Annotated in this window: 48 protein-coding genes and 1 other annotated feature (2 of these 49 cut by a window edge); of the genes, 11 read left to right on the top strand and 37 right to left on the bottom strand. The window is 54.8% G+C overall.

The window, feature by feature from the left end; all coding sequences use genetic code 11:
- The 7 genes from nagZ to FE783_RS21410 all read right to left on the bottom strand — a co-directional run.
- Positions 1 to 589, bottom strand: the start of a protein-coding gene (gene nagZ / locus FE783_RS21440) for a beta-N-acetylhexosaminidase (RefSeq protein WP_338015886.1). 1,088 nt of this gene lie to the left of the window's left edge; only the first 589 of its 1,677 coding nucleotides appear in the window; the start codon lies at positions 587 to 589; its stop codon lies off the left edge, out of view.
- Between the two features lie 43 nt (positions 590 to 632).
- Positions 633 to 1,820, bottom strand: a complete 1,188-nt coding sequence (locus FE783_RS21435; RefSeq protein ID WP_138881441.1) for an exo-beta-N-acetylmuramidase NamZ family protein — start codon at positions 1,818 to 1,820, stop codon at positions 633 to 635.
- A 469-nt stretch (positions 1,821 to 2,289) separates the two neighbouring features.
- Positions 2,290 to 3,021, bottom strand: a complete 732-nt coding sequence (locus FE783_RS21430; RefSeq protein WP_138881440.1) for a DUF2189 domain-containing protein — start codon at positions 3,019 to 3,021, stop codon at positions 2,290 to 2,292.
- 68 nt (positions 3,022 to 3,089) lie between these two features.
- The gene (locus tag FE783_RS21425) at positions 3,090 to 4,202 is read right to left on the bottom strand and encodes an ABC transporter ATP-binding protein (RefSeq protein WP_138881439.1); all 1,113 of its coding nucleotides are present in this window, start codon (positions 4,200 to 4,202) and stop codon (positions 3,090 to 3,092) included.
- A gap of 89 nt (positions 4,203 to 4,291) precedes the next feature.
- Positions 4,292 to 5,125, bottom strand: a complete 834-nt coding sequence (locus FE783_RS21420; RefSeq protein WP_138881438.1) for a carbohydrate ABC transporter permease — start codon at positions 5,123 to 5,125, stop codon at positions 4,292 to 4,294.
- 13 nt (positions 5,126 to 5,138) lie between these two features.
- On the bottom strand, positions 5,139 to 6,068 hold the full coding sequence (locus FE783_RS21415; protein WP_138881437.1) for a carbohydrate ABC transporter permease: 930 nt from the start codon (positions 6,066 to 6,068) through the stop codon (positions 5,139 to 5,141).
- Positions 6,069 to 6,571: 503 nt separating this feature from the next.
- Positions 6,572 to 7,954, bottom strand: coding sequence for an ABC transporter substrate-binding protein (locus FE783_RS21410; protein WP_138881436.1), 1,383 nt, complete (start codon positions 7,952 to 7,954; stop codon positions 6,572 to 6,574).
- Positions 7,955 to 8,355: 401 nt separating this feature from the next.
- On the opposite strand from FE783_RS21410, the gene FE783_RS21405 reads away from it, so the two are divergent.
- Together FE783_RS21405 and murQ are read left to right on the top strand one after the other, a co-directional pair.
- The gene (locus tag FE783_RS21405; protein WP_158301957.1) at positions 8,356 to 9,282 is read left to right on the top strand and encodes a BadF/BadG/BcrA/BcrD ATPase family protein; all 927 of its coding nucleotides are present in this window, start codon (positions 8,356 to 8,358) and stop codon (positions 9,280 to 9,282) included.
- Positions 9,283 to 9,308: 26 nt separating this feature from the next.
- Positions 9,309 to 10,223, top strand: coding sequence for an N-acetylmuramic acid 6-phosphate etherase (gene murQ, locus FE783_RS21400; protein ID WP_138881434.1), 915 nt, complete (start codon positions 9,309 to 9,311; stop codon positions 10,221 to 10,223).
- Between the two features lie 258 nt (positions 10,224 to 10,481).
- Here the strand turns inward: murQ and FE783_RS21395 are convergent, their stop codons facing one another.
- Positions 10,482 to 11,246, bottom strand: a complete 765-nt coding sequence (locus FE783_RS21395; protein WP_138881538.1) for a sulfite exporter TauE/SafE family protein — start codon at positions 11,244 to 11,246, stop codon at positions 10,482 to 10,484.
- Between the two features lie 243 nt (positions 11,247 to 11,489).
- Here FE783_RS21395 and FE783_RS21390 point away from each other — a divergent pair, with 243 nt between their 5' ends.
- Positions 11,490 to 12,056 (top strand): 5' nucleotidase, NT5C type, encoded by a 567-nt coding sequence (locus tag FE783_RS21390; RefSeq protein WP_158301956.1) that lies wholly within the window; start codon positions 11,490 to 11,492, stop codon positions 12,054 to 12,056.
- 107 nt (positions 12,057 to 12,163) lie between these two features.
- Here the strand turns inward: FE783_RS21390 and FE783_RS21385 are convergent, their stop codons facing one another.
- Together FE783_RS21385 and FE783_RS21380 are read right to left on the bottom strand one after the other, a co-directional pair.
- The gene (locus FE783_RS21385) at positions 12,164 to 13,000 is read right to left on the bottom strand and encodes a sugar phosphate isomerase/epimerase family protein (RefSeq protein WP_138881432.1); all 837 of its coding nucleotides are present in this window, start codon (positions 12,998 to 13,000) and stop codon (positions 12,164 to 12,166) included.
- Complete coding sequence (locus FE783_RS21380; protein ID WP_138881431.1) at positions 12,997 to 14,118, bottom strand: Gfo/Idh/MocA family protein; 1,122 nt, start codon at positions 14,116 to 14,118, stop codon at positions 12,997 to 12,999. Before FE783_RS21380 ends, FE783_RS21385 begins: the two co-directional genes overlap by 4 nt.
- Positions 14,119 to 14,285: 167 nt before the next feature.
- On the opposite strand from FE783_RS21380, the gene FE783_RS21375 reads away from it, so the two are divergent.
- The gene (locus FE783_RS21375; protein WP_138881430.1) at positions 14,286 to 15,143 is read left to right on the top strand and encodes a helix-turn-helix domain-containing protein; all 858 of its coding nucleotides are present in this window, start codon (positions 14,286 to 14,288) and stop codon (positions 15,141 to 15,143) included.
- 12 nt (positions 15,144 to 15,155) lie between these two features.
- Here the strand turns inward: FE783_RS21375 and FE783_RS21370 are convergent, their stop codons facing one another.
- On the bottom strand, positions 15,156 to 15,968 hold the full coding sequence (locus FE783_RS21370; protein ID WP_138881429.1) for a helix-turn-helix domain-containing protein: 813 nt from the start codon (positions 15,966 to 15,968) through the stop codon (positions 15,156 to 15,158).
- 247 nt (positions 15,969 to 16,215) lie between these two features.
- Positions 16,216 to 17,793 carry a stalk domain-containing protein gene (locus tag FE783_RS21365; protein ID WP_158301955.1) on the bottom strand — a complete coding sequence of 526 codons (1,578 nt, stop codon included), beginning with the start codon at positions 17,791 to 17,793 and terminating at the stop codon, positions 16,216 to 16,218.
- A gap of 657 nt (positions 17,794 to 18,450) precedes the next feature.
- Here FE783_RS21365 and FE783_RS21360 point away from each other — a divergent pair.
- Positions 18,451 to 19,287 carry an AraC family transcriptional regulator gene (locus FE783_RS21360; RefSeq protein ID WP_138881427.1) on the top strand — a complete coding sequence of 279 codons (837 nt, stop codon included), beginning with the start codon at positions 18,451 to 18,453 and terminating at the stop codon, positions 19,285 to 19,287.
- Positions 19,288 to 19,454: 167 nt separating this feature from the next.
- On the opposite strand, the gene FE783_RS21355 is transcribed toward FE783_RS21360, so the two are convergent.
- From FE783_RS21355 to FE783_RS21325, 7 genes are all read right to left on the bottom strand, one after another.
- The gene (locus FE783_RS21355) at positions 19,455 to 20,471 is read right to left on the bottom strand and encodes a Gfo/Idh/MocA family protein (RefSeq protein WP_158301954.1); all 1,017 of its coding nucleotides are present in this window, start codon (positions 20,469 to 20,471) and stop codon (positions 19,455 to 19,457) included.
- 28 nt (positions 20,472 to 20,499) lie between these two features.
- Complete coding sequence (locus tag FE783_RS21350; protein WP_138881425.1) at positions 20,500 to 24,267, bottom strand: heparinase II/III domain-containing protein; 3,768 nt, start codon at positions 24,265 to 24,267, stop codon at positions 20,500 to 20,502.
- Between the two features lie 61 nt (positions 24,268 to 24,328).
- A complete protein-coding gene (locus tag FE783_RS21345) occupies positions 24,329 to 25,663 on the bottom strand; it encodes an ABC transporter substrate-binding protein (RefSeq protein WP_138881424.1) in 1,335 nt (444 codons plus the stop codon).
- A gap of 32 nt (positions 25,664 to 25,695) precedes the next feature.
- Complete coding sequence (locus FE783_RS21340; protein WP_138881423.1) at positions 25,696 to 27,078, bottom strand: extracellular solute-binding protein; 1,383 nt, start codon at positions 27,076 to 27,078, stop codon at positions 25,696 to 25,698.
- A 599-nt stretch (positions 27,079 to 27,677) separates the two neighbouring features.
- Positions 27,678 to 28,445, bottom strand: coding sequence for a sugar phosphate isomerase/epimerase family protein (locus tag FE783_RS21335; protein ID WP_138881422.1), 768 nt, complete (start codon positions 28,443 to 28,445; stop codon positions 27,678 to 27,680).
- A gap of 190 nt (positions 28,446 to 28,635) precedes the next feature.
- Complete coding sequence (locus FE783_RS21330; protein ID WP_138881537.1) at positions 28,636 to 30,321, bottom strand: DUF4091 domain-containing protein; 1,686 nt, start codon at positions 30,319 to 30,321, stop codon at positions 28,636 to 28,638.
- A gap of 259 nt (positions 30,322 to 30,580) precedes the next feature.
- Positions 30,581 to 30,940, bottom strand: a complete 360-nt coding sequence (locus FE783_RS21325; protein ID WP_138881421.1) for a hypothetical protein — start codon at positions 30,938 to 30,940, stop codon at positions 30,581 to 30,583.
- 633 nt (positions 30,941 to 31,573) lie between these two features.
- Positions 31,574 to 31,809 (top strand) — a binding site (T-box leader).
- Positions 31,810 to 32,118: 309 nt separating this feature from the next.
- On the opposite strand from FE783_RS21325, the gene aspS reads away from it, so the two are divergent.
- Both aspS and FE783_RS21315 read left to right on the top strand, forming a co-directional pair.
- Complete coding sequence (aspS, locus tag FE783_RS21320; protein WP_138881420.1) at positions 32,119 to 33,429, top strand: aspartate--tRNA(Asn) ligase; 1,311 nt, start codon at positions 32,119 to 32,121, stop codon at positions 33,427 to 33,429.
- A gap of 148 nt (positions 33,430 to 33,577) precedes the next feature.
- On the top strand, positions 33,578 to 34,234 hold the full coding sequence (locus FE783_RS21315) for a hypothetical protein (RefSeq protein WP_138881419.1): 657 nt from the start codon (positions 33,578 to 33,580) through the stop codon (positions 34,232 to 34,234).
- Positions 34,235 to 34,390: 156 nt separating this feature from the next.
- On the opposite strand, the gene FE783_RS21310 is transcribed toward FE783_RS21315, so the two are convergent.
- The 9 genes from FE783_RS21310 to FE783_RS21270 all read right to left on the bottom strand — a co-directional run bounded on the left by FE783_RS21310 (position 34,391) and on the right by FE783_RS21270 (position 41,367).
- A complete protein-coding gene (locus tag FE783_RS21310) occupies positions 34,391 to 35,668 on the bottom strand; it encodes a DNA polymerase IV (protein WP_138881418.1) in 1,278 nt (425 codons plus the stop codon).
- A complete protein-coding gene (locus tag FE783_RS21305) occupies positions 35,665 to 36,063 on the bottom strand; it encodes a YhjD family protein (RefSeq protein WP_138881417.1) in 399 nt (132 codons plus the stop codon). The genes FE783_RS21310 and FE783_RS21305 overlap by 4 nt, the downstream gene beginning before the upstream one ends.
- Positions 36,064 to 36,195: 132 nt before the next feature.
- On the bottom strand, positions 36,196 to 36,765 hold the full coding sequence (locus FE783_RS21300) for a manganese catalase family protein (RefSeq protein WP_138881416.1): 570 nt from the start codon (positions 36,763 to 36,765) through the stop codon (positions 36,196 to 36,198).
- 112 nt (positions 36,766 to 36,877) lie between these two features.
- Positions 36,878 to 37,141 carry a spore coat protein CotJB gene (locus tag FE783_RS21295; RefSeq protein ID WP_138881415.1) on the bottom strand — a complete coding sequence of 88 codons (264 nt, stop codon included), beginning with the start codon at positions 37,139 to 37,141 and terminating at the stop codon, positions 36,878 to 36,880.
- Positions 37,142 to 37,144: 3 nt separating this feature from the next.
- Entirely contained in the window at positions 37,145 to 37,351 is a 207-nt protein-coding gene (locus tag FE783_RS21290; RefSeq protein ID WP_238403195.1) for a spore coat associated protein CotJA, read from the bottom strand.
- 212 nt (positions 37,352 to 37,563) lie between these two features.
- A complete protein-coding gene (locus tag FE783_RS21285) occupies positions 37,564 to 37,905 on the bottom strand; it encodes a zinc ribbon domain-containing protein YjdM (protein WP_138881413.1) in 342 nt (113 codons plus the stop codon).
- A gap of 261 nt (positions 37,906 to 38,166) precedes the next feature.
- Positions 38,167 to 39,465: an ABC transporter substrate-binding protein gene (locus FE783_RS21280; protein WP_138881412.1), complete on the bottom strand. Its 1,299-nt coding sequence runs from the start codon at positions 39,463 to 39,465 to the stop codon at positions 38,167 to 38,169.
- 181 nt (positions 39,466 to 39,646) lie between these two features.
- The gene (locus FE783_RS21275) at positions 39,647 to 40,483 is read right to left on the bottom strand and encodes a carbohydrate ABC transporter permease (protein WP_138881536.1); all 837 of its coding nucleotides are present in this window, start codon (positions 40,481 to 40,483) and stop codon (positions 39,647 to 39,649) included.
- Positions 40,483 to 41,367, bottom strand: coding sequence for a carbohydrate ABC transporter permease (locus FE783_RS21270; RefSeq protein WP_138881411.1), 885 nt, complete (start codon positions 41,365 to 41,367; stop codon positions 40,483 to 40,485). The genes FE783_RS21275 and FE783_RS21270 overlap by 1 nt, the downstream gene beginning before the upstream one ends.
- Positions 41,368 to 41,487: 120 nt before the next feature.
- Here FE783_RS21270 and FE783_RS21265 point away from each other — a divergent pair, with 120 nt between their 5' ends.
- Together FE783_RS21265 and FE783_RS21260 are read left to right on the top strand one after the other, a co-directional pair.
- A complete protein-coding gene (locus FE783_RS21265) occupies positions 41,488 to 43,353 on the top strand; it encodes a cache domain-containing sensor histidine kinase (RefSeq protein ID WP_138881410.1) in 1,866 nt (621 codons plus the stop codon).
- Positions 43,331 to 44,965 carry a response regulator gene (locus FE783_RS21260; RefSeq protein WP_138881409.1) on the top strand — a complete coding sequence of 545 codons (1,635 nt, stop codon included), beginning with the start codon at positions 43,331 to 43,333 and terminating at the stop codon, positions 44,963 to 44,965. Before FE783_RS21265 ends, FE783_RS21260 begins: the two co-directional genes overlap by 23 nt.
- Before the next feature lie 545 nt (positions 44,966 to 45,510).
- Here FE783_RS21260 and FE783_RS21255 read toward each other — a convergent pair.
- From FE783_RS21255 to FE783_RS21225, 7 genes are all read right to left on the bottom strand, one after another.
- Positions 45,511 to 46,362 carry an undecaprenyl-diphosphate phosphatase gene (locus FE783_RS21255; protein ID WP_274381454.1) on the bottom strand — a complete coding sequence of 284 codons (852 nt, stop codon included), beginning with the start codon at positions 46,360 to 46,362 and terminating at the stop codon, positions 45,511 to 45,513.
- Between the two features lie 78 nt (positions 46,363 to 46,440).
- Entirely contained in the window at positions 46,441 to 47,487 is a 1,047-nt protein-coding gene (gene ytvI / locus FE783_RS21250) for a sporulation integral membrane protein YtvI (RefSeq protein WP_138881408.1), read from the bottom strand.
- Between the two features lie 19 nt (positions 47,488 to 47,506).
- Positions 47,507 to 48,808 carry a hemolysin family protein gene (locus FE783_RS21245; protein ID WP_238403194.1) on the bottom strand — a complete coding sequence of 434 codons (1,302 nt, stop codon included), beginning with the start codon at positions 48,806 to 48,808 and terminating at the stop codon, positions 47,507 to 47,509.
- 113 nt (positions 48,809 to 48,921) lie between these two features.
- Positions 48,922 to 50,049 (bottom strand): radical SAM/CxCxxxxC motif protein YfkAB, encoded by a 1,128-nt coding sequence (yfkAB, locus tag FE783_RS21240; protein WP_202916231.1) that lies wholly within the window; start codon positions 50,047 to 50,049, stop codon positions 48,922 to 48,924.
- A 153-nt stretch (positions 50,050 to 50,202) separates the two neighbouring features.
- A complete protein-coding gene (locus FE783_RS21235) occupies positions 50,203 to 51,318 on the bottom strand; it encodes an HD-GYP domain-containing protein (protein WP_138881405.1) in 1,116 nt (371 codons plus the stop codon).
- A gap of 144 nt (positions 51,319 to 51,462) precedes the next feature.
- Positions 51,463 to 52,272, bottom strand: a complete 810-nt coding sequence (locus FE783_RS21230) for an undecaprenyl-diphosphate phosphatase (protein ID WP_138881404.1) — start codon at positions 52,270 to 52,272, stop codon at positions 51,463 to 51,465.
- A 37-nt stretch (positions 52,273 to 52,309) separates the two neighbouring features.
- Positions 52,310 to 53,740 (bottom strand): bifunctional metallophosphatase/5'-nucleotidase, encoded by a 1,431-nt coding sequence (locus tag FE783_RS21225; protein ID WP_138881403.1) that lies wholly within the window; start codon positions 53,738 to 53,740, stop codon positions 52,310 to 52,312.
- A 172-nt stretch (positions 53,741 to 53,912) separates the two neighbouring features.
- Between FE783_RS21225 and FE783_RS21220 the strand changes: the two genes are divergently transcribed.
- Entirely contained in the window at positions 53,913 to 54,620 is a 708-nt protein-coding gene (locus FE783_RS21220) for a molybdenum cofactor biosynthesis protein (protein WP_238403193.1), read from the top strand.
- A gap of 68 nt (positions 54,621 to 54,688) precedes the next feature.
- Here the strand turns inward: FE783_RS21220 and FE783_RS21215 are convergent, their stop codons facing one another.
- On the bottom strand, positions 54,689 to 55,795 hold the full coding sequence (locus tag FE783_RS21215) for a C40 family peptidase (RefSeq protein WP_158301953.1): 1,107 nt from the start codon (positions 55,793 to 55,795) through the stop codon (positions 54,689 to 54,691).
- Positions 55,796 to 55,991: 196 nt separating this feature from the next.
- On the opposite strand from FE783_RS21215, the gene FE783_RS21210 reads away from it, so the two are divergent.
- Positions 55,992 to 56,309 (top strand): DUF4190 domain-containing protein, encoded by a 318-nt coding sequence (locus FE783_RS21210; protein WP_238403186.1) that lies wholly within the window; start codon positions 55,992 to 55,994, stop codon positions 56,307 to 56,309.
- A gap of 126 nt (positions 56,310 to 56,435) precedes the next feature.
- Here FE783_RS21210 and sufB read toward each other — a convergent pair whose 3' ends face one another.
- Positions 56,436 to 57,671: the 3' portion of a Fe-S cluster assembly protein SufB gene (gene sufB, locus FE783_RS21205; RefSeq protein ID WP_138881400.1), read on the bottom strand. Its footprint extends 162 nt past the window's final position; the window shows 1,236 of its 1,398 coding nt (coding positions 163-1,398); the start codon falls outside the window, past its right edge — the gene reads right to left on this strand; it ends in the stop codon at positions 56,436 to 56,438.

Here is a 57,671-nt window from a genome sequence, read left to right as displayed (position 1 = left end):
CATCGGTATCGCCGTGACCGGGAAAATGTTTCGCCGTCGCCGTCACGCCCGCTTCCTGCAAGCCCCGGATCGCCCGCACGCCGTATTCGCCCACAAGCTGCGGCGATTCGCCATAAGAGCGCACCCCGATTACCGGATTGCCCGGGTTAACGTTTACGTCCAGCACCGGTGCATAGTTCAGATTGATGCCGAGCGCATGGAGCTCTTCTCCCGTTACGCGGGCCGCCTCGTACGCCGCTTGCGGCTCCCCTCCGGCTGCGATCGCCATATTGCCGGGCATGAGGGCGACGCCCTCCGTCAGGCGCGCCACCATGCCGCCTTCCTGGTCGATCGCGATCGTCAGCGGCGGCACGCCGGCTTCAAGCGCGATCCGCTGGAACTCGGCGTTCATCGCCGCCACTTGGCGAATGTCGCGCACATTGCGGGCGAACAAGATGACGCCACCGATATGGCGCTCGCGGATCAGCTGCGCGATTTCCTCACTCGGCTCGTGCCCGTGGAAGCCGCAATGGATCATTTGCCCGATTTTATGACGCAAAGACATCGCCGACAAGTCCGCATTACTTTTGTTTACGCTGCTGCTGTTCAATACGTTCTCCCCCAGTTCTGGCGAATCATGATGCCACATGCTGTTAGTTGTATATTAAATAAGGCTCCCGTTCCCGTCTCCAGTCCTTCGCGTCCTCGTTCCAGAGCCGAACGATCGTCTCCATCCCCGCCTCGTCCTGCACCATCGTGCGCACTAGATCGCTTCCAGTCAAGTAGTCGATAAAGTGTTTCCGGCCTTCCTTGAAGGGCGGAATCCACGCGAATCGCTCCACATCGTGCTTGCTTACTTGATGTACGAGCCGCAGCCCGGTTTCGACCGAACGGAAAGTCTCTTTGTCGGTTACATACAATTGGACGCCGCTGCACAGCTCGCCCTGATGCTTCGAAAACGCCGGCGTAAAATAGACCGGCTGAAAATGAACGCCGGGCAAACGCAGCCCGTTCATCTCCCGGGCCAGCCTGCCGCCGTCCAGCCAAGGGGCGCCGATCATCTCGAACGGCCTCGTCGTTCCGCGCCCTTCGGATACGTTCGTTCCTTCGAACAGGCACGTCCCCGGATAGACGCGGCACGAATCCAGCGTCGGCGTATTCGGAGAGGTCGACACCCACGGCAAGCCGGTCTCGTCAAATTCCATCGTTCTCCGCCATCCTTGAAGCTTGATCACCTTCAGGTCGCATTTGCGTTCAAGCCGATCGTTCATATACAGGGCGAATTCCCCGATCGTCATTCCGGTACGGAAAGGAATCGGCGCAATCCCAACGAACGATTCGAAGCCGGGCGCAAGCTTTCCCCCCTCGCAACAAAAACCGCCGAACGGGTTCGGGCGGTCTAGAAGGATCAACGTTTTGCCGGAATGCGCGCACGCCTCCATGACATACGCAAGGGTCGCCAAATAAGTGAAAAACCGGACGCCGATGTCCTGGATATCGAACAGCACGGCATCGACATGCGCAAGCATCGCTTCCGTAGGCTTCTTCGTCTCGCCGTACAGGCTGAATACCGGGATTCCCAGGCGTGGATCGGTCTCGTCTCCAAACAAGACGCCCGCCTGCCTCTCGCCGCGTATGCCGTGTTCGCACGCGAACATGGCCGTAAGCTCGGCATCCTTCAATTCGGCGCAGCTGTCCACGGTCGACACGAACTGGCTGTTAACGGCGGCCGCGCACGTAACCAAGCCGACGCGGGCTCCCGCGAATACGGTTTTGGCCGCTTCATGCAGCTGATCGGCTCCCGTTCGTACACTCGGGTGGCTCCATCTCCGGTTCCCCATTTTCCCACACCCTTATTGGATCAATAAATAGCGGCAAAAAGGAGACTGCCGATTAACTGCTAGCAAAGTGAAAGCACGCCGTTCCAAGTGAAAAGATACCTTCTTCTGCTCAGACAGCTTGTTTTAAACTCCTTGATTGATAAGGATTCAGCAGTTGGAATAGTGAAGCTTACGAAGCTAGCTTTCTGTCGAAAGCTCTTAAATCCAAAACTCGCCAGAAGGTATCCTTTTTCACTTTCCACTCCTTAACTCACCAGTTAATCGACAGTCTCAAAAACGTCCTAATATAGCCAAATCCACCGCTCCGGAAAAAATAGAGGAAAAAATCGCATCTATTTCGGCTTTTTTGCCCCGATCCCCGAAGAATGTCCGCCGAAACGCCGAAATAAGGACAAAATTTCCCACTATTTTCCTGCAAACGATAAAAAAGAGCAAAATAAGGACGTAAATTTCCGCTAAGCAAACAAAGTTACCGTCCCATCGCCGATACCGCTTCAAAACGGTCGCCCGAGCGGGCTTCCGCTTCTTTCGCGTGGGCCGAGCCGCTCTCGTTGTCTTCCTCTTCCGGCTTCTTGAGCAGGTTCGCGGTCACCAGATTCGAATAGATGCCGTACATGCCGAGGAACAGGCAGCCGAAGCCTACGACCGTTACGCCAAGCAGCACGGTCAGACTGAGCAGCTGAATAAACGCTCCGACCGTATAGCCCGGATGAGCGAGAAACAGCTTGACGCTACGGCCCATGGCCGCGAATACGCCGACCCGCTCCTGCACGATCAGCGGGAGGGTATACAGCTGCGAGACGAATACCATCGCGACGAAATACGATTGGAATACGGCAAGAGCGAAATAGAGCGTGCCGGACTTGCTTCCGTAATACCACCACGTGGACACGATGATCAGGATGAACAGCGAGCATAAGAAAGCGAAGACGATCGAAGGCAGCAAATAGCGCCACGCTCCCGCGAACAACGCCGATAGTTTCGCCCGCTCCCCCTTCATCATCTTATGGGTGGCATGCAGCGCCCCGGCGCACAGCGGGACGAAGATGAACGGCAGCAAAAACAACGAGATGCCGACCGGCAAAAAGAAGACGAACGGAACAAGTACAAGCGCACCCACGATGCTGAGCAGCGCTACCGGTATAATGTCCTGAAACACCTTTTTGGCCGACTGGACGACAATGACGCTTAGTTTGCGCATCTCGGATCTCCCTCCATTGCGCCGGTTTCCCTGCTGCGGGTCCGGCTTGACTGGGTCAATCTATACAATCAATAAACGATCCGTTCTTCCGTAGCCGGGTCGAAGAAATGCATTTTGCTGCGGTCGAACACGAAGTTCATCATCTGGCCGATCCTCACGTCCGTCTCCGGGTTTACGCGAGCGGTAACCATGCGCGCGCCGATCCGGAAATAGAGCAGCGTTTCCGCGCCCAAGTTTTCGATCACCTGCACGCTCGTTTGCATCGAGTTGATTTTAGAAATGCCCATCTTCTCGGCGAAATCCTCGCCGTAAATATGTTCCGGACGGATGCCGAGGACGACCTCCTTGCCTTCATACCCTTTCAAAGCTTTCAGCATGTCTTCGCTCAGCTCGAATGCGGCGCCTTCGACATGCGCTTTGCCGTTCGCGATGCGCGCATCCATGAAATTCATCGCCGGGGAGCCGATGAAGCCCGCGACGAACATGTTCTGCGGCTGGTTGTACAGCACGGACGGCGAGGCGATTTGCTGTACGCGCCCTTTGTTCATGACGACGATCCGCTCGCCGAGCGTCATCGCTTCGACTTGGTCATGCGTAACGTATACGATCGTCGCGCCAAGCCGTTTATGCAGCTCGGCCAGCTCCACGCGCATCTGGATGCGCAGCTTCGCATCGAGGTTCGACAACGGCTCGTCGAACAGGAACACTTGCGGGTCGCGCACGATCGCGCGGCCTACGGCCACCCGTTGACGCTGGCCGCCGCTCAACTCGCGGGGTTTGCGGTCGAGCATTTCGGTCAGTCCGAGAATGTTCGAGGCGTCCATGACCTTTTTCTCGATTTCTTCCTTCGGACGCTTCAGGTTTTTCAAGCCGAACGACAAGTTTTCCTTAATCGTCATATGCGGATACAGTGCGTAGTCCTGGAACACCATCGCGATGTCGCGGTCTTTCGGATGCAATTGATTGACGATCCGGTCGCCGATAATGATGTCCCCGCTCGATTGGCGTTCCAGTCCCGCGATCATCCGCAGCGATGTCGTCTTGCCGCAGCCGGACGGACCGACGAAGACGACGAACTCTTTATCCTGAATGACGAAATTGGAGTCGGCTACGGCCGTGAACGTTCCCCGCTTCTCGTCGTGATATTCTTTGACTACATTTTTAAATTCGACTCTTGCCATGCTTGTTCCCTCCTAAAAGTTTTGCTTTAGCAAAACTGACTTCGAAAGCGATACTTAAGTTTTGCTTTAGCAAAACTGACTTCGTAAGCTTAACCTTTAACCGCACCGATCGTAATGCCTTGCAGGAAATATCGTTGCAGCGAGAAAAACAGCACCATCATCGGAAGCGCGCCGATTGTCGCACCGGCCATAATAGCGCCATAATCCGTCGCTTCCGCGAAACGGAAGCTGGCCAGTCCGACCTGGATCGTACGCATCTGATCCGTTTGCGTAACGAGGAGAGGCCAGAAGAAATCGTTCCAATGGGCAACGAATGTGAAGATCGCCAAGACGGCCAAGCCGGGCTTCGCCATCGGCAGTATGATTTTCCGGAAAATGCCGAACTCACTGCACGCGTCGATCCGCGCGGCATGAATAAGCGAAGTAGGCAAGGAAGACATGTACTGTTTCATCAAAAATATATTTCCTACCGTAACGATGGAAGGCAATATGATCGCGGTATACGTATCGGCCAAATCAAACACGTTGATTACCAACACGTACAGCGGAATTAGCGTAACTTGAGCCGGGATCATCATCGTGGTGAGCAGTACCCAGAAGATCGAATTACGTCCCGGAAACTTCAGCTTCGCGAACGCGTAGCCGGCCAAAGAAGCGAAGAACAAGTTGGTGACGGTAATGACCGCCGATACGAACAAAGAGTTGAACAGCCAACGAAGCGCATTCGTCTTCGTAAAAAATCGTTCATACGGCGCGATGGACCATACGCTCGGCCACATTTGCGGCCGGAATGAAGCGGAAGATTGCGAATCCTGGAACGAACCGATTACCATCCAATACAGCGGTATGATCGTGACGAGCACCCAGAACAGCAGAACGGCCACCGCGATGCTTACAAATATGATCTTTGCCTGCTTGGACATAGCGACCGCCTCCTTAATATTCGATGTCCGACGAGAAATATTTGAACTGGATGACCGACACGACGATAATAAGCCCGGCTAATACGAACGATTGCGCCGAAGCGAGCCCGAAATCGTAGAAAACGAATGCCGCCTGGTAAATCAAATAAGCGATCGTCGTTGTGGCGTAGTTCGGTCCGCCCGATGTCATCAGGTATACGCTGATAAACACCTGGAACGAGGTGATAACGCCGGTTACCATTAAGTACAATGTAGTCGGCTTGAGAAGAGGCCACGTAATTTTGGAAAACTTCGCCCAGCCGCTGGCGTGATCGATATCTGCCGCCTCATAGAGCGATTTCGGAATTCCGCCCATCGCCGCCAAATACAAGATAATGCCGCTGCCGTGAGCGCCCAATATGTTCATCAGCATTAGAGAGTAAAGCGCCTTATTCGACTGCCCGAGCCATACGACAGGATCGAGACCGAATATCCCGATAACGCGGTTCATCAGACCGGAAGCGGTCGGATCGAAAATCGCCAGCCATACGAGCGAAATCGTTACCCCGGACGCTACCGCCGGCAAGTAAAGCGACGCCTTGAAAAACGTCTGCCACGAATTTTTCATCTGAAAAATGAAAAACGCCAAAACGAACGTGATCACAATGTTGACCGGCACGGTGCCGATCGTAAAAATAACGGTATTTTTGATCGATTTCCAGAACACGTCGTCCTTGATCATGTAGGCGTAGTTGTCGAGCCCGATCCATTTGGACTGCATGACGTTATACTTCTGGAAGCTCATCAGAAAGGCCGATATGACCGGATAAAACGTAAACACCAAAAACAGCAGCACCGGGGCTAAAATGAACAGGTACGCCCAGCCGTAGTCTTTCCAAAACTGGACGAACTTCGTGTTCGGCGCCTTCGGTCCCGGTATCGCTCCAACCGATTTGTTATTCATCACTGTCCTCCTAACTTTACCCCAAAAAGTGACGTTAAGCTTCGTAGCTTAATCCGATTACTTTTCGGGGACCCCATACTTTAACCCCCAAAAGTGAAGCAAAGCTCTGCAGCTAACTCCTATTACTTTTGGGGGAGCCCCCCTAAAATACCCCAAAAAGTGAAGATAAGCTCTGTAGCTTATTCCGATTACTTTCTGGGGACCCCATACTTTGACCCCCAAAAGTGAAGCAAAGCTCTGCAGCTAACTCCTATTACTTTTGGGGGAGCCCCCCTAATCATTCCCCAGAAAGTGAAGATAAGCTTCGCAGCTTATTCCGTCGGAGCAGCTTGCTGCTCTCGCAACAATAGCATCACCATGAACACGAATGTCCTTCATTGAGTTGCTTCGATAAGAGCTATTGTTATTACTTTCTGGGGACTTACCTCTTTACTAGCCTGTTTATTAAGAAACGCCCCATATGCTACCATATAGGGCGTTTGCTGGTCACGCTCGTTGTGCGATTAGCGCAGCATTTGCTGGCCTTTCGTTTTCAGCTCTTCCACAGCGGCTTCAGGCGCTTTCTCTCCTGCCAGCAGCGCTTGGAAAACCGGTTTTTCGACTTGCTCGCGGTATTGCTTCAGCTTAGCCGCTTTGTCCACGTCGATGCTGAGCGCTACTTGCGGAGCAAGGTTTTCACGCATTTTTTTGGATACGGTGAAGTTGATGTCTTTCGCCAAGCCTTTGCCTTCGAACGCTTTCGCTTGCGACGTCCGTACGAACGGCAGGCACAGCTCGTTGGCCGAGTTCCCTGCTTGTGCGCCGCTCAAAGCTTCCATAACGAGGAACACGTTTTTCTTATGCTGTTCGTTATTTGCGCCTTTTTGCGTGAACGCTACGTAGCCTTCGCCGCCGCCGGTCGTTACGCCGTAGCCCTTAACGGAAGCGGAATGCGGAACCGGAAGCTGGATGTACTCGATTTTCTCGCCTTGCACTTTGCCCGCGTCGATATCTTTGTTGCGGTTTGCGATCATGACGTCATAGTAAGGAATCGCTTTGCTGATAATCGCCGCTTGACCGGCATAGAACATTTCCGAACGTTTGGCAGGCTGCAGCGCAACCGTTTCTTTAGGCAGAATGCCGTCTTTTACAAGCTTATTGATGAAGTTGACGGCGTCGGCAATTTTGCTGTCGTTCCAGATGAAGTTGCCTTTCTCGTCAACAGCGTCAACCAATCCGGCGTTGCGGGTGATCATGTCCAAGAAGTCGATCGACGTTCCGTCCGTTACGAGAGCGTATTGCTGCGTGCCGTTAGGCAATTTTTTGCCAAGCTTCTTGGCCGCTTCGAGGAATTCGTCCCAAGTCCAGCCGTTTTCTTGGATTTTCTTGTAGTCGATGCCGGCTTCCTCCAGAATGCGTTTGTTCGCTCCCCAACCCCACAGCGATTGGTACAACGGCATACCGTATTGCTTGCCGCCGAACTTCATCGTGTCGAGCGTTCCCGGCAGGAAGTCTTTCTTGATTTCGTCGGTCATGTAGCTGTCGATCGGCATCGCGAGCCCCGTGTTGACATATTGGCCGTTCATGCCGCCGAAGTACAGATCGGGAGGATTGCCCGCGTTCAGGGCGACGTCGAATTTTTTCGGACCTTCCGCCCACGACATGACTTCGTATTCCACTTTAATATGAGGGTATGTTTTATTGAAATCGGCTACGAGCAGCTTAATATCGTCTTCATATTTACCGTGTACCGGATAAGTCCATACTTTGACCGTATCGGGCGTCGTATTGGCCTGCCCGCCCGTCGCGCCGCCGGCTTGAGGCGTTTCTTCTTTCTTGCCGCACGCTGCGACGGCTGTTGCGACTACGACTACCATCGCGATGGAAAGCCATTTGTTGAATTTCATTCTAGTTTCCCCCTTCATAATGGTTCGCTTCGACAGTTTCCATTAGTTTGCATCATGCGCCGCTTGTTATTCAGAATGTTTCTTTGGGAATCCTAAAGGAATGCCCGGTTTCGAACTATTCATGAAATAAAACTCCGAAAACGTTTTCTTCATGCCCCGTTGACGGCCAAGTAGCGCACCAAAAACCGGCTGTACAACTGTCATATGGCTGTTCCTCAGTCCACATGCCCCTATTATAGCGCCCAAGAAATAATATTTCAACAATAAATTAATATCAATAAATTTTATTTTACAAACTCTTGTCATTCCCTTATACTCAAGGAAAATACCAATACCCTATCTGCATATTTGGAACGATCAACTACCCAGTCGCATTCATGGGAATAAGCGGGTGAATTCATTTGCGGTACGTAATTGGCATTGACGGCGGGGGAACGAAAACCGAGGCGCTGCTCCTTGCCGAAGACGGAACGGAGTGGGGCGGATTTACCGTAGACTCTACGAATCCTCACGCCGTTTCGTTCGAGCAAGCGACCCGGAACATGGGCCGGCTGCTCGACCGGGTCTTTTCCATTCCCGAGACGCAAGGTTCGACATGCGCGGCCGTCTGTCTTGGCTTGTCCGGCGTCGACACCGAAGAGGAGCGGAGACGTTTCCGCGACTATATGGAAGCTTACCGATCGGAGCGGGCTTTGGCCTTCGAGATTTTCATCAATAATGATGCACAGATTGCCCTTATGGCGACTTTACGCGACGACCGCGGCATTATCGTCATTTCTGGGACCGGCTCGATCGCCTTCGGATTGACGGATAATCGCGAGCGGTTCCGCGTCGGCGGCTGGGGCAATTTGCTCGGCGATGAAGGAAGCGGGTACGATATCGGCTTGCGCACTTTGCGGACCGCCATGCGCAGCCACGACGGCATCGAGCCGCCGACGATGCTGAAAGAAATGATTGTGGAAGCGTACGGATTCAAAGGCATTACCGACCTGCGCACTTATATTTACCAGCCTCATATCAAGAAGCACGACATCGCCAAATTTGCCGAGCTGTGCATACGCGCCGACGACTTGGGCGACAATTCCGCGAGAAGCATCCTTGAAGCTGCCGCACGGGATTTGTCCGACTCGGCTGCAGCGCTAGTGCGCAAAGATTCCTGGTTCGGACAATGCGACCTCGTCACGACCGGCTCGATATTCAACTACTCGCAGCGTTTCGCGGAAACGTTCCGGGAAAGCTTGCTTGCGCACGCGCCGCTCGTCAGGATCCATCCGTCCGTCAGAGAACCGGCCTACGGCGCCGCGCTCTTGGCATGGAGACAACTGTGACAATACGAACCAAAGGGGCCATTTTTATGAGGAATTTGCTAAACGAATTGACAACGGAGCAGTTGAACGAGCGGACCAAACAAATAGATAAGCTGCAGACGGAAGACATCGTCAAGCTGATTAACCAGGAGGATCGCCTCATCGCCGAAGCGCTGAGCTCCTTGACGCCGAAAATCGCTGCAGCCGCCGATATGATCATCCGTTCGTTTCAAAACGGCGGACGATTGTTCTACATCGGAGCCGGCACGAGCGGCAGACTCGGCATACTCGATGCGAGCGAGTGTCCCCCGACCTTCGGAACGAATCCGGCCATGGTTCAAGGGATTATCGCGGGAGGGTTCCGCGCGGTCAAGGATGCGGTAGAAGGCGCGGAAGACAATCCGGAGCTCGGCGCGGCTGACATGAACGAACATGGAGTCGGCCCGAAGGATACGGTCGTCGGCATTGCCGCAAGCGGCCGAACGCCTTACGTACTCGGCGCCATGAAGCAAGCCAAGGCGCTGGGCGCTTCGGTAATCGGCTTGTGCAACAACCATAATACGCCGATGGCCGCCATCGCCGATCTGACTATCGAAGCGGTTGTCGGACCCGAAGTCATCCTCGGCTCGACCCGGATGAAGGCCGGAACGGCGCAGAAGCTCGTACTGAACATGCTGTCGACGACGGCGATGATCCGTATCGGCAAAGTTTACGGAAACTTGATGGTCGATCTGCAGCCGACGAACGAGAAGCTCGTTTACCGGGCGAAACGGATTATCCGCATGGCCACTCAAGCTTCGGAAGAAGTCGTCGACGAAATGTACCGGCAGGCCGACGGACATGTCAAGACCGCGATCGTCATGATTTTGGCCGGAGTCGACAAGGAAGAGGCGGTCAAGCTGCTGGAACAAAGCGGCGGGTTCGTGCGCGAAGCGATCGACCCGGCGGGGCAGCGCGACTGATTGCATGCGCCGAAAATGATAAAGGCCGGGTGAGCGCTCTCCCGGCCATACGAAAGAAACCTCCGCTCCGGAGGTTTCTTAACGATACAGAAATTTTAAGTTCGCTAAAGGATACAGCTGCTTAAGCGATACCTCGTTTAAGCGAACTGCGAGTTTCTGTACTAAGAAAAGCTACCTCTTACGCAGGGTCATTCATCGGGGTAAGGGCTTCTTATTAGAAGCTTTTCTTATTTTTTTGCAATCATAGTCTTTTCGAGCCTACAGCAGCTTGAATCCGCTTATCAGAATCAAGGAAGCGACGATGGCGCGAAGCGGCTTCGCCGGCACCTTGGCGCTTAACGAGCTGCCGACCCATACACCGGGGATGGAACCGATCAACAGCTGGAAGGCGAGCCCGAAGTCGACGTTGCCGTAGCTTGCGTGCATCAGTCCGGCAGCCGTAACGAGCAGCAGCGCATGAGCGATGTCCGTACCGACCAGCTTCGAGGCGGATATCCGGTACAAATACAGCAGCGCGATGGCAAACAGCGAGCCGGAGCCGATCGAGGTAAGGCCGACGATAAAGCCGAGAACGAAGCCGATCGAGACGGTCATCAGCTTCTTCTGCTCAAGGGGCTTTTCCTGAAGCCGATTCTCCTTCCCTTTACGGTCGAACAGCAGCTTCGATATCGTCAGCACCGCTACGACGATCAGCATGATACCGAGCGCCGTACGGACGATCTGCTCCTGATTGTGGTAAGCGGCTCCGAATCGGTGTAGCGCCACGATCGAGACGACCGCGCCCGGAATGCTTCCGGCGGCCAAGTACAGCACGAGGTGAAGCTCGATCGTCTTCTGGCGGAAATGCTGAATCGTGCCGAACAGCTTCGTAATCGAATTGTAAAACAAGTCCGTGCCGACCGCCAGCGTCGGATTAATGCCCACAAGCACCAAGACGGGCGTGAGCAGCGATGCGCCTCCGACTCCGGTCAATCCTACCAAAAAGCCGACCAGCATCCCGAGCAGCGAGATGCCCCAGTCCATTTCCATGCGATATGCCCCCATGTCCAATAATCCCGATAATCATACTAGGATTATAGGAGATATACGAAATCCTGTAAAGAACTTTATTCATGCGCAGACCGAAAGGTTACAATTTTCCATTTTTTCTTATATCGGACGCCTGCGAGCTACAATGAATACCGCTGTTCCGACAAATTTCCGTCCGAACGTATGGTATACTCGTTTATAGAGAATAAAGTTTTGAGATCGGGAGCTGATACACGCTTGCATATCGGAGTAGATTTGGACAACACCGTTCTTGACGCGACCTCGGCCCATTTGCATTATTACAATAAAGCGTCGAACTTATCGTTTACGCCGGACGACGTCAATGATTTTTATATATACCGTCTATACGGCTGGGACAAGGCGGAGCGCGAAGCCGTTTATAGCCGATACGGACATGATATTCATTGGAACTCGACGCCTTATCCGATGGCCGCGGAAATATTGCGGCAATTGTTCGATCGGCATCGACTCTCCATCATTACGGCCCGCCCGTCTCTCTTTCGCGATGTTACCGTTAAATGGCTCGAGCACCACGGCTTTCATTACCACAACATTATACTTACCGATCATAAGCTCCAAGAATGCGTACGTTCCAAGGTAGATGTGCTGATCGATGACGGTCCTCATTATGCGGAGGAGTTTGCCCGTGCCAATCGGCCGGTTATTTTATATGAGCAGCCCTATAATTTGTCCGTCGCTAATAAATTCGTGTACCGCGCCTCCAACTGGACCGAGGTAAACCGGCATATCGAATACTTGGAAGGCACAATAACGTCCCGTTAACGGGAGAAGGCTGCCGATCCCGCAGGCAGGGCCGCGGTCGACTGAAATAATAACGGAGCCCGCAACAAGGGCTCCGTCAATCGTTTCCGCCGCCCGGCAAAACGCCTTTATTCCCCAAACGCCTCCATGACAAGCCTCCTGCACTCCCCGGCTTCATCCCGCTTCAGATGCTCCAGGATTAGCGGAAGCTCCGGCATGTCACGCTTCAGCATGCCTGCATATAGGGACCAATCCGCTCTCCCTGCTCCGACCTTCGGCGTCTCGATTCCTTTATCCGTGTATATGACGTCTTTCGCATGCGCCACATAGGCATAAGGAGCAATAGCCTCGAATATTCGGGTAAAGGCAGCCTCCTGCTCCTCCAGATCCCGTGGAGTGAAATAATTAAACGGATCAAGCACAAAACCCAAATGATCGGAACCAAGCTCTCGGACTACCCGGCTCGCCGACTCCGTGGTCCCCATCACATTATTTACATAGCCTTCGAGCAATAAAGTGACTCCGTTTTTCTTGGCCGTACCGCGCAAACGTTCCAGGGCGGTCAGCATGTCGTTCCATGCTTTTTCGGTGCGGTTGTTCTCGTGATCGGCCCACGGCTCCGTGGGATGCAGACTCCCCGTTTCCGTTGCGATATAGGCAGTCCCCAGCTCCTGGCAGTACTCGGTGAGCTCCTCAAAAAGACACAGCTTCGATTCCCGTGACTCGGGATTCGGGTCGACAATGTTCACGTAACCGGCCACAGGTGCCGCTTTCAGACCGTATGCATCCAACATTTTTTTGACTTCGCGCACACGGCTTAAAGTCAGTTTCTCGCCGGGGGATACGATAAAAGTCTCCCGCAAACGAAGCTTGATGTATTGGAACCCTTCCCCGCTTACCGTCTTCGCCACTTCCTCCAGAGTAAGACCGCTATAGATCCAACCGAAAATACCTAACGGATTCATATTCGCACCCCGTGTTCATCCGTCCCCGGGAACAGTTCGGTTCTTTCGACGACGCGCCCTTCCCGGCTCGATCGGATTGCGGCGGTAGTCATCGCCAAAGTGGAGAAGTTATCCTCCGGCGTTACAAGCGGAGGCCGGCCGAACTCGACGGCTTCGATCAGATCCAGCATGGATCCCAGGAATCCGTCCGGAAACCAGCTTCCGCTTACGACCGTTTCGTGAACCGTGGACGGATCGTTTCTTAGAGCCATACAAACGGATTTGTCCGTACTCCATATGGAGCCTTCCGATCCGTCCACCCACCATGCATATCCGAATGCACGCGGACTTCTCACGATATCGTTAAAGAACAGGTGAGCCATCGTATGGGCGCGTCCGCCCGCCGGCCCGAATTCGATATTGGCGGAATAAATTAACGGATCGATCGCAAATTGTTTCTTCATCATCGCCGTCGTACAATGAATCCTCGACCAATCATTGCCGGAGCCGGAAGGTGAAGCATTGAAATAACGGCACAAATCGAAGTAATGGATACCGTGATCGCCGATAAGCGCATTGGGCAGCTTGGAGAACCAGTGCCCTTCCCGGTCCTGGTTTGAACGATATACGTGCTGAATATTCAAAATGTCACCGATGACGCCCCGGTCAAGCAGCGTTTTAACCGCTTTATGGACAGGCGCCCATCTGGCTTGTTGATTAACGGCGAGCATAAAGCCGGCTTCAGCCGCAATCGAAGCAAGGTGCTTTGCACCGTCCAACGTCATATCCAAGGGCTTCTGACATAGAACGGGACGCGGTATTTTTGCGATTTGCTTCAACACTTCTTCACGGGCGCTCGGATGAATAGCCATGTCGATCACAGAGACATCTTCACGCTCGAGCAGTTCTTGTACGCTGGTCGTCCAGAACGGTATACCGAATTTCTCGGCCGTATTGCGGGCGGCCGCTTCACTAATGTCGCAGCATGCCGAAACCCGCAGGCCGGCTTTTCGATAAGCAGGAAGATGAGCGCTGTTGGCGATGGAGCCGCAGCCGATCAATCCGATCCCATATCGGGATGCGTCAACATCCTTATGCAGCTTTGGCATGTAGTCTTCCGGTTGCAGCATAAGAGTCATGGTTTCACACTCCTTTATCTTTGCTAACCTCTCGCTTTCATTATATAAGCGGCCTCCTTTCCAAGTATTTAGTAAAAATCAATAGTCGGGTTGCCGAAATCTCTTTTTCTTCCGGGTGCGTGGCTGTATACTCTTCTATATAGCCAGCTTCGTTGGAGGGATGACTTTTGACATCCGCGAATATGTTCACCATGGAGCCTGAAGACACGATTCCCATGCTGCAGCAATATTACTTTCCGCCCTATATCACGTTAATTAATCGGTACTCCCAGCAGCCGGATAAAGACTGGGCCGTTCGAAAAAGAACGCTGAAGCAGTATTTGCTGGAGTTCGTCCTGGACGGGGTTACCGATATCATCCTGACCGATGAGACCATCCGAGTGAGAACGGGCGATCTGTTTCTGATCCGGCCGAATCAGACCCATACGAACCAAGGAGTACCCTCCAATGGGTACTCCTGCATTAGCGTCGTCTTTCATTTCGGACAAACTATGTTTCCGCTGGATCAGGTTCTTACGCCTTCTACTCATCTGGGCTCGTACCGTAATCATCCCGTCGAGAAGCTGCTTCATCAACTTCTCCAGCATTATCGGAAACCGGACGGCTATCATCAGATGATATGCCAGCATATGCTCTTATCCGTGTTGATTCAAGTGTCCGAAACGCAAGGCTTACGCAAAGCAAGCCCGCCTCGGAGTAATACCAGGTTGGAGCATGTTCGGCAATATATCATGGAGCATTACCGGGAAAATCTTTCGCTTGACGATTTGGAGACGGCGTCCCGGTTAAGCCGAAACTACTTGATTCAACAATTCAAACAAGCCTTCGGACTGACCCCGAAGCAATATTTGAACTGGGTGCGTGTGCAAAAAGCCAAGGAGCTCGCCATTACGACAAGCTTAACCATCGGAGAAATTGCCGAGCGGGTAGGATATGCAGATGTTCATACGTTCGGCCGCATGTTCAAGAAGCAGACCGGTACAAGCTTAAGCATGTTTTGTTCGACGCTGGTGTACGATTCTTAGGAGCTTGTGATTTCACGATCCTTTTTCTCCACTTTCCCGCTTCGGCGGGTTCGAGCTGCCGACGGAGAGAACTCCCGGCATACCGGTAGACCGGAGCAGCAGGCCGAGCAGCCGGAGCAGAACTTCCGCCCGCGCCCCCGTTTGGTAGCCCCCTCTCCCTTTTTGCAAAATTCCGCAGTCCATCCATGCATCCAATATTCCCGTCAAATCCGCATCCGCCGAAACAGCATGCCGAAGATCGGTCTCTTTGATTGCTGTCTTCGAGTCGAAAGGCGTCCCCTGCGTAAGGAATGTTGTGATCAAAGCATCCCAATCGTCGGGAAATAAATCGAATGGCAGCTTCTCCTCTTGATAAATCGTTTCGGTCTCCTTTAGAGCCTCTTTGGTAGCGATACATAGAAACTTCCCTTTCCACCAAACCGTAATATGAGGTCCGGCATGTACGAAAGGCATTCCGTGTCCCAACACACTCGTTTCAAATCCGGCCGATTTGCCCACATCATAAATCACCGCATCGACCAGCTTGAAAAGTTTAAAGGCCAAGTCGATTTTCCCGCCCGGGTCCATTCCCTGCACTTCGCCCTCGAGCATCGGAAGAAGCCGGTTGACACCGCCGGTCGTGTCGGCGCCGAGCAAGTAGTCGGTCGTACATTCAAGCGCTTGAGCCAAACTCAGCAAAAGTGCCGTGTCCGGCAGCGAATCCCCGTTTTCCCATTTCGAAACCGCCTGACCGGAAACGTTCAATTGTTGGCCCAACTGCTCCTGCGTCAATCCTTGTTGATGGCGAAGCCGGACAATCCGCTTTCCCATTTCGTGTAACGCCATGTTCCCGACACCTCTATTCGACTATGTTATGAAAACAACATTCTGCCTTGGCCTTTCGTTTGTATTATAGAGCAATGACGGTCAAGGAGGTATCGAGGTAACTTTGACCCTCCCAACCTGCGGTTGATTGTTCCGACCCATGGTTGGAAATCGGGGGCGAACGCGGCAAGGCTGCCGAACGAATCGGCAGCCTGTTGTATGGTTGAACGAATGTCCCGCCGTCGGAACGGCAAGGCTCATTCTTATTCTATGATTTACTTACCCGGGGAGCGGTGTCCATTACTCTAAATTGTTCGGCAATATCCGAGAACTCTTGATGGATTTCCGGATATTTGCTTAATACAGTCCACGCGTACAACATATAGTAGCTATCCAGACTCTCATACACCGTAATTAAAAATTGAACATTATAGCCGCCAGCTTCGCCTCTGACCCCGAATTGTTTAGCCTTCAGCAACCCTTTTGTTTTAAAATCATAGATCGGGCTCACGATCGCTTGCTCGATATTCCCCTCCACACGATCGGCTATCATCTCTGTGTAACCTGATAATGTTAACTTGTCATTTAGATCTGACTTCATGACAACATCCACTTGGAAATGCTGATCTTTACCAGTGCTAAAAAGGTTCTTGTCCGATGCAGAACTGCCGACCTTCCAGCCTTCCGGAGCAACGGTGTAGAAGCCGGTTTCGACATCCGCAAGCAAAACTTGCTTAATCGGTTTCGGAGGATTCGATGACGGTTCATTCGGTGCTTGGGCAAGAAGCTGAATTTCCCGATACTTCTCATCCCATACTACAGTAGCGCCAAGCGCTTCACCAACAAACCGTAACGGAACCCAGGTCGATTCGTCGACGATAACAGGAGGCGCCTCCAATTGTACCGGTTTCCCATTGATGGAGGCGGTATAAGAATCCACCGTGAGTGAAATGCTCATTCCATCTTTTAACGCCGTAATGGTTCGGGTTTCCGAATCCCATTTCACAATGGCTCCCAAAGATTCGAAAAGCTCACGCATCGGCAGCATCGTAGAACCGTTGTATACCGTTGGTTTCTTTGTAAAAAACAATTCGTTATTGTCCTTCCAAATTCGGATCGGTTTATCTTTAGGGGAAATCGCCGCCAGTCCGAATGCTTTGGATAACACATACACCGTGCCCGCCGAGTCTGTAAGCAAATCGGAAGAGTTAGAGGAACGATGTTGAATATAAAGAACGAAACGTTCATTTCCGTTCTCGTCAAGTGAATATACCGAACCTCCATTGTTGGAAAAATAAACATTGCCGAAGGAATCCGTAGTAATGTTGCCTCCGTCCCGATAGCCGGGTTCCCTTATGGCATAAGACCATATTTCATTGCCGTTGCCGTCAATCTTCATGATCCCGTCCGGGCCTTTTACATAATAGGACCCTTTGAAGTCTGTCGGTATGCCTATATTTTGCGGTATGACGATGCTGCTCGCGACTTGTTTGAGGCCGTTCTTGTCATACGCCTGCAAGCCCTTTTGGCCGAACAAAAAAAGATGCTCGTCCGCGACATAGACGCTGCCGCCGGTTTCATTCGACAGCTTCCACCTTACTTTACCCCGGCTGTCCAAACACCAAAGCCCGTCGTCAGTGGTCGTCACGAATACATTGCCCTGCTTGTCGGCTTGAATGCGGGATACGTTGCTTCTGAGCAAGTTGTCGGTCCCGAATGGAGACAGTTTCAATATGTCCTTGTTGGACCAGTTGATCACCCCGTTTTTTCCGATCGAGATCAAGCCTTGATCCGTTTCGACAATAAAATTGCCGTTAGCGTCTCCTGCATACTGGGAAAGAAACAAAGTAGATCTATCCGTAAAATGATATACCCAGTTAACCGTTCCGTCGGGTCTAAATGCAAATACGATTCCATGCGAATCGGTCCCGCGGTAGCTTCCTTTCCCTTCGAATACAAATATGGTGCCGTCCTGTCCCAAGGTGACATACTTGACGCCCGGAGGAGAAGGGATTTTATAGCTCCATTTGAGATGGCCATATCGATTTACCGCACTGATTCCTTCCGTATTCGTAAAATAAATCGTGCCTTCCGCATCTCTAACCATATTCCATGGTAAAGGCGCACCCTGAAAGATCTTCAGATCGAAGCTTTCGCTGCCTCTTAACTTCACGGGCTCCCGGGCATCGTTGTAGAACGGCAGCACTTTATCCGCATCCGCTGGGAGAACTGTCGGCTCGGCCTGGGCAACAGCAGGAAAAGCGACAATCCATACCAAACATACTAAAACCCATTTCAACATGATTTTCACAGAGCAGTACCTACTTTCTTTGGATGGTGATTTATGGATTTATGGGATCGGTATAGTACATTCGCTACGAATTACCTATTCCCTCTATATCGCCATCGACAAATTTCCGCAAGGCTGCCCATCCTGTTGCGCCCATTCCCGCCTTCCCTATACAATGTAAGCAGTACCGGATCGAAAAGGATGTGAAAGCAATTGGATTGCGAAGTGCTGACCGCGGGGTATTCGTACCATTCGAAGCCGTTCCGCTCCGAGGCTTATCCGGGACTCTCCAACTATTTGATCCGTTTCCAGTCCGAGGGCCGCTGCAAGGCGGTTGTCGACGGAACGCTGCGCCCGGTCGAGCCCGGAGACCTGCTGCTGCTGAAGCCGGGCGATCCGTACGAGCTGCGCATCGAAGCCGAGCTGCAGCCCTCGGGCGATACGGTCGTGGCCAGCGGCGACTATTATTTCTTCTGCCGGGGCCGATGGCTCGACGAATGGTGGGCCGAACGGAAGCGCCCCCGGCTCATGAACCTTCCGCTTCACGACAATTTGCTCTCGGTATGCCGGCAAATCGTGCTGGAGCATTACCGCAGCAAACGAAAATATACGGAAATCGCCGAGCATTACATGCGCATCTTCTGCCTGATCGTCGACCGTGAAATGACCGAGCACTCCGTAGGGACGGACGGCGGCAAATCGTTTCTGGCGCAGCGGATGCGCAACTATGTGGAAGAACACGCGCTGGAATCGTTTAAGCTAGAGGACGTGGCTAGGAGCGCCGGTCTCAGCCCGTCGCGCGCCGTCCATCTGTTCAAGGCGTGCTTCGGACAGAGCATCATGCAGTATGCGCTCCATATCCGTCTGTCGGTCGCCCGGGAGCGCATGCTGTACAGCCCGATGTCGCTCGAGCAAATCGCCGAGCTGTCCGGCTTCAGCAGCTACTCTTACTTTCACCGGACGTTCCGCGCCCATTACGGTACTTCTCCGAAGCGTTATCAGCAAGAACAACTGGGCCATTCGTACGGCGCGGCTGCCGAGCCGGAATAGACTAGACGTTTGAAGGAACCAGCTCTTATTCAGCCGAAATCCCCACCAGAGCAGACAATAGAAGCCGCAAACCGCCCTTATTTCGCATACGGGCGGGAACGAACAAGGGCCGCTCCAACACAGAGCGGCCCCGACGCTATTTAGATATCCTTCATAAACGGCACTTATCATCTCACGGATACTTCCTCCGTGGTGGAAAACGACTCAACCTCCTGCTCCTTCCCCGTCTCGCTAGAGCGGTATGCCGCATCCACCACGGCACATACGGACTGACCGTATATGCCCGAGATTCCTTCTTCCATACCATGCTCCACACAGTCCAGCATACTGTTCCATTGGGCGGCGAACGGCTCGGCGAATCCTTCCGTCGATACCGGCTCGTACGGCTGGTCGAAGGTGCCGATCCAAAGCCCTTGCGATCCGGTGATTTTGAGCTGCCCGCCCGTAAAGAGCAGCTCCGTTTCGTTGACCGCAACGTTGTTATAGCCGCACAGCGACACCATGGCCGGTACGCCCGACGAAGTCTGCATGAACAAGGAGGCGCTGCCTTCCACGTCTCCCCTTTCCCCGTAATAAGTCATGCTCGCCTTGACGCTTCGGATGGTCGTTCCGGTCAGCCATTGGATTTTGTCGATCGAGTGGCTGCCCAGATTGATAACGACTCCGCCCCCGGAGCGCGCCTTATCCAGAAACCAGCCCGGACGGTCGGGCAGGAAATAAGGATGGTGCCGCCTGTCGTTGATGGCGACCAACTGTCCCAGCCGGCCGGACTCGATGATTTCCTTCGCTTTGATGTTCGCCGCGAAAAAATGCTGCATGTGTCCGACCAACGCCTTCACGCCGTATTTCGCAGCTACCTCGTTAATCTCCGCACATTCCGCCGCATTGAGCGCCATCGGCTTTTCCAGCAATACATGGCACCCTTGCTCCATGCAAAAGATCGTCGCTTCCTTGTGCAAATGATGGGGCAGCGTCACGATCGCGATATCCGGCTTCTCCTGCGCAATCATAAGGCGGTAATCCTCATACACCGCCGCTCCGCTCGGCTCCGCCAGCACTCGCGCCCGCTCGGGGTCAATGTCGGCGATCGCCGTAAAAACGGTCCTTTCGCTTTCACGCAAGGCACGGACATGCAATTTGGCTATAATTCCGGCTCCGACGATAGCCGCTCTATATGTTTTCATAGTTGTCTCCTTCTTTCTTGCTGTAGGTTCAATCGACGACGTGCTCCAGATTCGGAATCGAGAACGTATGAATGCCTTGCCAGCGCTTCGATGGATAAAACATCTGTTCCGAGCTTCCGTCGGCACGCAGCTCGAATCCCGGATCATGCTCGGCGAGGACGATTGCCGTCTTTCCCTGTTCCTGCACGATGTTCCCGATCCTAAACCCGCTCGTGCTCCGATCCGGGTGAGTCACGATCACGTATTGCCCGATCGCCTCCGGCGGCACCGGGATGTCGGTTACAAGAGCGTCGTAAGCATCGCCCTTCGCTCGGCGCCAAGTATCGGTGATCGAGCCGGCGACCGTACCTGGACCCGTCAGCTCGCGAGCACCTTTCTTGAGCAGCGTCCCGCCGGACAGCGTCATTTCCCGGACCTGTCCGTTCACGAGCCGGATCAGCCCCATCTGCCCGCGCATGGTCACATCGCCCGCGACTAACGGCTGATCGGGGTGATGCGGATTGCTGAGCAAAATATCGGTGATATCGCCATAGGCGATCTTTACGGCTACGGCCCCTTCCGGCGCCTGCTCCGGCTTCAGCCGTTCTATCGATTCGATGCGCGGGCGCTCTCCGACATAAGGCTCCATCACCGTTACAAACGCGCTCTTCAGATTCGTACCGTCCCGCCGCAGCACGAGCTTCGGCATATCGTATTTGTCCGCTTCGTCGTTGTTGTCCTTCGTCCGGCCTATAACCCTGACCGAGCGCAGCGACGGGGAACGACCCAAATACAACTCGTTGCTGCCGGGCTCGAGCAGTCCGGTTATGCTCATATTCGTGCGCTTCTGGCCATCCTGCTCCGTCATGAGCGACAGCGTGTAACGGTCGCCCTCGAGCTGCGCCCGCTTCACATTGCGCACATGAATGTAACCCGGATAATGGCCTTCGGCGCGGCCGCTGTCACTGTTGTTCGCAGGCTCCACTACGTTCGTTCCCGGCGGCAGCAAATAAGGACCATAGTCCGTCAGCTGCATATCCGTCCGGAATACGGCATCCCGATTCGCATCTCCCTGCAGCGTGTACTCATGGCGGCTGCCTCCGGATACCCGGAACAAATCGAGCACGTAACCCCGCTCTCCCGTTCCGTCCGGGAACGGCACATACCACGGCTCGCGGCTGTACTCCTCGGTTCCCGGGTATGCCGATTCATAGCTGGCGCGCATCGCCTGGAAAGCGCCGGCGCCTTGAACGAACGCTTCCACATTGCCTCCGTTTTTGGACCGCTCGTTGCTGACCATGTTTTTGCTGTCGACAACGACCGTGTTGTGACCCATCGTCGACAACGTAAACCACCGGTACTTCGTATTGTGCGAGTACCCGAGATCCGGAAGCAGCTCCTGCCGATTGGCATACAAATTCAAATTCAGCGGGTCCCAATGCACATGGCCGTACTTCGGTTGGAAGCCCATATACAGCATCGTTTGACCGGGACCCTTCCCGCCCGTCAATCGGCCGATTCCTGTCGACGGCAATAGCAGCGGCCCTTCGTCCGTTTTCGGCTGGGATACCGAATCATAAGCCCACGTGTCCATCACGGGCAGCACTTTCCCGTCCGGATAGACGAGCCGTCTGCTTATATCCATCGCGCGGCCGATGATCGGAAACTGCTTCTCCATATCGAGATTATCGAAATGAAGACCCGTTCGCGGCGATATGTATCCGTCCGGGTCGCTCCAGCCGCGCAGCAGGCTCGTTACCTTTTGCAGCCCGTTGACCGTCTGAAGATGGTAGCTCTGCGTAACCTCCTGCCAGAACCCGTCGGACAGAAACATCCGGGCCGTAAACGATTCAAGCGATTCGGCGATGCGATGTATATAATCCGGCTCCCCGATCGCCTTGCCCACCGCAACGAGTCCCGTCCAAGGCTCCAGCGACATATTGCTGTACCGGTTTACATGCGTAAGCGTGTATTCGGCGGACGGGATGAACATGTCATGCACAATTTTCCGTTCGACATCTTCGCCCAAGGCGGCGCTCAACTGTTTGAACGCATCGGTCTTCTTCACCTCGACATACGCGTTCAGCAGCGGCCGCATTTGATTCAGATCGTTGTACCACCACCGGTCCCACACCCCTCCCCAATACGCGTAGGGCGGTCCGGAAGCTTTATTCGCCGAAGCGTTGATATGATTGGCGCCCCCGACTCGATCGACAGTCGGATTGTATCCTTTGTACGCATCGGCGAACCGGTTCAACAGACGCGCCGCACCGAGCGGATCGGTTCTGGCTATCGCCGCCGTTTGCGCTATCGCCCGCCCTTTCTGCAAATACCATTTATGCGCGGACAGGAAATATTTGCGGCCCGCCGCATCCTCGTGATAGGGAATGGTCACCGTTTCGCCAAGCGCATTGGTCGTAACAAGCTCCTTGTTTTCCGGAAATTTGGCGTTCGGGTATACGGTGCCGGTACGCTGCGCGATCAAGCTTTGCCCGTCTGCGGACAGCTGATACATCGACTGCGGGTACAGCTCCGGCATTTCCGGCAAGCCGACGAACAGGAAGCCGGGCTGCTCCGGAATAAGCGCCAAAGCGTTCCGGACATTCTCCGAAGGCTCCGACCAAGGAACGGAGCCTACATCATCCGGCGAAACCCTTTTTTCGTTCGCGGCAATTCCGGCGGCAATGGCGTGCTCCCTGTCGAAAGTCAGGATGGCGACCTTCGTCCCGGCAGGCGCGGCAGACGCGGCAGGCGAGAAGGCGATCATCAGCTGATACGTTCCGTCTGTCCTCGGCGCGGGATGCTGGAATGCAATCGCGGCGGACAGCCCGTCTCGCTCCCATGCCCCTATCGCCAACTGACTCCAATCGCCGCCGGGCTCCTTCCAGAGGAGCCGCATATCGCGCGCCGCCGCGTCCGCATAGGGCAGCAAAAGCTTCAACCGCTTGGCAGTAAATCCGGTATAGGCGAGCTCGGCCTTCATCGGGCTCCACACGGCATTCCCGCCGGCGGCAGGCGCGAGCCGTTCCGGTACGCGGGAGAAAAACAAACTGCCCAGACGTTCCTGGCCGATCACATCCCCGTTCAATCGCGCGGTCTGTCCGCCGTCATGCCAGTGGTACGAATTCCGGATCGGGACCCACGAATCGAGCGGGCGGCTGTACAAATTTTGTACATGGATTACGTTCAGTCTCCACTCCGTTCCGTCCGGCACACCGCCCGGCGATATCGCCGTAATCGGAATGGCCGCTTCCACATGAAGGGCGGCCTCGTCCGCAGCCGTACGGTATTGGAAAGCTTCGACCGTTCTCCGGCCTTGATCGGCGGAAGCGTTAATATCGTACATCGCGGGATTCCATACGGTTTGAATCGCGGGAGGCCGGGCGGACTCGATCGGTATTCGGACGGCATAGAAAGCCTCCCTCTCGCCCGCGGGACGGATGACGAGCTCGATCTGCGCCAACGTATCGGCCGCCGGACGCGCAAGCGTTCCGGATATATACAAATGCCGGTCATCGTATGCAGCGCGGTACTCCGCTTTATGAAGCGCCTCCTGTTCGTAGAAAGCGGTCGCGAAGCCGTTCAGTACGGCCGCCTGCCGCCATATCTCTTCATCCGGCCGTCCGTCGATGACCGGCGCCGTGCGGAGGCGCGGTACAATCGCCCATTTGTCCGCTTCAACCCGGATCGGGGCCGGCGCTGCATCCGCCCGACCCCCGTTACTTATTCGCACCATATGAGATTGACCCCCGACGGAAGTTAGAATCATCAAGGAAGAAACGAGAACAATCCATACTGCTTTCCACGGCTTTCCCATTTCATACAACCTCCTCAAACACCGAGAGGCCCTTCCCGGAGGGAGCAATCGCCGCCCTGCTTTATTTCAATACGTTCGCCAACTGCTGGTCCAGCTTCTCCCCGGCTTCGCGCAGCGCCGTATTCGTATCCTTCGTGCCGAGCACGACGTTCTGATACGCGTCGAAGAAAGCCGTATGTCCCGGCGATTGCCCTTTCACTACTTCAACCTTGGTCAGCGCGGACGGCGCGAACTTCTCGGGCAGCAGCGCTTTCACATTTTTGTTTTTCAGCGTAGGCACGTCTTGACCGAACTGGGACATTCCCGCTACCCGGTCTTTCAGAATCGGCAGCATCCCTTTTTTGGCCAAGTGGCTTTGGAACTCCTCCGTCGTCAAGTAAGCGATTACATCGAAAGCGTCTTCTTTATGCTTGCTCGTCTTCGTTACGTAGAAGTAAGTCGGATACGACTGCGGACCTACACCCGGCTTATCCGCCAGCTGCGGGAATGTGGCGATGTCCCAGTTGAACTGGTCTTTCAGCGTGGAGAGCGACAGAACTACGAAATGCAGCAGCATCGCCGCGCTTTGATCCTGGAAAAACATTTTTTGCTGGGCGGCCAATGCCCAGTTTTGGGCGGTCAGCTCGTTGTTCGGTATTTTCGCGACGCTCGTAAGCAGCTCGAACGCTTTCTTGAAGTTGTCCGTCGTAAAAATCGATTTCTTCGTAGCCGGGTCGAGATAAGCGGCGGAGTATTGATTCAGCACGATGTTGGCGGACGACGACATGACGAGCCCGTTGTACTTCACGCCGCCTTCGGAGCGCGACAGCCTCTTGGCCAAATCTTTCAGTTGGTCCCATGTCAAGCCGTCCTTCGGATATTCCACCCCGAATTTGTCGAAAAGGTTTTTGTTGTAGAACAGCCCGAGCGTATTCGTAAATACCGGAAGCCCGTACATGCCGCTATTCGCGAAGCCTTTCTGCAGCTCCACCGCCGACGGCTCCAGCTTGGACAGGTCATACTTGCGCGTCTTGATCAGCTCGGAAATATCGTACTGGTAGTTGTAAGTCGTCAGCGTATCGGCTTGGCCGATCGACATGAACATGACATCGATCGTCTGACCGCTCGCGACTACGTCCGCCACTTTATTGCTGCCGGCCGGCAGATGCTTGACGGTAACGTGCGGAAACTTCTTCTGGATCATCGTACCGAACGTATCCATGAAAGTCTGGTCGTAATCGGCCACCTGCGAGTAGAACACCAGCTCGACAGGTTCTTTCTTCTGCTCGGCTTGTTTAGCAGCGTCCTTCCCCGCCTCGGGCGCCGCCGTACTCGGCGTTTTCCCGCCGGAGCAGGCCGTCGCGAATACGGCCATGGCGGCAAGCAGCAAGCCTATCTTTCTTTTGTTCCCCATCATATGGATTCAGCCCCCGTGAATGGATTTGCGTATCATTTTTCTTTTTCCGGTTGTTTGGACAAAACTTGAATCAGCCGGTCGCACAGCTCGTCTTCGTCGATCAGATCGGCCCAGTACGCTCTCAGCTGGTTGGATAAAGCCCGGATCATCCCATACGGCAAGTTCAAATCGGCGATCTTCCGAAGCGATGCCATCACTTCGCGGAACATCATATAGCGGGACGGGCGGTACAATGCCGTCTTCTCGATATGGATAGGAAGCGTCCCGAGACTCGGTATGCTCATCGTATGGCTGCGGATGAAGCTCTGCGCTTCCTCCGATGTCAAATAATCGACGAGCAGCATCGCCTCTTCTCTGTGCTTCGTATTCCGGCTAACCCCGACTCCGAGCGCTATGGCAAGCGTCCGCGATTCGTGGATGAACGGTATCGGCGAAATGTCGTACTCGATATCCGACTCGCTCCAGCCGTTCAACCCGATATAGCTGTTCAGCGTCATCGACACTTTGCCTTCCATGAACATCCGGTCGATATCGTCGTTGTCCTCGGACAAATAGAGCGGAAGTGCTTTTCGGTTATGAAGGATGCTTTTGACGATTTTCATGCTTTCCAGCATTTTCGTGCCGCGAATGTCTCTCAGCCCGGAGCCGTCCCACTCGAACCGTTCCATGCTTTGGAGCAGAAATACCGGCCAGCGGTTCTCGCTCGGGATATGGAAGCAGAAGCCGTACCGGTTTTTGCCGTCCGACAGCTTCTCGGCATTGCGCAGCAGTTCGTCCCAAGTCCAGCTGCCGTCGGGCTCCAGCAGCCCGCATTCGCGGAAATGGGCCCTGTTGTAGCAGAGCACGATCGGGGAAAAAATGAGCGGCTGCAAGTAAAGCCCTTCGTCCGTCTCGAACAGCTTCGTCACTTGCGGATACAGCTCCGGCTTCTCTTCGAGCTTCTCCAAGTGCCGCGACATCCCTCTACCGGCCATCTGCCAATATTGATTGTTCTCGAGCAGCAATAAATCCCCCGCGATGCCCCCGGTTTGTTCGAAGAATCCGTCGATCCCGACGACCTTTACAGTCTCTACTTGGATCCATGGATATTGCCGATGAAACCCGTCCAGCAGTTGTTGCAGTTTCAGGTTGCGAAAGGGCAGCGAATTGCTCAGCAGCTTCAGCTTGACGGGAGGCCGTCCTGCGGCTACCCGGTTGCCGACTCTCGGTACTTTATCGATCCAGCCCTCCCGCACGAGCTGCGCAAGTCCGGTCCGAATCGAGTTGTTGCTCATGCCGAACCGCTTTACGAGATCTTTCTCGGATGGCAGGCAGTCCCCCGGCGCATAAACTCCGTTTATAATTTCGTTACGCAAAGCAAGCACCATCTGCTCCAATTGCCGGTTGAATTGTTCTTTCGTCGGTCTATGTCTCATCGCTCATTCGACTCCCCAGTGCATTCGTATTGCCTCTAGTTTACCATGGTCTTATCGTTTATCGCTCCCCTCACCTCGGACCGCCCTCTACTTCTTAAAACTGGTTCATAAAATCAGTAAAGTTTACAGGTCAATGGGCATTTCCCTGCATTTTCTTTGATTCCCCTTCATTTTATTTCGGTTTGAAATCGTTGTCAATTTTTATTTTTAAGAATCAATTAATATTTTTAATTATTTTATGAACCAGTTTATAGTTGATTTAGACCGGCTCACAAACTCGATATGCTACAAGGCAGCCCGCCACAGCAGGAGCAAGAGGCACTGATGATCGATAAGGGGCTTTCGCTAAACGTACTACGCCATGCCCCGAATCGCTCGCCCTAACGTAAAGAAAACCGCTGGAGAACACGCTCCAGCGGCAGTAATTTGATGAATCATTAACATAACGGGACTACTATCCACTAAACATCTTATTGCCGCCATTGTAGCATAAAATCTATAGTTCACCGCACCGTAGTTCCGCTAATAACGAAGCAAGCCGTGAAGTAGCCTACTCAGCGGAATTCGGCTCCGCTATCGAAACAAAAAAACCGGAGGCATTAAGCCAACCGGTTTTCCTTGATCCATTTCATGCTGTTCGCAAGCGCCACGAACGGGGCATTCTGCGTGCTGTCCTGCTCGTAAATCAACCATTCCGCTCCGGCCTTGTCCGCCGCGTTCGCGATCGCGAGCAGATCGACTTCGCCGCTTCCGAGCTCGACCGTCAGCCACTTGCCTTCCTCCGTCTTGCGCAGATCCTTGAAATGGACGAGCGGAATGCGGCCCGCAAACTTGCCGATGTACGATACCGCATCGTAGCCGGCGGCGTGCACCCAAGCGGAATCGAGCTCCACCTTCACCGCATCTGCAGAAGCCGTGCCGAACAAAGCGTCGAGCGCCGTTTCTCCGCCGACACGCTCCTCGAGCTCGAACGCGTGGTTATGGTAGCCGAAGGCGATCCCTTGCTCGGCGCATTTGCGGCCGATTTCCTCGAGCAGTCCGAACGTGTTCTTCCACGCCGACTCACTGTCCCGGTATTCCTTGCCCAGTCCCGGGCAGACGATATACGAGCTGCCGATCGTCTTGTTGAACGCGATCTCTTCGTCCAGCGCGTCTCTCAGACGGGCGATGCCGACATGGCTGCCGATCGCCTGCAGTCCAAGCTCGTCAAGCAGCGCTTTCAGCTTGTCCGCTTCCATGCCGCCGTACCCGGCGAACTCCACACCGGCGAATCCTTCCTCCGCCACCTTGCGCAATGCTCCGGCGAAGTCTTTCGCCGTTTCTTCGCGAAGCGTATACAATTGAACCCCGATTTTCCAGGAACTCATGACCGGTCACCTCTTCTACGATATTCTCGTTTCCATCTAATCATAACGGGCTTCCTGTGTACATGCAGGAAACCAAGAAAAGATGGCAGATCTGGCTATCATCGGTGAACCGGCACTGTCAATAAGAGGAGCGTCGCACGCAAAAAGATCCCGCACCGAACAAAATTCGGCCGGGACCCATGCTGACCATTTAAGCGGAATGCTCGCGAATCGCCGCATTGATCCGTTCGCGGCAATCAAGCAGCCACGCGGCATCCTGCGGATAGACATCGAACGTAATCGGCGCGCCGGCACCCTGCTCCATCAAGGCGAGCGTCTTATCGCGCCCGATCAGCGACTCGAGCAGCGTGAGCGCGCGCAAATCCTGCAGCGCCTCGCGGAATACTTCGAACCTCAGCGACTCGACCGGCTTGCCGTCCTCTCCCGGGTACACGACGAACGGGTCTCCCGCCGGAAACGCGAAGTTCGCGTCCGTATTGCGGTACGGATCGATCGGGAAGCGGGAATATTGGGCGTACCAGAAATTGTAGCCCCAATGCAGGAAGCCGGCGATTTGGAACTTGTACAGCTGCAGTCCGAGCACCCGGTTGCGGGCGGAAGGCATGCAGATGAACCGGTTGGCCACTTTCTTGTACTGCGAGCAGCAATAATACGTCCATAGGCCGGGCACTCCGTTCTCGAGGAACGGCTCGATATGGTTGGTGGCCGGAATCGGCGTAGGTACGAGCCCTTTGGCGTAAAAGTCGTAGCTGGAAAGGGCGTCGATAGACGGATAATCGCCGACAAACTGCTTCAACCAGCTGCTCGCGCTCTCGTACCACGGAATATGATCCGTATGCGGCTCGTCGGATACGTGGAAAAACACTCTCTCCCCGAGTCCGTTCTCTTTGATAAAGCCGACCAGCTCCGGTAAAAACTGCGCCAGAAATCCTTTGTACTCCTCGCCCGTAGCATCGGTATCCCAGCCGAAAATCCGCTTCGTCCCGCCGTTCTCGCGTGCCTCGATTTTCGGCGCGTGCTTGGCGCCCCACTGCGTGAACAGATGGGACATCTCGAAGTAACGGACGCCGTTCCGGTCGCACATGTCTACCCATCGTTTCAATTTATCGAAACCGAACCGGTAGGCGGAGCCGGACTTCTCTACGTCCACAAGCTGGACGGTCGGCCTTTCGCCTCCCACCTGCGTATCCAGCGGCGGAGTGAACAGAGGCGTCAGCAGCATGTTGATGCCGTGGTCGACCGCCGTCTTCACATAGTGCTCGACGATTTCCCAATAGCGCTCGCTGAACACTTCAACTCCGTAATAGGTAGCCAGGCAATCGGTATGGAACCATTCGGTATGAATCAGCTTCTGCTCCGGCAGCGCGGCGGCCAGTACGTCCAGCTCGAACGTTTCGCGCGCCAGCTCCTGATCGTTCTGGTTCAGGAACACGATCGTAATCGGGTACGTTCCGGGACTCACATTACTGTTCAAGTCGACCGTGACCCATACCGAGCGCCACTGCTTCGGGTATCCGGTTACGCCTTCGGACTCCGTTACGGGCTGCAGCGGATCGGGATACAATCCCGGTACGGAGCGAAGCAGGTTATCGTCGTGATCGTGGTAAATCGGCATTTCGGCCGGCACGAGCCCGACCGTTCTTGTAACTACGCGGGAAGCGAGTTCCGATTCGACGCGCAGCTTCAAATGTTTGACGAGCCGTGCGGAACGGTAGGCAACCTGGAATGAAACCGTTTCCTTTTGCAGCGCCGATACGCGGCGAAATTCGGCGGCTTGCAGTTCCTCGTCGGCGAATACTTTCTCGAGCGAGCTGATGATGCGGGTAGCGAAGGTTGGTTCGACGGCTGACAAAGAAAGCTCCTCCTTCAAATCCATTCGATTTGGCATGTAAATGAAACGAAATGAAATGAAAAGATCAAAACTATTCATCGTCATCATATCACAGCCCGCTATCCGAATCCATATGATCTTTGCCGGTAAGACACCACAGTTCCGCTCGACATACAGCAAGAGGACGGCATTCATGCCGTCCCCCCGCCTAATCGTTATTTATTTGGCAGACGCGATTGACACCCGCATTCCTGTCCTGGGATGGAGTGATCAGAGAAGCCCCTGCCTTTGGCTTGAGGAGTCGTCACTGATAGGATCTGTTCGAATCCGAATAAGTAGCGAAATTATACGGCTGTTGCTGTTGTTGCTGTTGATAGAAAGCATTCATGCCCATGCTATGCGCAGCTTGTTCGAGCTGCTTGCAAATTTGGGAAACTTGCTGCAGCTGCTGCATCGCCGTTTGGTGTCCTTGCAAAGCGGTTTGAATGATTTGGGTTGCCTTATGCTCTCTTTGAGCCAGCTGCTCAAGCTGCATTGCGTTTTGCTGTTCTTGCTGCAGCAGTTGCTGATACATTTGTGTGGCTTGCTGCGTTTGATTCATCATTTGCTGGATCGTTTGCTCGCATTGGCGGATTTGATTCGTGATGTTCTGGTTCTGGTACATCGGTCGTCCTCCTCGGTATTTGTATTATAGTACCTCTAGTACCGCGTATTATTGTCTTCAACCGGCTTCTTTTTATGCAGTTGTAAAGCGCGAGAGCGGTAAAAACTGTCTGTGACAAAGCAGCAATGCACCCGCCAAATGTAGAACCTACAGTAAATGCAACAAGAAATAAGCAAACAGCGAGCAATAACTGGAAAACCTCCAGCTTCATTCGTCAAAAATCGAGGCCAAAAAGCAATTTTGATAAAATATACTGCACGTTTGAGACTGTCGATTAACTGAAAGCGAAGCGAAAGCACGCCGTTCCAAGTGAAAAGATACCTTCTTTTACTCAGACAGCTTGTTTTAAAGTCCTTGATTTATCAAAGATTAGCGGTTGGAATAGTGAAGCTTACGAAGCTAGCTTTCTGTCGAAAGCTCTTAAATCCAAAACTCGCCAGAAGGTATCCTTTTCACTTTCCACTCCTTTACTCACGAGTTAATCGACAGTCTCGGTTTTCCAGTTAAAAAACCTTCTGATCGAAGCCTTTTAGATGGTGCAGAAACTCACTCTAGTTTTTCAAGCTTGCGCGAAGTTGAACTTTTCTGAATATATTGACAACCGGACACAAAATGAATATGATGTTTCAAACGACCAAAACGATGAACCGGAGAAGTAACCCGACCGCGCAGCGCACAGAGAGCCGTCCCTTGGCTGGGAGGATGGCGGCTGCCGCCGGAAGAAAGACACCGGCGAGTTCCGCCTGAACGATCGCTTCGCGATTCCATTAGGAGCGGACGCACCCCCTGCGTTACGGGGTTCGAGCGATCGCGCGCGCAGCGCGATAATCAGGGTGGTACCGCGAGCGGGTTTGGACCTCGTCCCTTTTAGGGGACGGGGTCTTTGTGTTTTCTTCTTCTCGGTGGACTATGCTTCCGGAGCTTAGCTTCACTTTTGGGAAGATTTTCGGGGTCCCCGAAAAGTACTCGGAATACGCTGCAACGCTTCGCTTCACTTTTTGGGGCGATTTAGGGGGGCTCCCCCGAAAGTAATCGGAATAAGCTTCGAAGGTGCACTTCACTTTCGGGGGACCTTTTTGGGAGGTGATGCACATGGACGATGGCGACGATGATGATGATGATGACAACAACAACTTCTTTTTGCGCACTATCAAATTGAACAGTAGGGAGTGTTTCTCATGCAAACTCATGCGTCTCACCGGATCCGTGTGCTCTGCTCCCGGATCTCCGAACATTTGGAACAACCGGTAACCGTACAAGGCTGGGTGCACGGCATCCGCAATCTGGGCCAGCTCGCGTTCGTCAATGTGCGCGACCGGAGCGGCATCGTGCAATGCGTCTTCGAGGGAGAATTGGCCGAAACGCAGCTTACTTTGGAGTCGGTCGTGTCCGTAACCGGCGTCGCCGTCGAAGCGCCGAAAGCGCCCGGCGGTGTCGAAGTTAGAGCTTCCGCCGTCGATTGCATAAGCGCCGCCGCGGCACCTCTGCCTTTCGAAATCAACAAAAAGACGATCGGCGCGAGACTGGACACGATGCTCGACCACCGGGTGTTGTCGCTGAGACACCCGCAGGTGCACGCTACTTTCCGGATTCAGGCCGCTCTGGCCGGCGCTTTTCGCGATTACTTGTCCGCACGCGGCTTTACCCAAATTTTCACGCCGAAAATCGTGGCGTCCGGCACCGAGGGAGGCTCGAACCTGTTCCCGGTCGACTATTTCGGCCGTCCTGCCTATTTGGCCCAGTCTCCCCAATTTTATAAGCAGATGATGGTAGGCGCCGGGTACGAGCGGGTATTTGAGATCGCCCCCGTCTACCGGGCGGAAGAACACAACACATCCCGCCATCTGAACGAATATGTCTCGCTGGACGTCGAAATGGGCTTTATCCGCTCGGAAGAAGAGCTGATGGACCTGGAGCAGGAAATGCTTCGATATATGCTCGAGAAAGCAGCCGCCGAATGCGAGGCCGAGTTTGCGCTGCTGGGGGTGGAGGTTCCCGTGCCGCACGACATTCCGCGAATTCCGGTAGCCGAAGCACAAAGCATTTTGCTGCGGAAATACGGCAAGACGTCCCCTAAGGGAGACCTCGACCCGGAAGGCGAAAGGCTCATCTGCCGATATGCGTCCGAACAGAATAGGCCGGCGTTCGTATTCATAACGCGCTACCCGCGCGAAATCCGCCCGATGTACGCGAAGCCCGCGCCGGAGGACGCGACACTGACCGCTTCCTTTGACCTGATCTTCAACGGGCTGGAAATTACGACCGGAGGTCAGCGCATTCACGACTACTCCGAGCTGACCGCTTCGATGCGCGGACGGGGACTGAACCCGGAGCATTTCTCCAGCTATCTCGATCTGTTCCGTTACGGCATGCCGTCCCACGGCGGGTTCGCGATCGGCCTGGAGCGCCTCACCTCCCGCTTGCTCGGCCAGCCCAACGTACGCGAAGCGTCGGCGTTTCCGAGAGACCGGACGCGGTTGACGCCTTAGTATGCTGAACCTACTGCCTAAACAATCAGCTTTGGGACTCCTCTGGAGTCCCTTTTGCTTCGGATCATCCCAACTTTTTACTATTAATAGTGACAATTGGTAGGATTAATATGTATAATTATCCCATATCAGAAAAGGAGTGGTGGTATTGAAAAAGTATATGATCGGAGCGCTGTTCGGACTTCTTTTATCGCTTTCCGTCTCCGTCTACGCCGAAGAAATCAAAAGCGCAATAGGTGCGGTAATTGACGGCGAGCTTCCCGTAAGCGTCAATGGAGAGAAGTTGGACCATAAAGCTATTACGATTGCAGGCACCTCTTATTTACCCGTGCGGGAATTTGCCGAAAAGACCGGTTACGACGTATCGTTTTCCGCGGGGGCCGGAATTTCACTGGAAAGAAAAGCGTTCGAGCTGCTTGACCCCATCAAAGTGGGAAAAAGCTTTCTGACCCAAAAGGCCGTGGAAATGGGAGCGTTCAACATTCCGGATATAAAGACGGCAAACGACGCGGAAAAGAAAAAATACAACCAAATGAAAATGCATCTCCGAATTCAAATGGAATTGTCCAAAAACAACGATTATTTAGCGAAAAACGCCCTCTTCTATAACGATATCCAAAAAAGCGAGAAAATCGAGTACTTGCAGTACGTGCTTGGCGCCATGGAAAAAAACTTGAACCAAATCAAGGCCGCCGCTTCCAAGTCGGAGGTGGAAACTTACGAAAAATACGTATCCGCCCTGCAGAACGAATTGACCAAGACGGTCCAAACCGCGCCGTCCCCAAACGAACCCTCAGTCGGTTAACGGTCATGTGAGCAAGCAAAAAGGGGCTTCGGCGAAGCCCCTTTTGCTTACAGCCGCCTCTGATGCGGGCGGCAGGACCGCACTCCCAAAGTCCTCATTCCGCCCGAGCCTTATCCCAGTCCCCATCCAAAGCTCCTCTGCATCCGCCAGCTCTCTTCACTTGTAATGCCCCCCAATCATTTTCGACCTGCGCTGCGCCTGCCCGGCCGGGGTGACCGACGAAGCCCGCATGATCGACGTGTTCCCGAACCGGCTCTTGATCTCGTCCGTAGCCCGCTCCAGCGCCATCTTCTTCTCGCGGTCCGGAAATACGGTCATCTGGTACGTTTCATCCGACGTCAGGTCGCTGAGCGTCACGCCGACCTTTCTCACCGGCTTGCCGTTCCACTGCTTCTCGAATATTCGGCATGCCACCTCGTACACTTCTTCCGTCAAGTTCGTATTGTGCGGCATCTTCATCTGCCGGAAAAAGCCCGTAGGCCGGTCGAAGTCCGCCCCCTGGCACCCCGCCGAAACGACTTGGCCCATCAGCCCTTTGGAGCGGCAGCGCTGGCAGACGAGCTCCGACAGCTCCAGCAGGACGACCTTCAGGTCATCCATCGTCCGGTAATCGACCGGCAGCGTCATCATGTGGCCGATCCCCTTCTGCTGCCCGACAAGTGTGTATGGCGATACCGGCGATTCATCGTGGCCGTTCGCGATCCGCCACAGCACCTCGGCGTTAATGTCGCTGTTTCTCCCGAATTTCCGTCCGAGACGCTCCTGCAGCTTCTCGAGCGGAATGCGCGCCAGCTCGCCGATCGTCGTAATCCCCATCAAGTTGAAATGCTGCGTCATCCGGGAGCCGACCATAAACATTTTGTTGATCGGAAGCGTCCAGAGCGACTTCTCCAACTCGTCCTTGCGCAGATAGTAGATGCCGGACTCGACCTTTTTGGCATAGTTGTCGCAGGCCGTTTTGGCCAAAATTTTGTTCTCCCCGATCCCCACCCGGGTCCGCACCTTCGTTTCGTTCCACACCTGGGCTTGAATCGCCCTGGCGATCTCTTCCGGATCGCCGCCGTATAGACCGAGGGAGCCCGTAACGTCGATAAACTGCTCGTCGATCGAGTAAGGCTCGACCAAATCCGAGAACCGTTCGTAAATGCGGGTGATTTGAAGGGACACGTCGATATAGTACTGCATGCGGGGCTTCACAATCTCCAAGTGCGGACATTTCGCGAGCGACTCCCGGATCGATTCCGCCGTCGTCACCCCGAACGATTTGGCAATCGGGCAAGCCGCGAGAATGATGCCGCTGCGCCGCTCCGGATCGCCGGCCACCACGACGGGCTTATTGCGAAGCTCCGGCCGCGTGGCCTTCTCGACGCTCGCATAGAAGCTTTGGCAGTCCGCGAGGAAAACGACTCTCGATTTGCCGGGTTCGCCCTTCATCGGTCATCATCGCGAGCGGAAAGATTGCCGAGGTAATAGTCGGTAAGCAGCTCCAGCTCGCCTTCGAACGTCCCCCATCGGAGAGCGAACGCATGGCGTTCTCCGCGGTAATCCGCAACCCGGGTTATCCATGCGGGATCTCCTTCCTCTTCGCCCAGCCTCAGTCCGATCGTACGGAATATGGAACCGATTTTGGCCACGTCCGCGTCGATTCTGGTTATCGCGCGCTGGGCGACCGCCGCATACGGACTGCGGTATTCATAAAGCTTGCTTTTCTCGAACACCCTTTTGTCGCATTCGAAGTTGGACCGGACAACGGGAAGGATCATCATGTTGCGAATCAATTGCTTTACGTCCGGTGATGAAATAGTACGCGAGTGGATCTGCACGGACATCTTGTAGCACCTCCGTTATAATACGAACGTATGTTCTTATTATAATCCGAATGCCCGCGATTATACAAGATGGAGAAAATTCCTCTGACAGGCGCAATCCCGCAGGCGCAAGCCGGCGGGATGAGCGTCAACTCAATATACTTTTTGCGCGTCCCGGTCCGCCTTCAAAATTTCCACCGCTTCGCGGAAACGGAGCGAATGAATAATTTCCCGCTCTCGCAAAAACTTCAAGCCGTCCTGCAGGTCGACGTCGTCGGTCATATCGATCAGCCACTGGTATGTCGCCCGCGCTTTCTCCTCAGCCGCTATGTCCTCGTACAGGTCGGCGATCGGGTCGCCCTTCGCCTGAATATAGGATGCGGTCCAAGGCACGCCGGCGGCGTTCTGATAGAACAGCGCGTGGTCGTGGCTGGCAAAATTCGCGCCCAGGCCTGCCTCTTCCATTTGCTGCGGCGAAGCGTCCTTCGTCAGCTTGTAAACCATCGTGGCGATCATCTCTAGGTGGGCAAACTCCTCCGTTCCGATATCCGTCAGCAACCCGATCACCTTATCCGGAATCGAGTACCGCTGATTCAAATAGCGCAGCGCCGCAGCCAGCTCCCCGTCCGCCCCGCCGTATTGCTCAAGCAAAAATTTGGCCATACGCGGATCGCATTTGCTTACCCTCACCGGATACTGCAGCTTCTTCTCATAAATCCACATGTATACCGTTCCTCCGCCCTGCTCTGCTTCCGCATGGTCGCATCGCTTATGCTCGTCGTACCGTTTATGTGTAGGCCGGCCGCACGGGGCGCCCGACAAAGGCGGACAGCCTTCAGACTTGCCACGGCCAAGGATCGTTTTTCCAATCCCACGGGTACCGGCTGAAGCTATGTCCGTATTGCAGCAGCGGACCGAACTGCTGCTCGAAGTCGAAGGCGATCTGCCGCCGGAGCATCGCCATCTGGTTGAACTGCTGGATCGCATTCATATCGTCGGGATGCGTGTCGAGGTAAAGGGTCAGCTCGATCAGGACGAAGTCCGTCTCCTGCAGCCTGCACATCAGCTCGTAATATTTCGGGTCGACTGTGTTCTCCATCACTTAACATCTCCTGCTCTCGTAGGGGCTGTAATAGGCCGGCCACAGCGTTCCGAGCCTTAGCGCCTCACTCGGGGTAAACTGCGGCAAATCCGGAGGCTGGAACGGCATCGTCAAGTTGGGCGGTATGATATAGGTTTTCACTCGTACGGGCGGACACGGATCGAACGGGCCGACAAACGGACGGTACGTTCGCAGTTGCGGGTTGATCAAGTTGATTCCTCCTTTACGAATTGGCTGCCATGCAAAGTCCTCTCCCCTAGTGTATGACAATAGCCTAGTCATGTTTCCTGCTTTACCCATAAGGTACTTTCATAGAACAAGCGTCTATGTAAACCTCGTTTCGCTTTAGTTTTTTAGTGAACTTACCCATTTTTTATCGATAAAAAAACTCCCGTCGCAAGGGACGAGAGGCCGAACTTTTAAATCTTTTTGACAAACTCGGATTTTAACTTCATCGCTCCAAAGCCATCGATTTTGCAGTCGATATCATGATCTCCGTCAACCAAACGTATATGCTTTACTCTTGTGCCCATTTTGATAACCGATGAGCTTCCTTTTACTTTCAGGTCTTTGATTACGGCTACAGAATCGCCGTCGTTTAAAATAGTTCCATTCGCATCTTTGACAACCTTTTGATCTTCGCTTTTGTCGGGTTCCGATCCCGATATCCACTCATGGGCGCATTCCGGGCACACCAACTGGCTTCCATCTTCGTATGTGTATGAAGAATTGCATTTCGGGCAATTTGGCAACGCAGACATGGTTCATTCTCTCCTTTTCGTCCATAATACCTCTTTCCTTCGCCTTCATCAAGCTTGGCCTCATCCGCCTCATCCGCCCAGCTATCGGCAAAAGAACGGAACAAGTCCCCCAGAAGTGAAGTTCTGCTTCGTAGATTATTCCGATTACTTCTGGGGGAGCCCCCGTTATCCGCAGAAATTGGCTTCGCATAATTTCCTAAACAGGCAAAAAACCCGGAAAGCACGTCTCTCCGGGTTTCACGCTTCGCCTGGGAAGCTTCCTTATTTCTTCAAGCTGTCCCACGTTTTCTGGAATTCGTCGAACATTTGCTCCTTTGTCATCTTCTTGGCGACATAGGCTTGCATCGCATCGGCGAACTTCTTGCTCGACGCTTCGCCTCCCGGGAACTTGAACCAGTTCCAGCTGAGCGTCTTGTTGTCCTTGACGTATTTCATAATATCCGCGGCCAAAGGTCCGAGCGTCGCTTCGTCGGCCGTAATCGTTTTGAACGCCGGGATGAACTTGAACTCTTGGGTAATATATTTTTTGCCGACGTCAGACGTTACCATCCAGTTAAGGAACTTCTTCGCCTCGTCCTTGACGGCGGAGTTTTTGTTGATGACCCAGTTGTTCGGTACGCCTACCGGCAGCTTGTCGCTTGCCGCCGCGTCATCGCTGATCGGCATCGGCAGGAAGCCTACCTTCAGGTTCGGGTTCGTCTTGGTCAGCTGCACCTGCGTCCAGTTGCCCTGCTGCGTCATAGCCGCCTTGCCTGTCGCGAACGTCGTTACTTGCGTGTTGTAGTCGGTTTGCAGCGGGTTGGCGTTGCCGTATTTCAGCTGCAGGTCGAACAGCTTCACCCAGTTGTTGAACGTTTCGTTGCCGGCGATCTTCGCCGTGCCTTTATTCAAGCCGTCGATGAACGTATTCGGGTTCGACTGGTAAGCGAACGGAAGGTTGACGAAATGGTTGCCGAGCACCCACCACTCGCCGTAGCCGTTCACGAATGGCGTAATGCCTTTCGCTTGCAGCTTCTTGGCCGCTTCTTCCAGCTGGGTCAGCGTCTTCGGCAGCTCGGTGATGCCGGCTTGCGCGAACAGCTCTTTGTTGTAGATGAAGCCGTAGCCTTCCAGGTTAAGCGGTTGACCGTACAGCTTGCCGTTTTTCGTCATCGGCTCCTTGGAAGCTTCGACGAGGTCTTTCACCCAAGGCTGGTCGGACAAATCTTCCAGATGCTCGAGCCACAGATCGAGATCGGTGAAGCCGCCGTTGTTGAAAATGTCCGGCTTGTCGCCGGAGCTGAACTTCGCCTTCAGCGCCGCGCCGTAATCGGCTCCTCCGCCGACCGTGTCGATCTGGATTTTGACGCCCGGATTTTCTTTCTCGTATTCCTTCGCGAGCTTCGCCAGCTGCTCGGCGATTTCCACCTTGAACTGGAACATTTTGATCGTTACGTTTTTCTTTCCGGCGTCGCCGCCCGTACCGGTTCCGGAAGCTTCTTCTTTTTTGCTGCATCCCGCAGCTACGATGGAGACAAGCAGGACGGAGATCAAGCCGAGAAACGCGAAACGTTTGTTCATCTAAAGTTCCTCCCTTTTTGTAAGTTGCCCCGAATTTGATTTGGTATTTCTATCTGCATTGTAAACCGCCTGCCCCTGCGACCGACACGTACGCCGATGAACGAATAGGTGGAATTTTGTGAACCGCTTAGGAACTTTATCGGAATTACCACTATGACTGACCGTTACTCCGTAAAGTTCCTTACCCTTTCACCGAGCCGGCCGTAATCCCTTCGATAATGTGGCGCTGCATCGCCAGGAAAAACAGCACGATCGGCGTAACGCTGAGCACGAGACCGGCCAGTGCCAAATCCCACTGCTTCGTATATTGCCCGAAGAAGGAATACGTCGCGAGCGGAATCGTCCGCAAATCCGGGCTCGACAAGATGAGCAGCGGCAGCAGGAAGTCGTTCCAGATCCACAAGCTGTTCAGCAGCACGACCGTTACGGTCATCGGCTTCAGCAGCGGGAATACGATCCGCCAGAAGACGCCGAACGGCGAGCAGCCGTCCACGACCGCCGATTCCTCGATTTCGCGCGGGATCGACTTGACGAAGCCGTGATACAGAAACAGGTTAAGCGATACCCCGAACCCGAAATAACAAATGACGAGTCCGGGAATGCTGTCCATCAAGTTCAGCCAATCGGCGACGCGGACGAGCGGGATCATGACCGACTGGAACGGAATGACCATCGCCGAGACGAAGCCGAGAAACAGCAGCTTGTTGAACCGGCTCGGCACGCGGACCATCCGGTAGGCGGCCATCGCGCTGATGACGACGAGTCCGACGTTGCTCGCGAGCGTAATGATGAGCGAGTTCGCGAATACTTTAGGAAACTTCGTAATTTCCCATACGCGGGAAAAATTTTCGAAGTGCAGCGATTTCGGGAGGCCGGCGGAATTGACGAGCAGATCCCCGAAGCTTTTCACCGAGTTGACGATGACGAAATAGAACGGGACGAGGAACAGCAGAGCGAGCGCCAAAGCCAGCAGCTCCAGGACAAGCGTGCGGGACGAGTAGTTCGAACGGGTCTCCATCACACCTCCACCTCCCTTTTCTTCGTAAAGCTGACCTGCAGCAAGGTCACGAGAGCGACCGCGGCGAAGAAGATGACCGATTTGGCCGAGCCGAGGCCGAGCATATTGTTGCGGAACGCATCCTGGTAAATGTTCAGCGCGATCGATTCCGTCGAGCCGAACGGACCGCCCTTCGTCAGCGACATGTTCAGGTCGAACATTTTGAACGCCCAGGAGATGGCCAGGAACAAGCAGACCGTAACGGCCGGCATAATGAGCGGAACCGTAATTTGCCGCAGCATCTGCATCCGGCTGGCCCCGTCGATGCGCGCCGCTTCGATGACGTCCTTCGGCACGTTGTTCAGAGCGGCGATGTAGATAATCATCAAGTAGCCGGCCCCTTGCCAGACGCTGACGATGACGAGCCCCCAGAAGGCCGTCGTCTCGTCTCCGAGCCAGGGCAGGTTGAAGAACCCGATGCCCGTCAATTCGCCGATCGTGGCGAACCCTTTCACAAATATAAACTGCCAGATGAAGCCGAGCAGCAGTCCGCCGATGACATTCGGCATGAAGAAGATCGTCCGCAACAAGTTGCGCGTCTTCAGCGCCTGCGTCAGCAGCAGCGCGAGCAGGAAGCCGAGCGCGTTCGTCAGCACGACGCTTGCCAGCGTAAACCGCGCGGTGAACCCGAAGGAGTGGAGAAATGCTTTGTCATCGGTTAAGATGGTTTTATAATTGGCGATGCCGATCCACTTGACGTCGGAGCTCACTCCGTTCCATTCCGTAAACGAGTAGTAAATGCTCATGACGAACGGAACGAGCACGATCAGCACGAACGCAATCGCCGCCGGCCCGACGAAAACGGCTTGGAGCGACAAGTCTGCAAGTCTTTTGCTCCGTTTCATGGTATCGACCTCCTCTTTCTATATAGGTTGAACTAGTGCCTTTTATAAATATTGTAAACAGGAACCGGATCGCCTTAAACGGAAGTTCGTGACGTAATAGGTGGAACCTGATGACGTAAGTTGGTCGAAGACTCATGCGAAAGCGAGCTGATCCTCTCCTTGTTCCGGACAAGCATACGCAACAAATTGATCGCCTTCCTGCTGGCCGCGGTCATCGTGCCGCTGTCTACGTCGATCTTCCTCACTTACTGGTATACGAAACGGACGATTACGCAGGAGAGAATCGGGGTCACGTCCGCGCTGCTCGTTCAAGGCAGAGAAAACATCCGCCATTATATGGACACGATCCACCAGACGACGCTTGCGGTGTACAACGACGCCAAGCTGAACGCCAACATCGAGACCGGTGCGACCGACTACTTGAGCGACAAGGAGACGTACCGCGCGCTTATGCATATGGCCAATGTGATGCCGGACATCTATCAGGTTTATTTGTATGTGGAGCTTGCCAAGCAGCCGTACTTGATGATCAACGCCCTGCTCAAAAGAGTGCCGGAATCCGCACAAACGTTCCGACCCGAGCTGGGCAAGGCCGAGGTTGCCGTGCAGCCTCCGCACCGCAGCCATGACTACGGCTTCGCCCCGACCGCATATATCGAGCCGGCGACGGTCATGACGATGCACCGCAGCATCCGGAGAGTCCCTTTGACCGAGGAGCTCGGCATCCTGTCCGTCGACATCAATATGCAAGGGCTCCGCGCCATGGCCGAAAGCTTGTACGATACGAAACGCGAGCAACTGTACATACTGGATTCATCAGGCTACGTCATATACGGTCCTGACGAGAAGCTATGGGGGAACCGGCCGGAGGAAGGCTGGGTGTCCGATCTTCTAGCTCGGCCGGAGCAGGTCGGCAGCGTGTTCTGGGACGGCGACGGCTTCAAGGGCGTGCAAGTGTACGATAAGCTGAAGACGAATTATTTGGATTGGACGATCGTCAAGCGGATTCCGGACGAGGTGCTGTACAAGCAGGCCCGCGATTTGACCCGCATCAACACGTTCGTGCTCGCGGCTTTCTCGCTGCTCTCGATCGTCGTGACCGTCGGCGTCGCCTTCCTGTTCACGGCTCCGATCAAACGTCTGATCGGCTATATCGGAGCGATCCAGAAGGGCAATATGAACGTCGACATCGACATGAAGCGCAAGGACGAATTCGGTCTGCTCGCCGCCCGCTTCCGGTCGATGATGCAGCATATCAACAACCTGATCGTCAAGGAATACCGGCTCGAGCTCGCGAACCGGACGAATCAGCTGAAGGCGCTCCAGGCGCAGATCAACCCGCACTTTTTGTACAATGCTTTGCAGTCGATCGGGACGCTTGCGCTTCAGATGAACGCTCCGAACATTTACAAGCTGATCTCGTCGCTCGGCAAAATGATGCGGTACAGCATGAACACGGCCGAAACGTCGGTGCCGCTCGCCAAAGAAATCGATCATATCCGTTCGTATGTGGAGCTGCAGCGCAGCCGTTTTGACGAAAAGGTAGCCTTGACGCTAGAGCTGGACGAAGGCACGCTTTACGCGGAATTGCCGAAAATGACGCTTCAGCCGATCGTCGAAAATTATTTCAAGCACGGCTTCGATCCGGCGTCCGGAACCGAAGGCGCTGTGGTGATCCGCAGCGGCTTTACCGAAGACGGCCTTATCACGATATCGGTAGAAGACAACGGCAAAGGTCCCGGCCCCGACCGGCTGAATGAAATGCGCCAGCTGCTGCGCAGGGCGGGCAAAGGGATCGATACGGAATCGGAGGAAGCGGACGGCGGCGGAATCGGGCTGCTCAACGTTTTATCCAGATTGAAATTGTTTTACGGCAACAAGGCGGATATGCACATCGAGGAAACGAAGCCGCACGGCTTCAAGGTGACGATGACGATTCCGGCGGAAGGGAAGGAGGCCCAAGATGAAAGTACTAATCGTGGATGACGAGAAGCATGTGAGAGACGCGATCAAGCTGCTGCTGGACTGGAGCGCCTTGGGCGTCGATACCGTTCTGGAAGCGGCGGACGGCGCCTCGGCCGTTTCCTTGATCGAGACGGAACGCCCGCAGGTCGTCTATACGGATATGATGATGCCGAACATGGACGGCATCTCCCTGCTTCGCTGGATCAAGGAAAACGCGCCCGCGTGCAAAACGATCGTCATCAGCGGCCACGACGATTTCGATTACGTCCGGGGGGCGGTCAAATACGGCGGGATGGACTATTTGCTCAAGCCGATCGACGCCGAGCAGCTGCTGGACATTACCGAGAAGGCGCTCCGCAACTGGAACGACGAGGAGCGGGAGCGGCTCGAATCGCAGACGCGGTCGATGCGCATCAATTCACTGCGCCCGGTTTATTACGACAAGCTGCTGTCGAACCTGATCGGGGAGCCCGGCTCTTATTTCGCCGAGAAAATGTCGTTCGCCCAAGAGTTTCCGGAGCTCGCCGAGGGCGTTTCGTGCCGGGTGAGCCTCATCGCGACCGATACGCTGCACGGCAAGCTGCGCGACAAGTTTGCGACCCATACCGATCTGCTGCTGTTCAGCTTGACGAACATTTGCAACGAGCTGCTGAACCCAAACGGCGGCTCGCCGAGACAAGGCATCGCCTTCCGCTTCTGGAACAACCGTCACCCGATCGTGCTGCTGCATTGGGGCAGCCCGGAGCGGTCGTCGCGCGTGCTCGAATCGATCAACGACGGCTTGAGCCGGACTTTTCATACGCGGGTGGAGTTCGGGCTCGGGTGCGTTCACCCGTTCCCCGCAGGGGTCAAGGAATCGTACGAAGAAGCTGATGCCGTGCTTAGGCAGCGCAATTTGCTGAAGCGCTCAACCTGGGTCCGCGCGTTCGATCCGAAGGATGCGCCGCATCCCGCGGAGCTGCACATGAGCGATTTCGAGGACCGGGTCCGACTGGCGATCCGGAGCTCCAGCAAGGAGAAGATCGAGGAGGCGGTTCATTCGTGGATCGACGAGGTGCGCAAGAAGGACGTCGTCACGATGGAGCATCTGGAGCTGTGGAGACACGAGTTCCAGGTGCTGAAATCGCGCTGGGTGAAAGACTTTTTCCCCGGCGACGACGCGGAACTGCGCCTTCCGCTCGAAACGGCGGTGCTGCCTATCCCGCTGAATGAACGGGGAGAGCTTTCCCTCGATCTGTGGCAGGAGGAAATGACCGGCAGCCTCGTACGGCTGGCCGAGCTCGTCCGCAAGGTGACGCAGCAGGAAAACCATTTGATCTACGAAATCGCCCGCTACCTGCAAAGCCGGGTCGATCAGGACATCAGCGTGCAGGAGGTCGCCGCGCACTTTTATTTGAGCCGGGAATACGTCTCCCGCCGGTTCAAGCAGGAGTTCGGGGAGACGATCAGCGACTTTCTGCTGCGCCACCGGATGGAGAGGGCGAAGACGCTGCTGCTTAACCCGGCGCTCAAAATCGTGCAGATCGCCCATATGACCGGCTACGAGGACGAGAAATATTTCAGCAAAGTGTTCAAGAAGGCGTTCGGACAATCGCCGGCCGAGTATCGGAAGAAACAGACGGGGGACGCGTGACTCGCGGCCTCGACCTACTAGGGAAGTGTCGCGTATTGACTTCTACTCGTCAGGCCCTTTCGTCTTACAATGAACCAAATTTGTTTATTAGTGAACTTCTCTGCGCTAATTGGCTTCACTTCTAGGCAATTGGAGGAACAATGAACCTAGAGTTACTATTACTGAACTTAAGTTCGCTAATAGTAAAATTTGGTTCGTTATTCGCTTTATTCTCCTATCAGGTGAGCGAATAGCGCAACAGAGTTCAGTATTAGTGAAGTTTGGTTCGTTCAACCAATTTCCGATAAAATGATCCCCCTTTTGCATTAGCTCGATAAAGAACTTAAAGATTCTCATATATCAAACTAAAGGGACGCCTAACGAGGCGTCCCCTATCTCTGTTTTTATGGATAAATGTAGAGCAGTTCGTCAAATATATAAGAAAAACGTCTGTCGACGTACTTCAAGGATGAGCGACCGCGTTCTAGAGGTAGCTTTTCTTTGTACAGAAACTCGCAGTTCGCTTTAATGAAGCATCGCTTCGCAGCTGTATCACTTTAGCGAACTTAAAATTTCTGTATCGTTAAGAATAAAGCAATAATGGCGGCAAGCGCGAACCGGTACAGCGCAAACGGCGTAAGCTTGATCTTCTGGATCAGCTTGAGGAAAAACCGGATGGACAGCAGAGCGAACACGAATGCGCTGATGAAGCCCGCGATAAAAAACGGCAGCGCCTCCGGCGTAAAAGCGTCCCAATGCTTGTACAGCGAAATGAGGCTGGCGCCAGCCATGATCGGCACAGCCATAATGAACGTAAAGTCGGCGGCGGCGCGGTGGCTCATGCCGAGCATGACGCCCCCGGATATCGTCGAGCCGGAGCGCGAGAAGCCGGGCCACATGCCGAGGCATTGGAACAGGCCGATCCCGAGAGCCTGCTTGTACGTAATTTTGTCCACCGTGCTCGCGGTCGGCGTGCGCGGACCGAATTTATCCGCCACGATCATCAGAATGCCGCCCAGCACAAGACCGACCAGCACCGTTTCCACGGAGAACAAATATTCGTCGATATAGTCTTCGAACAGTACGCCGGTAATGCCGGCGGGGATCAGCCCCACAATCACTTGAGCCAGCTTCAGACGGCCTCCGCCGCCCGCCGCGTCGACCTTCTTGCCCGACAGTCTCCGCAAACCGAGCAGATCGATGAACCGGTCTTTGAATACGACAACTACGGCCAGGATGGAGCCCAGCTGAATGACGACCTTGAACGAGTTGGCCACGGAGGCCGGGAACAGCTCCTTCGAGTGCAGCAGCATATCGTCTACCAAAATCATATGCCCGGTCGATGATACCGGCGCAAACTCCGTCAATCCTTCCACGATCCCCAGCACAATCGCTACGAACAAATCCCACAAATTCACGTACGAATACTCCTCTCCAACGAATCCCCAAAAGTAAAGATCTGCTTCGCAGCAGAATATAACCGCCTCATGCAGCGTTTACTCCAGCTTGATTTTGAACTGCAGCAGTCCGACCTTGCGCATCTCCTTGTAAATCATAATGACGATCGGGCCGAGGAACAAGCCGACGACGCCCATCAGCTTAAAGCCGATATACAGGCCGACCAGCGTAGGCAAAGCGCCGATGCCGATCGAATCGCCCAATATTTTCGGCTCGACGATGCGGCGGAATATCGTAATGGCGATAAACAGGACAAGCAGTCCGATCGCGAGAGGAACGTCGCCTTTAATGAAAACGTACGCCGCCCACGGCACGATAACGGAGCCGGTGCCGAGAATCGGCAGCACATCGACGATAATGATCAGAAGCGCCACCGCGAGCGGGTATTCGACCCTAAGAATGAGCAGACCGGTCAAGGAAACGAGATACGTGAGCGCGCTTAGGATCAACTGGGCGCGCAGGAAGCCGAAGATCGAGCTGCGCAGGTTGCCGAGCACATCGTCCACTTTCCCCCGCGACTTTTCTTCGAACAGCCCGATGAACTGGGACTTCAGCATCGGCAGGCTGTAGCTCATCAAGTAGAGCGCGACCATAAAGACGACGAACGCGACGAACAAATTCGGCACCGCTTTGGCCGCATTCAGGAAGTAGCCAGATATGCCCCCGATAATGCTGCTGAGCGAGTCGGTCAGCATCGTGATCCCATGCTCCAGACCGGTCTGCAGCTGCTGGGCCGCATCGGCCGGCAGCGAATTGTAGAACAGCTCGGTCCGTTCGGTCGCATCCCGGAAATAGCGGTCGAACTCTTCCAGATAGGCCGGAGCCTTTTTCCAAATCTCGATAAGCTGCGCTACGACTCCCGCGCCGATCAAGTAGACGGCCCCGAACAACAGGAGCGTAAACAGCGTACATACGACAGTGGCCGAAGCGATCCGGTTCAGGCGGAATACCCGCATCAAAGCGGCGATCGGCGTCTCGAGAAACATCGCGATCATGATCGCCAGCATAAACGGCATCCCGATCGTAAACAATCCGTACAAAAAACCGATGCCAAGCACGATCATGACGATCGTTTTCATCGACATATTTTTGTTTCGCTCCCCTTTATTCCACGGTTGGACCCACGGCCGGCCCGGCGGCTTCGTTAACCGTAATATTCACCCTGACGACGCGCAGCCGGTCCACTTCCGCCACCTCGAACACGTAGCCGCCATGCTCCACCCGTTTCTCTTGAAGCGGAATTCCTTCCAGCTGCTTGAACAGCCAGCCGCCGATCGAATCGACCTCGTCGTCTTCGATCAGGATGCCCAGCATGTCGTTAATATCCTCGAGCAGCGTCCGCCCGTCCACCGACGTTACGCCGCCGTTCACCTCGATGCTTGCGCGACCTTCGTCCAGCTCGTCCATCATCTCGCCGACGATCTCCTCCAAAATATCTCCGATCGTCACGATACCGGCCGTACCGCCGTATTCGTCGATAACGACGGCGATCTGCGAACGCTTCTTCTTCATCAGCCGGAGAACGTGGCTCACTTCCATCGACTCCGGCACGGTCAGGATCGGGCGGATAAATTTCTTCAGGTCCTGCTCCCCTACGGGATCGCACGTAAGCAGGTCGGTGATATGGACGAAGCCTACGATCCGGTCCTTGTCGCCCTTCGCGACCGGATACCGCGTATGCTTGGAAGCATACACGGTTTTCAAATTATCCGCGAACGATACGTTCGTAAACAGGCAGTCCATATCCGTTCGAGGCACCATCACCTCGCGGGCGAGCCGCTCGGAAAATTCGAATATGTTGTCGAACAGCGCCATCTCGTCCTTGTCGATATGACCGCTTTTGGCGCTCTGATTCATCAGAATGCGAATTTCTTCCTCCGTATGAACCTCTTGCTCGGATGCGGGCTCGACGCCGAACAGGCGCAGCAGCCGGTTCGCCGCGCCGTTCAGCAGCCAGATCGCGGGCATGAACAGCTTGTAGAACAGCATGAGCGGAGCGGACAGCCACATGGAGGTGCCTTCCGATTTCTGGATCGCGAGCGACTTCGGAGCGAGCTCGCCCAGCACGATATGCAGAAACGTAATGACGCAAAACGCGATGACAAACGAAACCGTATGGCTCCAGACCGCTTCCGCAAACCCGAGCTTGGCGAGCAGCGGCTCGACGATAAGCCGGGAAATCGCCGGCTCGCCGACCCAGCCGAGGCCGAGCGATGCGAGCGTAATGCCGAGCTGCGTCGCCGACAAATAGGCGTCGAGCCGTCCGGTTACTTTCAGCGCATACTTCGCTTTGCCGCTTCCTTCATTGGCCAGCTGCGTCAGCCTGGACTGACGCACCTTGACGAGGGCGAATTCGGCCGCCACGAAAAATCCGTTCAAGCATACGAGAACAAGCACAAGCAGCATATACAGAAACAGTTCGTTCCAGTTATAGTCCAAGGGCCGCTCTCCGGGCTGCCGGAGAATTCCTCCTTTGTGCATGCCATGTCAATTGTTATCCGGTTGCGGCACTCGCCGGTTCAAACAACGGCGGTGCGCCGCTTGAAGTCTACTTCCCGGTAATAGGCGTCCGCCACGAGCAGATTCGGTCCACAGCAAGCGGCCGCATCGCAGTGGCAATTTACCATCAGATTGAGCGGATGCTCGAGCCATCTCGCGAAGATCGCATCAAGCTTGTCGTTCGCCATATTGCCGAGCGAGGACAAATCCGCGAAGTCGGTTACGAAAATGTCGCCGCTGAACAGGTTGACGTTCAGCCGGTTGCGGCCGTCCGGATCGTTGCGCACGGTCACGTTCGGCTCGCGCCTCAGCCGGCGGACGAGCTCAAGGTCGGCCGGCGCGGAGCTGCAGGCGAAGAAGGGCAGCGTTCCGAACAGCATCCAGATCCCGGGGTCGCGGCTGTCCAGCAGCCGATGGACGGAGGCGCGGATTTCATCCAAGGAAAGCTGCGGCAGCCCCGCCGCAAACGCGCTCGGATACATCGGATGCACCTCGTGCCGGCGGCAGCCCATCTCGGCGATCAGACGGTGAATGTCGGCGATTTTGTCGTGCGTCCGGAAATTGATCATCGATTCGGCGGATACGAACATGCCGCCCTTGCTAAGCTCCGCCGCGTTCCGGATCATCCGCTCGTACATGCCCGCCGCCGTATCCCGTCCGACCGGATGGCCGGCGTGAGCGAAGCCGACTTGATGAAAATGGTCCGCTCCGGTGTAATTGAACGAAATGTGCATGACGTCCAAATAGGGCGCCATCATCTCGTAACGGGACATATCCAGCGTTACGTTCGAATTGATCTGCGTCCGCACTCCCCGCTCCCTTGCATACCGAAGCAGAGGAACGATATAATCCTTGACTGTTTTGAGCTGGTAGGAGGGCTCGCCCCCCGTGATGCTGATCGTTTCCAGGTGCTCGACTTCGTCCAGCCGCTTCAGCACCTCGACCAGCGGAACGCGCGCTCCTTCGGTCATCGTCAGCGCGTCTCCGACCGCGCAATGCTCGCAGCGCATATTGCATAAATTCGTCACGGTAAATTCCACGCTTGTCAGAACGTGGCGTCCATATTGCCTCAGCGACCGGATCGGATCCCATGGGTCGTACTCCGGCGACAGCGGCTGTAGAACAACCGTCGGATCATTACGTTTCATTTGGCCTTTCCCCACCTGACTGTTCCTTATCTTACCCATTTTACCCGAAAGCCGCGCAAAAAGAAAACCCCGGCCGCCGCGCTGCCATTCGCGCTTCCGGCCGGGGACGATTCGATTTCGTTCAGGAACTTTAACGGAATTACGTTATTCCGTTTAAAGTTCCTGAATCGGCTGCATCAGCTTGACGTCGCCGACGCCGACAACGACCAGCGACAGCTGCTTGGACATGTCGATTTCATACGGCTCCCTGAGCGACTGCCCGTCCGCATCTTCCAAAATCCGGACGATCGGCCGCTGCGGAGAATGGCTGTTGACGTCAACTACGACCCCCGTCTCCCCTGTATTAAGAGTAAGAGTCGCCCCCAGCGGGTATAGGGCCACCTTGTTGCGGAAATGCTCCACCTTGCTCTTCTCGTACAGCGAGTCCACCCCGGTGAACAACACTTCCATCGCCTGATGAGGCAGCATCGCCTTGCGATAAACCCGGTTCGACGTCATCGCGTCATACGAGTCGACGAGACCGATCCATTTCGCGAAATCGTGAATCTCCGCGCCGCGGATCCCTCTCGGATACCCGCTTCCGTCCATCCGCTCGTGATGCTGCAGCGCGCAATGCGCGGACAGGAGCGGAATGTTGGGCTCGTCCTTCAGCAGCTTGTAGCCGAATTCCGCATGCAGCTTCATCGCCTCGAACTCCGATTCGAGCAGCTTCCCGGGTTTTTGTAAAATGTCGAGCGGAATTTTCGTCTTGCCTACATCGTGCAGCAGCGCGCCGAGTCCGAGAACGGCCAGATCGTTCTGCGAGTACCCGGCCGACAAGCCCAGCATCGTCGAATAGATGCATACGTTGAGCGAGTGCTGGTATAAGTAATGGTCCGTGACGCTTATGTCCGTCAGCATGATCATCGCGCTCGGATTTTGGCTCAAATCTTCGATAATCATCGTCAGCGCTTCTTTGAACGCTTTGCCCATAAAAGGCTGATTGACCGCACGGCGCGGCGCCGAGTCCATCATGATCCGCTTGAAATGCGAGCGGATCGTCCCCATGGCGACCCGTCTCGTCTCCTCGGTAATCGGGTCCTGCACGACGATGTCGTCCGTTCGCGGATCTTCGATATATAGATGCGGAATACCGTATTGGCCCAAACGCTGGATCATCCCTTGCGACAGCTCCACATGATCGGCCAGCAAAACGAGACCTTCCTCGTTAAACACCTTTTTCGCCAGCCGCATGCCCGGGCGGCACAGATCAATCGGTATCAGCCTCATGTATCGTCCCACGCTTTTCCATCAAATTCTAGTTCCGTTACTATAACTGTATAAGATAAACCAAAAAAGAGCAACAAAAAACATCAGTTTTCGACAGAAACGGACAACGATAAAGAGCGGCAAGAACTTTAGACCTATCCCCTTTTAAAAACCGACCGTATACATATAAATGAGCACTACCGCCGCAAGCACAAAGCGGTAATAGGAGAAATACGTAAGCTTCAGCTTCCCTACGAGCTTGATGAACGTAACGACCGCTACGAGAGCGACGACGAACGAGACGATAAACCCGACGGCAAGAAAGCCGAGGTCGTCGGCCGTCATAGACCCGAAGCTTTTCAACAGCTCGTACCCGGTAGCCGCGCACATGACCGGGATCGCGATCAGAAAAGTAAAGTCTGCGGCTGCGGCCCTGCTTGCGCCAGCGAGCATCCCCGCCGCAATCGTAGAGCCGGAACGGGAGAAGCCCGGCCATAGCGACAAGCATTGGGCGATGCCGACGAACAGCGCCTGACGGTACGTCAGTTCATCCATGTCGTTCGCCGTAATGCGCGGCTGCTGCTTCTCCCCGATAATCATAAAGATCCCGCCTGCAACGAGACCGATGACGACCGTCTCCGGCATGAACAGCAGCTTGACATAGTCGCGCAGGACGAAGGCGAGCCCCAGAGCCGGAACGATCGCCAGCGCGATATGAAGCAAATTGATCCGCCGGGGCTTGGAGCGCGCTTCCCGGTCTTTCATGCCGAACAGCCGCAGCACGCGTCTCCAATAGATGACCGCAACGGCCAAAATCGCGCCGAGCTGGATGACGACCTCGAACGTGTCGGCCTTCTCTCCCGTAAATCCGATCCAGTGTCCGACCAAAATCATATGGCCCGTCGACGAAACGGGCAAAAATTCCGTTAGCCCTTCCACAATGCCGATAATAACCGCAACCCATAAATCGAACACGAATCGTTCCTCCCAATTGTGCGTAATAGTCCGAATATCACACCGAATACCAGCGGGGCACCGAGCTTAAGCGGATCTCCTCTATGTCGCCAAGCTGCTTCTCCAGCACGTCCCGGATAAACTCGGGCAAATAGTAGGCGACCGTTTCCCCGCGGCCGAGCGACAAATAACCGATGCCGAACGTGAACATGTCGATCGTCCCGACGTTATATACCCGATCCGGCTCCAGCCGCTCGCCGTTAATTTCGATGGAGCGGATTTTGCGGTACGGATCCGCATCGGCGGCGTACTCCACCCGAACGCCGGACAAGCACAGCGTACCGAGCACTTTGCCGCGAAACCCGAAGCCTTTGATCGCTTTGCCGGTGAAATCCTCCAGCAGCGCCTCTTCCAGCGCCACCCTGATCTCTTCCCCGCGCAGCCGGACCAGGCACGGATTGATCGGGGGCGGACATATTTCCAGCAGCCTGTATTTCGTAACCGCGCCCGCTTCCAGGCCTTGCAAAATTTGTCCCGCGTTCACGATGCCGATCTCCGCATCCGTCCACCGGCGAATTCCGGATGCGAGCAAATTGCCGAGCCCGGACTCCGCGCTCCAGTCGATTGCAATCGGTTCGGCCAGCATGGCCACGGAGTGCCCGAGCCGCTCGCGGCTTGCCTGTTCTTCCTCGCGGATCAAAGCCGCAAGTTCGGGAGAAGGCGGGAAGCCGTCCGTATCCAGACATGCCCCGCTGTGCAGCCGCAGCGACCCGCTATCCGTATCGTACCGGAAATCCAATTCCCCGACATACCGTCCGTAGCAGCCGGCCGCCGCTATATACGTTCCTTCATGCAGGAGCGGCTCCTCCAGCAGATGATGGGTATGGCTGCCGATAATCAGATCGATGCCCGCGATTCGCTCGGCCATCGCCTTATCCTGCGTGATGCCCAAGTGGGAGACGACGACGAGTACTTCGACCTGAGGACGAAGCAGCTCCGTCAGCCGGCCCGCCGTCTCGATCGGGTCGAGAATTTGCCAGCCGAGCAGCGAGTAGAAATCGGGGTAATAGGCCGTCAGCCCGATTACGCCGACGCGAAGCCCGTCCCTCTCGAATATCCGGTAAGGCTCCATCCAGTGAGGCGGCTCCCCCGTACTCGCATCGAGCAGATTGGCACAAACGACCGAGTAGCCTTGCCGCTCCCCGTAAGCGAGGGCAAGCTTATCCGGAGTCATCGTCAGCCCTTCGTTGTTGCCCGGCACGATCATATCGTACCCGGTTTCGTTCATCACGGCGATATTGGCGAGGCCGCCGCTCCCTTCCGTCTCGGGACGCATCCGGTCCATATGGTCGCCGCAATCGATGACGATCGGATTGCATGCCGCATGCTTGCTCCTCAGCTGCCGAAGCGCTTCTCCGATGCGGGGCATCCGCTCGAAGTGGCTATGTATATCGTTCGTATGAAGAAGAACAAGTTTCCGTTCGTCCATGCTCGTACGTCCGCTCCTTCCGCGTGGTCATCTAGTAACATTCGATTTTGCCTGCAATAGTTCCTGCATGGGGTATAGATCTCCCTCATTCTATGCATTTTTTTGCCGGACATGCAAGGAAAGTGGTACACTACTAAAGACGATTGAACCGCACGGGAGGTGTCAACCATTGATACAGCTTACAGTAAGACTGTTCGCGGGGTTGTCGGACAAGCTCGGAACGTCCGAAATAACCGTGACGCTCGACGCCGGTCCCGCAACCGGCGCAGCTTTGAAGGAGCGTCTGATTGCATCGCAACCGGACGCCGCCGCGCTGATCCGTTCTTCCTTTATCGCGAAAAATCAGGCTTATGCTCAAGACGACGAGCCGCTTGCCCCGTCGGATGAGATCGCGCTCATCCCTCCGGTTTCCGGCGGACAAGGATCGGCGGCCGACTCTACCGTCCTGCATCGCATCACGACCGAGCCGCTATCGGTCGACGAAGTATGCGCCAAGGTGGCGGACGACGATCACGGCGCCACGATCGCCTTCGTAGGGACGACGCGCCGGACTACATTCGGACAGCGTACCGTCCTGCTTGAGTACGAAGCTTACGTCCCGATGGCGCTCAAGACGCTGGAGCAAATTTCGGAAGAAATCGGCGCCCGCTGGCCGGGTGCCCGGTGCGCGATCTCGCACCGGATCGGAGCCGTTCCGGTCGGCGAGACGAGTGTCGTCATCGCCGTATCGACTCCGCACCGTGCCGACTGTTACGAGGCGAGCCGGTATGCGATCGAAAGGCTGAAGCAAATCGTCCCGATCTGGAAAAAAGAAATTTGGGAGGACGGCTCGGAGTGGAAAGGGGCGCAAACCGGACCCTGGAATCCGCTCGGCAGCTAATATCCCAATGATATGGCCAAAGGGCTATCCCCCGTTCGAACGATCGGGAGATAGCCCTTCTTCGTTTTTCACGTTCCGACGCGCTTGGCCGTCAGAAACGTCTTCTTCCAATAAGCTTTGTTGATGTTCGATATTTGCACGCCGTTGTCCGGCGCCGGCGACGAGTGGATCATTTTGTTGTTGCCCATATAGATGCCGACATGGCCGACTGTTTTATTGGACTTGAACCGCCCCGGCACATAGAAGAACATCAAATCTCCTTTGCGCAGCATTTTCCGGCTGACCCATACGCCTTGACGCGCTTGCGCGCGCGCCGTCCGCGGCAGCGAAATACCTTGTTTGCCGTACACGTATTGCGAAAATGTCGAGCAGTCGAACTTGCCGGATTTCGCGTAAGGGTCGGCGCCAAATAAATATTTCACCCCCATGTATCGCTCGGCCGTTGAAATAAGCTTGTTCATGTCGATGTTTTTCAGTACCGGGATCGCATCGCCATAGTCTGCCGGAATTGCGGACACTGCCTCGGCTTCGTCGGCAAACGGCGGCGCGCTTCCTGCAGGTGTCGAAGGCGTCTTGAACGGGTCGGCCGGATCGTCTCCGAAGCTCAATTCGTCGGCTTGTCCTTCCGTTTCGGAAGGCTCGTTGATGGCCGCGCGATTGATTGTACCCGGGCTGGGATGCAGAGCCACTTCGCCATTTCGCAGCTCGTAAGAAATGTCTTCGCGGAACAGATCAGGAAGCGCGTCAACCGGAATATGCAGCGCTCCTTCGGCCACCTTCGGCACATCGGGCAAAGCTACGTTGTTCCCTTCCTTGACGGCTTGATTGCTGCCTCCCGTCAGCTCGAATTCCGCTGAATTGTCACCCATGCGTAGCTTGCCGGCGGCGGCATTCCAATCCGTCTGATATTCGAGCAGCTCGGCAAGCTTCTGCGCTGAAATATACGATTTCCCGTCCAGCTGCACGATCGGGATGCGGCCTTCATCCGTATTCAGCATGTTGACGTTCGGGCCGGACAAAGCTCCGGGCGTTCCTGGAGCCGAAGGCGGCGTCTGAGGCACGGGAGCGGACTGCCGGGTTTTTCCGGTCATTCCCCCAAAGCCGCTGCAAGCGGTCGTTGCGGCCATCACTACCGCAAGAAGCGAAATTGCCCAATACTTCCGTCTGTTCTTCATATCCTCGCTATCTCTCCTCGCGCAATCATATATTGGCACCTGAGGATAGGTTGGGGAAGTACGGAACGATTTATGCGAGCCCGAGCCTTGACGCGTGCATGCAATAAGTGGCATGTCCGACAAAAATGTATAGAATTCCCTGTGCGGACCTTGTATAATGGGGTCACGAATCCATGCTTAGGAGGCTATCCGCAACGTGAACCAACCCCCTTTAAACCGCTCTAACGCTCCCAACTACCCGCCCCGGTTCGAGCAGACGAAAACGAACGGCAAATCGATCGCGGCTATGGTGCTGGGCATTCTTTCGCTGATTATTCCTTATATAGGTCTTATTTTCGGCATTATCGCCATCGTAATGGCCTCGCTTTCCTTCAAGGAAATCAAACGGACCGGTGAGCAAGGACGCGGCATGGCCGTCGCCGGCTTGGTATGCGGGATTATCGGAACCGCGCTGTACGCCATTATCCTCCTCGTCCTCATCATCGCCGGGGCATTGTATTGGTACGGGTTTTAACCTTTTGGCTTTGACGGCCGCCGAACAGCGCTTCGGCGGTTTTTCTATTGCCAAAAACAAACGTGTCCGGGCGACTTGAACACGCAAGCGTGAAGTCACTCGGACACGTATTGAAATGCCGGAAGGTTAGCCGATGCTGCCTTCCATCTCGAATTTGATCAAACGGTTCATCTCGACCGCATACTCCATCGGCAGCTCCTTTGTGAACGGCTCGATGAAGCCCATGACGATCATCTGCGTCGCTTCCGCTTCGCTGAGTCCGCGGCTCATCAAGTAGAACAGCTGATCCTCGGACACCTTGGAGACGGTCGCTTCATGCTCGAGCGTAATGTTGTCGTTCATGATTTCGTTGTACGGAATCGTGTCCGACGTCGACTCGTTGTCGAGAATGAGCGTATCGCACTTGATGTTCGCCTTGGAGCCCTCCGAGTTGCGTCCGAACGAAGCGAGACCGCGGTACGTCACTTTGCCGCCGTGCTTGCTGATCGATTTGGACACGATCGTGGACGTCGTATCGGGAGCGAGGTGAATCATTTTGGCGCCCGCGTCCTGATGCTGGCCTTTGCCGGCGACTGCGATGGAGAGCACCATGCCTTTCGCGCCGCGGCCTTTCAGGATGACGGCCGGATATTTCATCGTCAGCTTGGAGCCGATATTGCCGTCGACCCATTCCATCGTCGCGTTTTCTTCGGCAACCGCCCGCTTCGTCACGAGGTTGTAAATGTTCGGCGCCCAGTTCTGGATCGTCGTGTAGCGGACGCGCGCGTTTTTCTTGCAGATGATTTCCACGACTGCGCTGTGCAGCGAGTTCGTGCTGTAGATCGGAGCTGTACAGCCTTCCACGTAGTGGACGAAGCTGTCCTCGTCGGCGATGATGAGCGTCCGCTCGAATTGGCCCATGTTCTCGGAATTGATCCGGAAGTAAGCCTGCAGCGGGATTTCGCACTTCACGCCTTTCGGCACATAGATGAAGCTTCCGCCCGACCAGACGGCGCTGTTGAGGGCGGCGAATTTGTTATCCGTAATCGGAACGATCGTCCCGAAATATTCCTTGAAAATTTCCGGATGCTCGCGCAGCGCCGTATCGGTATCGGTAAAGATGACGCCTTGCTTCTCCAGATCTTCCTGCATGCTGTGGTAGACGACTTCGGACTCGTACTGAGCCGATACGCCGGCCAAAAACTTCTGCTCCGCTTCCGGGATACCGAGCTTGTCGAACGTGTTCTTGATTTCCTGCGGCACTTCCTCCCACGTTTTGCCTTGCTTCTCGGAAGGCTTGACGTAGTAAGTGATATCGTTGAAATCAAGATCGTCGAGATCGCCGCCCCAGCGCGGGAGCGGCATTTTGTTGAACTGCTCGAG

Origin of the sequence: Paenibacillus mesophilus (assembly GCF_005938385.1) — a bacterium.
GTDB lineage: Bacteria > Bacillota > Bacilli > Paenibacillales > NBRC-103111 > Paenibacillus_AB > Paenibacillus_AB mesophilus.
The sequence above is the reverse complement of the archived record's forward strand: the minus strand, read 5'-3'. Positions and strand labels throughout refer to the sequence as shown.

Coding starts and splice junctions, on each gene's coding strand:
- FE783_RS21435 (WP_138881441.1), bottom strand. CDS start 1,820: ATGGGGAACCGGAGATGGAGCCACCCGAGTGTACGAACGGGAGCCGAT.
- FE783_RS21430 (WP_138881440.1), bottom strand. CDS start 3,021: ATGCGCAAACTAAGCGTCATTGTCGTCCAGTCGGCCAAAAAGGTGTTT.
- FE783_RS21425 (WP_138881439.1), bottom strand. CDS start 4,202: ATGGCAAGAGTCGAATTTAAAAATGTAGTCAAAGAATATCACGACGAG.
- FE783_RS21420 (WP_138881438.1), bottom strand. CDS start 5,125: ATGTCCAAGCAGGCAAAGATCATATTTGTAAGCATCGCGGTGGCCGTT.
- FE783_RS21415 (WP_138881437.1), bottom strand. CDS start 6,068: ATGAATAACAAATCGGTTGGAGCGATACCGGGACCGAAGGCGCCGAAC.
- FE783_RS21410 (WP_138881436.1), bottom strand. CDS start 7,954: ATGAAATTCAACAAATGGCTTTCCATCGCGATGGTAGTCGTAGTCGCA.
- murQ (WP_138881434.1), top strand. CDS start 9,309: ATGAGGAATTTGCTAAACGAATTGACAACGGAGCAGTTGAACGAGCGG.
- FE783_RS21395 (WP_138881538.1), bottom strand. CDS start 11,246: ATGGACTGGGGCATCTCGCTGCTCGGGATGCTGGTCGGCTTTTTGGTA.
- FE783_RS21385 (WP_138881432.1), bottom strand. CDS start 13,000: ATGAATCCGTTAGGTATTTTCGGTTGGATCTATAGCGGTCTTACTCTG.
- FE783_RS21380 (WP_138881431.1), bottom strand. CDS start 14,118: ATGACTCTTATGCTGCAACCGGAAGACTACATGCCAAAGCTGCATAAG.
- FE783_RS21370 (WP_138881429.1), bottom strand. CDS start 15,968: ATGGCGTTACACGAAATGGGAAAGCGGATTGTCCGGCTTCGCCATCAA.
- FE783_RS21355 (WP_158301954.1), bottom strand. CDS start 20,471: ATGAAAACATATAGAGCGGCTATCGTCGGAGCCGGAATTATAGCCAAA.
- FE783_RS21350 (WP_138881425.1), bottom strand. CDS start 24,267: ATGGGAAAGCCGTGGAAAGCAGTATGGATTGTTCTCGTTTCTTCCTTG.
- FE783_RS21345 (WP_138881424.1), bottom strand. CDS start 25,663: ATGATGGGGAACAAAAGAAAGATAGGCTTGCTGCTTGCCGCCATGGCC.
- FE783_RS21340 (WP_138881423.1), bottom strand. CDS start 27,078: ATGAGACATAGACCGACGAAAGAACAATTCAACCGGCAATTGGAGCAG.
- FE783_RS21335 (WP_138881422.1), bottom strand. CDS start 28,445: ATGAGTTCCTGGAAAATCGGGGTTCAATTGTATACGCTTCGCGAAGAA.
- FE783_RS21330 (WP_138881537.1), bottom strand. CDS start 30,321: ATGGATTTGAAGGAGGAGCTTTCTTTGTCAGCCGTCGAACCAACCTTC.
- FE783_RS21325 (WP_138881421.1), bottom strand. CDS start 30,940: ATGTACCAGAACCAGAACATCACGAATCAAATCCGCCAATGCGAGCAA.
- aspS (WP_138881420.1), top strand. CDS start 32,119: ATGCAAACTCATGCGTCTCACCGGATCCGTGTGCTCTGCTCCCGGATC.
- FE783_RS21310 (WP_138881418.1), bottom strand. CDS start 35,668: ATGAAGGGCGAACCCGGCAAATCGAGAGTCGTTTTCCTCGCGGACTGC.
- FE783_RS21305 (WP_138881417.1), bottom strand. CDS start 36,063: ATGTCCGTGCAGATCCACTCGCGTACTATTTCATCACCGGACGTAAAG.
- FE783_RS21300 (WP_138881416.1), bottom strand. CDS start 36,765: ATGTGGATTTATGAGAAGAAGCTGCAGTATCCGGTGAGGGTAAGCAAA.
- FE783_RS21295 (WP_138881415.1), bottom strand. CDS start 37,141: ATGGAGAACACAGTCGACCCGAAATATTACGAGCTGATGTGCAGGCTG.
- FE783_RS21285 (WP_138881413.1), bottom strand. CDS start 37,905: ATGTCTGCGTTGCCAAATTGCCCGAAATGCAATTCTTCATACACATAC.
- FE783_RS21280 (WP_138881412.1), bottom strand. CDS start 39,465: ATGAACAAACGTTTCGCGTTTCTCGGCTTGATCTCCGTCCTGCTTGTC.
- FE783_RS21275 (WP_138881536.1), bottom strand. CDS start 40,483: ATGGAGACCCGTTCGAACTACTCGTCCCGCACGCTTGTCCTGGAGCTG.
- FE783_RS21270 (WP_138881411.1), bottom strand. CDS start 41,367: ATGAAACGGAGCAAAAGACTTGCAGACTTGTCGCTCCAAGCCGTTTTC.
- FE783_RS21260 (WP_138881409.1), top strand. CDS start 43,331: ATGAAAGTACTAATCGTGGATGACGAGAAGCATGTGAGAGACGCGATC.
- ytvI (WP_138881408.1), bottom strand. CDS start 47,487: ATGTCGATGAAAACGATCGTCATGATCGTGCTTGGCATCGGTTTTTTG.
- FE783_RS21245 (WP_238403194.1), bottom strand. CDS start 48,808: ATGCTGCTTGTGCTTGTTCTCGTATGCTTGAACGGATTTTTCGTGGCG.
- yfkAB (WP_202916231.1), bottom strand. CDS start 50,049: ATGAAACGTAATGATCCGACGGTTGTTCTACAGCCGCTGTCGCCGGAG.
- FE783_RS21235 (WP_138881405.1), bottom strand. CDS start 51,318: ATGAGGCTGATACCGATTGATCTGTGCCGCCCGGGCATGCGGCTGGCG.
- FE783_RS21225 (WP_138881403.1), bottom strand. CDS start 53,740: ATGGACGAACGGAAACTTGTTCTTCTTCATACGAACGATATACATAGC.
- FE783_RS21215 (WP_158301953.1), bottom strand. CDS start 55,795: ATGAAGAACAGACGGAAGTATTGGGCAATTTCGCTTCTTGCGGTAGTG.